We start from the raw sequence: 57,671 nt of genomic DNA, 5'->3' as shown, positions 1-57,671 counted from the left end.
CCTGCCGGATTCGCCTCCTGGGACGGCTGAGATGCGGGTACTCGCGATCCTTCTCTCCGGAAGAGGCTCCAACTTCGTCTCGATCTACAACGCGATCGGCCGGGGAGAGATCGATGCGGAGATTGGCGTGGTCATCTCGAATGTCGAGGAAGCGAAGGGTCTCGAGATCGCCAGGGGGCACGGCATCGCCTCCGTCTCGATTCCGCACGGGGGAATGCCGCGTGAGGAGCATGAGCGTCTCGTCGCGCAGGCGATCGACGACCACGCTGCAAACTTCGTCGTCCTCGCCGGCTACATGCGCCTCCTCTCTCCCTGGTTCATCGGCCGGTATCGGGAGCGGATCGTCAACATTCATCCGTCGCTGCTTCCCGCCTTCCCGGGCGCCGACGCGCAGCGCCAGGCGTTCGAGCATGGGGTGAAGATCTCCGGCTGCACGGTCCACTTCGTCGACGAGGAGCTCGATCACGGGCCGATCGTCGCACAGCGTGCGGTCGACATCTCCGACGCGAAGACCCCCGAGGAAGCTGCCGGGTTGATCCTCGAGGCGGAGCACGAGCTCTATCCGCGCGCGCTCGGGTTGCTCTGCTCGCGCGAATGGTCTATTGACGGCCGCCGCGTGACGATCCAGCCGCGAGTCACATCGCTGGATCTGGAGTGAAGAGCAGGGATCAGGGATCAGGGATCATGGGTCAGGGCGAAAAGCAGGGATCAAGGATCAGGGATCAGGGAAGAAGAAGGCGTCTACTTTCTGTCGCCCGCTGAAGCGGGCTCGGCGTTCTTTTCTGGGAAGCGCAACTGTCCCCCGGCTGAAGCCGGGGGCTAAGCTCTTTCGCCCGCTGGCGCGGGCTGAGCGAAGATGGGTCGCGATCTCGCCGAGATTCAACGCCTCGAAGAGCTCGGCGCTCTTTCGCCCGCTGGCGCGGGCTGATCGAACGGGAGGTTTTTATTCGATGTGCATTTGCGAATGATCGCGGCGCCGATCAAGCTTTAGAGCGGGCGAAAGAACGCAACGTGACGGGCTGATTGTCGCAGGCTCGCTCAACGAACGAAGCCTGGCAAAGCCGCCGCAGGTGGCGCCAGACATTAGCCCCCGGCTTCAGCCGGGGGACAGAAACACGCAGCGCAATGGTGTCGAGCCCGCTTCAGCGGGCGACACACGATCGGTGCCCCGAAAAACTGCAGCGCCCTCGCACCACCGTCCGTCCCGTTCTCGCGCGCTCGATCCATCCGCGGCCGGCGGAAAACTCACCGCTCCGACGCATCGCCCCGTTTTCCACACCCAGATCAGCAACCCTGCTTCTTCCCTAATCCCTAACCCCTAATCCCTAGTCCCTGCTTCTCCCCTGATCCCTGATCCCTGACCCCTGATCCCTACTCGAATCCTGTTAACTTTTCGCGGATCAGCCTACCCAAAACCGCCACCCCGGAAACGGCGGAAATGGTCGCTAAAAAATGTTTATAAATTGTTGATAATCAGGTCCTTCCCTGTGGATAACTCTGCGGAAAACCTGTGGGCTTTCCGCGGAAAGCCTGTCGGTATCCTGCGGAGAATAAGTTGAGCGTTTCGCGCATTTACACAGTATATAGCGCACCCTCGAGCCCCCACCACAATATCTAGTGGTCAAGTCTTGACTTTGGTTCCAGGGGGCCGTATAACTGTCCTGTTCCGATTGGGAAATCCCAGACAGACGGTGTTCGAGAGGGAGGGCAGAATGAAAGTTTCAGGCACCCACGCACGTCTAACGATTCGCAAGCCACGCCACACGGTGTCGCTTCAGATCCGGGACAGCCAGGTGACGGTCCGCATCAAGACCCCCGCGCCTCAATGCAAGCCTGCCATCGTGCAGGCGCGCTGGTAACACCGCCGCTCCCCGAGCGGCAATCTCATGGCAGTCGTTGGAACAGGTGTCGGCAGTTGGAAGCAAATGGCAGTCGATCAGGTAGTGAAATAGAAGAGAAAAGAGGGCATCACGATGAGCGCAATCGATGTAACGACCCACGAGCACCCGGACCCGAAGGGAACGATCCGCACGAAGAAGGAACGGACCCGAGGCGGGGGAATCGAGGTCGAGCGGTACTTCACCACTGCCGGGGTCGATGTCTTCGATACCGTCGAGTGGGAGATGCGCTCCGCCGTCATCGCCAACGAAAAGGGCGAGGTCGTCTTCGAGCAGACCGACATCGAGGTGCCGAAGTTCTGGTCGCAGATGGCCACCAACGTCGTCGTCTCCAAATACTTCCGCGGCCACCTCGGGTCGCCCGACCGGGAGTCGTCCGTCCGCCAGCTCATCGGCCGCGTCGTCACGACGATGACCGACTGGGGTCGCCGGGGAGGCTACTTCGCGACCCCCGAGGATGGGGATGCGTTCCGTGACGAGCTCACGCACATCCTTCTCTATCAGATGGCTTCCTTCAATTCGCCCGTCTGGTTCAACGTCGGGGTCGAGCCGCACCCGCAGTGCTCCGCCTGCTTCATCAACTCGGTCCACGACACGATGGACTCGATCCTCGGGTTGGCCAAGACCGAAGGAATGCTCTTCAAGTACGGATCGGGAACGGGATCGAATCTCTCCGAGATCCGTTCCTCGAAGGAGACCCTCGCCGGCGGCGGAACCGCGTCCGGTCCCGTCTCCTTCATGAAGGGTTACGACTCCTTCGCTGGCGTCATCAAGAGCGGCGGCAAGACCCGTCGCGCCGCCAAGATGGTCATCCTCAACATCGACCATCCCGACATCGAGGACTTCATCAACTCGAAGTCCAACGAGGAGAAGAAGGCGTGGGCGCTGATCGAAGCCGGCTATGACGGCGCGTTCAACGCTCCCGGCGGAGCCTACGACTCGGTGCAGTTCCAGAACGCCAATCACTCGGTGCGCGTCACCGACGACTTCATGCGCGCGGTCGAGACCGACAGCGAGTGGACCACCATCTCGGTCACCGAGCCGCGCCGCCCGATGGACACCTACCGCGCCCGCGATCTGATGCGCGAGATGGCCGAGTCCGCCTGGATCTGCGGCGACCCGGGCATGCAGTTCGACACGACGATCAACGACTGGCACCCCTGCTCGCACACCGCGCGGATCAATGCGTCGAACCCCTGCTCCGAGTACATGTTCCTCGATGACTCGGCGTGCAATCTCGCGTCGCTCAACCTGCTGAAGTTCTACGACGCCGAGGCGGGGATGTTCGACGTCGACGCCTACCGCGCCGCGCTCCGCACCGTCATCACCGCGCAGGAGATCACGGTCGACTTTTCGTCCTATCCGACGCCGGCGATCGAGAAGAACTCGCACGACTACCGTCCGCTCGGCATCGGCTACGCCAACCTCGGAGCGCTTCTCATGGCCCGCGGCCTCCCGTACGACTCCGACGAAGGACGGAGCTACGCCGCGGCGATCACCTCCGTGCTCTCCGGTGAGAGCTACACCCAGTCGGCGAAGATCGCCGCGAAGCTCGGCCCGTTCGCCGGCTACGAGAAGAACCGCAAGCCGTTCCTCCGCGTCATCGACAAGCACCGGAAGGCGTCCTACAAGATCAACGAGAAGCACGTCCCGAAGAAGCTGATGGACGCGGCCAAGCAGACCTGGGAGAACGCGTACGAGCTCGGCGAGAAGGCTGGCTTCCGCAACGCGCAGATCTCGGTGCTCGCCCCCACCGGGACGATCGCCTTCATGATGGACTGCGACACGACCGGCATCGAGCCCGACATCGCGCTCGTCAAGTACAAGAAGCTCGTCGGCGGCGGCATGCTCAAGATCGTCAACCGCACCGTTCCAGCAGCGCTCAAGCGCCTCGGTTACACCCAGACGCGCATCAACGAGATCGTCGGCTACATCGATGAGAACGACACGATCGAGGGCGCTCCGGGACTGCTCGACGAGCACCTCCCGGTCTTCGACTGCGCCTTCAAGGCCGCCAACGGAACCCGCTCGATCCAGTGGGAAGGGCACCTGAAGATGATGGGCGCCGTGCAGCCCTTCATCTCCGGCGCCATCTCCAAGACGATCAACATGCCGACCGATGCGACCGTGGAGGACATCGAGAAGGCCTACATCGAAGCGTGGAAGCTCGGGCTGAAGGCGGTCGCGGTCTACCGCGACGGCTGCAAGCGGAGCCAGCCGCTCTCGACCAGGCGTGACGATGCGAAAGCGGCGATTGCTGCCATTGCCGAGCTGCCGGCCGAGCTCGAGCCGGTCGCCGCGGCGGTGGGATCCGTCCCGCGCGCTGTGCGCCGCAGGATGCCCGACGAGCGGGAGTCGATCACGCACAAGTTCTCGGTGGGTGGCCACGAGGGCTACATCACCGTCGGCAAGTTCGAAGATGGAACGCCGGGCGAGATCTTCATCGTGATGGCGAAGCAGGGGGCTACGCTCTCGGGTCTGATGGATTCCTTCGCGACAATGACCTCGCTCGCGCTGCAGCACGGCGTGCCGCTCCAGCTCCTGGTCGACAAGTTCACGCACACGCGCTTCGAGCCGTCCGGGTTCACGAAGAACCCGGAGATCCCGATGGCGAAGTCGATCATGGACTACATCTTCAAGTGGCTGGCGACCAAGTTCCTCGGTCGCGACGAGCAGCTGAAGGCGGGGGTGATCCTGCGCGACGAGATCACCGATCTCGAGGCGATGCCCTCGGATCCGGAGCCGCAGGCCTCGGTGCACGCGAACGTCGTGAAGCTCTCGAAGTCCGACCAGAAGTTCGTCGAGTCGGTCCCGGAGACGGCGAAGCCGGACCCGGTCAACCGGTCGACGACTCCGACGCCCGGGGTGAAGCCGGGGGAGGGCGGTTCCTCCAACCTCAAACCTCCAACCTCCAACCCGTCGCCGATCGGTTTCAGCCCGAAGGCATCGACGACCCAGACGTCGAGCACGTTCCACAACCAGGCCGACGCCCCGAGCTGTCCCGACTGCGGCTCGATCATGGTCCGCAACGCCGCCTGCTACAAATGCCTCAACTGCGGAGCCACCAACGGGTGTAGCTGACCAATGATTAGTCGGAATGCGAATTCAGCGATTCAATACTCTTCGGGACTATCTTAGCGGGGAGTCTTTCGTAAAAGGCGGTCAATTAGACGAGGTCTATCGGAGATGGAGAGGTCGATGGTTCGATGGAGAATCCATTGAAGTTAGTGATAAGACCTTACAAGCTCGACTCACCTCTACTTTAGAGGAATCGAAGAGCTGGCGGCCCAAGAAAAGCAAAATTACCTACTTTCCGATACTTGAGCTCGATGCCGTCGCCGCGATCCAGTTCAAGAGTCCGATAAGGAAGGAAACACGACAGGCGGTTGAGTCAGAAATCGTGAGACGTGTTCAGACGTCGGGAGACCGCTATAACGCTGATCACGATGGGTTGACCGCGCTGTTGAACAAGCGGGCATTTGAAGATTGTCTTCGAGACATCGACGAGAGGTTCCGCCAAAGCGGTCTCGGCCAGGGGGGAGGGGAGACTGTGGGCGCCGCCGAGCACGTCGCTCTCCTAGCAGTGGATCTTGACAGATTCAAGCAAATTAACGACGCGTATGGTCACCTTTATGGTGATGTTGTGCTGCAGTGCCTTGCGAGGAGGCTCACGAATTTTGCGCGTGAGGAAGAAAAGCGGTTAGATGGGGAAGTCTCCATAGAAGTAGGACGTCTCGGCGGGGAGGAGTTTGGCCTCGCCCTAGTAGGCGAAATAGACCATTCAGCGATTAGCCAGATCGCAGAACGAGTCCGGGTTGCTATCGGTGGCCAGATTCTTCCTACAGATGATGAGTTCAATGAATTGGCTGACCCTCCGGTTACGAAGGAGCAACTTCCGCCGGATTCGGAGCGTAGGGTGACGATGAGTATCGGCGTAGCTGCTAGGGCAATCGCGGATACAGAAGATGATCTAATTCGAGCACTTCTCGAGGAGGCAGACAAGGCTGTCTATCGCGCAAAGGCTTCGGGTCGTAACAGAGTAGTGTGGTTTGATGACATCGTCATCAAGCACGGAAGTGTGTTGGAACGCCATTCGGGCAATGGTCTCATTGCTATTGATATAGGTAGGGACGTCAACGTTCAGCTCGGGCAAGAATTCTTAGTCTATCATCCGGATTTCGCAGGTGGCGTTCCGTACATGTTTTCTGATGGAAGAAGTGAGCGTCGACTAGGTGATTATCCTAAGCTTCCATCTGGTCGAATTGTAGTCATCGATGTACAGTCGGAGATATCGTTCTGCCGGGTAACAGCTGCTCAAGCCTCCCTACCGGTGCACTTTGATTATCCGCGGGGATCCAGACTCGAGGCTATTCCAGTGGGATCAATCACGCATCTGCTGGATTCCGACCTTATCGGGCCGACGTCATCAGATTTGTTGACCGCCGATAAGTTTCGGGAGGTGTTGATAGGGAGCGCTGACGATGGGCAGCGGCGGGTGATACTACTGGTACGCATTGCCGACGCAAGCAGAGTAGCTGAAGCGTCCGGTAGCGCGTTCGTGAATCGTGCACTATTTTCACTCTATCGCTTTCTCAACGAGACCTTTAGGTCCTCACCGAAGACTCAGGTACAGTCGGACGGGTTCGCGATCCTGTTGCAGATTTCAGGTTCGGCTTCAGACGCCGGGGTCAAATTGAGCGAAATAGGTGAGACTGTTATCCAAGCGAATCCGGCCGGGGTAGATCTATCACTGGGAGGTTTCATTGAGGGTTGGGAGGAGTGGGTCTCTCCAAGTAGCTCACCGCTGAAAGTAGAGTTTGGTCTCGAGATGGCGAGATATGCTGCCGAGGTGCGTGAGGCGGATGAGATCGTAGTTGTTTTCTCGACGGCAACCGCTATCACGTTGGCAAGCCAGGCAAGGAGAGCTGGAGAGCCGCTAAAAGCGATGTTAGATCTGGATCAGTTCGAGAACTTTGGTGTGCGTGGACCGAAGCTCATGAATCAAAAAGCGCTGACCCATTTTTCTCTGCGAGAGGCCGATAAGGCTCGGGATGTTTGGCGTCGGGCGTTTCAGGAGTCGCCTGATGATCCTATGATCGCGGCAAATTTGGGCCTCGCCGAGTTCACCTTGGGCGATCCGCGTGAGGCGTACAAGTATTTCAGATCGTCTCTTGATTCAACAGATTGGAAAGTCCCGAACGAGATGTATGCCATTCGGTATGTCGTCGCGGCCGCTGAGGCGAAGGAAGCGGGAGATCAAGTTGAGGCCCAAAGATTTATCGAGCTGGCCGGTGAGTTCTTGTCTTCAGAGACCTTGACTGACGCATCCCGAGAAGCCCTCGAAGACGCCGTTGAGAGGCTGGCACAGGAGAAGGTTAGCTAGGTGTGAGGTCTCACAACGTTGTGCCATCAAGCCAGCCCGGATCGCTAACCTTGACGTCCGTGGCGGAGGAGCGGGAACATGGTGTCGAACTCGTACCCGGGCCGTCCTTTTGAGTAAATTGGCGCTCGTTCGATCCGAAGCTGTCGTGTTTTGCGATCCGAAAGAAGGCCTGCTTCCGGTCGCGGAATCAGGCTGTCCTAAGATGCCTTCAAAAGTAGAGCGATGCTTTGAAGAGCGGCTATGACGGCCAATACCCAGGTGGCGAGCCTGAGTCCCGCCGTCACCTTCACGAGAGACTCGCTTAATTGTAGTGCGCTCTCAGAAGTCCGTATTCGGATGATTTCGACAATACGCTGATAATGAGGTGTGTCCGGGGGCGTTTGGGCGGCTTCAGCCCAGAGTTCCCGAATCGGCTTAGCCCACCAATATTCTTCGTTCGGCATCTTGTTCTCCGGTCCATGGCGAATGTTCGTGTAAAGCGACCTATAGGCTTGAGCCGAGGCGCGCGGATCACGTTTGAAACATCCCTACCGTCTTGGGATGGAAAGTTTCTTGAGAACTTCCGATACTAGTCCTTCCACGACGCCATCGAGGCCGTGATAGCCATGCAAGGCGGAGTTATTCCATGTCGCTGTCGCGACTAGAGCTCCGGATGCCGCATCAGAAAACTGCATATCAAGCGCGTCCAGGTACATCGTGATGTCCCAGTTCCAAGAGTCGTTGTAACGAAGGATGAGATCTGCATTGGCAGGATGCTGACCTTCGGCGCCCGTCAAGACCGAAATGCCCTTTTTTAGAAGCTCTCTCTGGATAGCCGCGTCCACATCGCTGGACTTGTCGCCATGGACGACAAGATAGACCGATGTCAGGTCTCGCCCAACCGCCGAAGGATTCACGACGACGTCCTTTGAAGTAGCGCAGCCGGACGTGAATGCGAGTACCATCAAAGCGATAAAAGTGCGACTCATCTGCGACCTCCTAGCGTGGATTACTCGGAAGCGTATCAGCCGAGGTTGACCAAGGAAAGAACCAATCTCGGGAACCCTTCGGAACCGAGAACGATCACAGCGGAATGAAGGCGAAGCCAGAGCCTCCCCAATCGCTTTCTCCGGATTAACCTGCTCCAAATTTCGAGGTCAAGGGTCGGCATAGCGTTCGGGGCGTTTCCGCGGATTTCCTCGATAAAGGCCTAGCCCAAAGGCGTTTCGCTGTTGGAACGGCGTGATATCACTGTTGAAAACCTGTGGAAAACGAGATCATTTCGGGTATAGGCATGAGAATCATTGGACGGAGGATGACTCATGTGCTGAGCGACGACAGAAGAAGACACTTAGAAAACGAGCTTGCGGCAATCACGCGTCGAATTCGCCTATGCGACTACATCGGAGATCAGGAAATGGTCGATTGGCTGATGCGTCATAAGGCTGAAATGCTTAAACGCCTCCGTCCGAAGGACGGGACGTGTCGCGACCATGGCAAGGGTTGATCATGCCTGGTGCATGTGTCCCGAGACGATCAGGGTGACGATGATCTCGCGAGCGTGCGGCACCATAGGCTCGCCCTCCCGGTGGCGTGGATCACTCGATCCTGGCATGATCGCCCATGAATGACATTGATAGTCAAGAGCCCGAGGCATGCGGGAATGCCGAGGGCGTGGTATGCGGCGTCGATCGAGGAGTTCGTCGAGAGCCGGATCGAGACGATCTTCGGGACGATCTCACGCAACTGCGGCGGCGACATCGACGCCGAGCAGAACGACGCCTGGGCTCGCCAGATCGATTTCCTCCAGGCGAAGCTCGGCGGGCTGCGCGGCACGATCCTCTTCGAATACGCCATTCCGCGAATGGGGCGGCGGGTCGATGTCGTACTGCTCGTCGGCGCGGTGGTGTTCGTCGTGGAGTTCAAGGTGCACAGCGCGACGTTCGACCGTGGCGCGATCGAACAGGTCTGGGACTACGCCCTCGACCTCAAGAACTTCCACGAGGCGAGTCATCACGCACCGATCGTCCCGATTCTCCTTGCGACGGAGGCTCCGAGGACTGCGGTCGAGGTCGTTCGGGATCCCGATGGTGTCTATCGGCCGATCCCGGTTGCTCTCGATGATTTCCGGGAGGTGCTCGATCGGATGCTGGGGACGATTGAAGGACCAACAATCGACGGCAAAGCGTGGCTTCGCGCTCCCTACCGGCCGACTCCGACGATCGTTGAGGCCGCGCGAGCGCTCTACGCGCAGCATTCGGTCGAATCGATCGCACGTAGCGATGCCGGTGCTCAGAACCTCGCCGTGACGTCGCAACACATCGAGGATCTGGTCGAGGAGGCGAAGCGGACGCGGCGCAAGGTCGTCTGCTTCGTTACCGGCGTCCCCGGTGCGGGTAAGACGCTCGTCGGCCTCAATGTCGCGACGCAGAGTCGCGAGGAGGAGCACACCGATCCGGCGGTCTATCTCTCGGGAAACGGTCCGCTCGTCGAGGTGCTGCGCGAAGCGCTCGCGCGAGACGAGTTCAGTCGAAGGAAGGCGGACGGCGCATCGATTACCAAAACGAAGATCAAGGAAAGCGTCAAGGCGTTCATCCAGAATGTCCATCACTTCCGCGATGATGCGCTGGCCGACCGCGACAACGCGCCCGCCGAGCACGTCGCGATCTTCGACGAGGCGCAGCGCGCATGGAACCGGGAAAAGGCATCCAACTGGATGCGGCGGAAGAAGAACGTGGTCGGCTTTTCCCAGTCGGAGCCGGAGTTCCTGATCGAGACGATGGATCGCCACGACGACTGGGCGGTCGTCGTCTGTCTTGTCGGAGGAGGTCAGGAAATCAACGAGGGAGAGGCGGGCATCGATGCCTGGCTGAACGCGGTCACGACGACCTTTCCCGACTGGAGGATGCACATCTCCTCGCGACTCACTGACAGCGAGTATGCCGCGGGCAATGCACTCGATTTCGTTCGCAACCGGCCCGGAACCGTGTTCGACGATTCGCTCCATCTCGCCGTGTCGATGCGATCGTTCCGGGCCGAGAACGTCTCCGAGTTCGTGAAAGCGCTTCTCGATCGCGAGATCGCCGACGCCCGCTCGTCGTTCGAGCGGTTAGCGGACAAGTATCCGATCGTGCTCACCCGCGACCTCGATGCGGCAAAAGAGTGGGTGAGGAGCCAAAGCCGAGGTTCGGAGCGATACGGGCTGCTCGCGTCGTCGAATGCGTTCCGGCTGAAGCCGCATGCGATCGACGTGCGTGCGAAGATCAATCCGATCCACTGGTTCCTCAACGGAAGGGATGACACCCGATCGAGCTGGTATCTCGAGGACGCGGCCACCGAGTTTCAGGTGCAGGGGTTAGAGCTCGACTGGACGTGCGTGACCTGGGACGGTGACCTGCGTTTCGACCGCCGCGGCTGGGGCTACCACAACTTCAAAGGGTCGAAGTGGCAGAACGTGAAAAAGTCCGAGAACCGGCAGTATCTGCTGAACGCCTACCGCGTGCTTCTGACCCGCGCACGGCAGGGGATGGTGATCTTCGTGCCGCCCGGGAATCGCAGTGATCCGACCCGTCCGCCCGAGAATTACGACGCAACCGCACAGTATCTGCGTGAGGTGGGCCTGCCGGAGCTGCGATAGGGAGACCTAGGCCTGGATCGCTAGCGAAGGCGGCAGGCCAAACCATCCTCGTCCCAAGTGTCGACGATCTGCCGGATTGCGTTGAGTAGAAGGGGGCCACATCTTCGTTTTTTGGTGCGGCGCGTAAGTAGCGATACTACAGCAACTTGAAAGATTGCTGCACGATCTATGGTGTCAGAGTTCTCTACCAGGAGTAGGGGCAAAGGCTCTGCGCGTATCCTCAAGGAGAGGAGGACGCGATGGACGACGAGACACTCCTGCCGCTGGCGATCGAGGCATACGACCGAGCCGGCTGACTGATCGACGATGTGGGCGATCCTCGTGGTCAGCGGCGAGGAGGCCCGGATCGATTCCTGCGGCTTCGTCAGCCGAGAGGAAGCTGAGTCACTAATCCGCTTCCACCAGCGGCCGCGGCCCGGTGAATGATGCATGCATGCGCGCAAGGAACACCCAGAAGACAGAGTCTGTCGCCCCCCGCGGACGACATTGGTCCCGATCTTCTCTCAGGCTTGCATCTGGCATGAAGGTCAGCGACACTCTGACCTGGAGGAATAACCTGAACTTCGACATCTACGACGGTAACGATCCTCGGGAACTGCCGGCGTACACCATTCCGGAAGGAGCCCAGTATCTCGGGATCAAGCCCACCACATTGCGCGCGTGGGCACTCGGCCACCGGCGGAAGATGGGAGACGGGTTCGAGTTCAAGCCGGTGCTGCGTCTCCCCCCCGGTCAGAACATGCTCGCGTTCGTGAATCTCGTCGAAGCATTCGTCATCGATGGCCTGCGAAGACGCCACAGCGTCTCCCTCCAGAAACTGCGCCCCGCCATCGAGCTTCTCGAAACGCTCGCCCCGGATCAGCCTCATCCGCTTTCCGCCATCGATCTCGCTGTGTTGGATCGCGAGGTGTTCGCGAACATCGAAGGGCAACTGATCAGTCTCACGGGCCGGGGGCAGGCCGGGATGAAGGAGATTCTGGCGCGGTTCCTCTCTCGTGTCGAACGCGATCCTGGCGAAGTCCTGGCCTCGCGGTTCTATCCGTTCGTCCGCGCAGGTTGCGAGCTGTCCGAGCCGAAGGCCGTCATGATCGACCCGCGAATTTCATTCGGCCGGCCGGTCATCCGCGGGACAGGCGTTCCGACGGCGATCGTTGCCGAACGGTTCAAAGCCGGTGAGTCGTTCGCCGAACTTTCGGATGATTACGGGATCGAGCAAGCGATGATCGAGGATGCCATACGTTGTGAGCTCGATCTCGCTGCTTGACGAGTACGTCTTCTTCATCGACCGGGGGCTTGGTCGCAAGAAGTTTCCGGGAGCGCTCCGCGAGTTGGGTTTGAACGTCGAGATTCATGATGATCACTTCATCCAGGATGCCGACGACACCGTCTGGATCTCGTATGCCTGTGGTCGAGGATGGGTCATCATTTCCAAGGACAACCGAATTCGATATCGGTCTCTCGAGAAGCTCGCTTTCACCAAGGCTGCCGGCCGAGGCTTCTTCTTCACTCAGGGCGATCAGCGGGCCGAAACAATGATCGACGCATTCACCAAAGCGGTGCCGAGGATTGCCAGAATGTTGGCGAAAGAAGAGCCTCCTTTCATGGCGTCTATCAGTACGGCGGGAAATGTGGCTCTGTTGAAGATGTAGTGTCGCGCTACTCTCTGACGCCGACCGAGGCGAATCCCGTAAACTCTTCGGATGCTGTCCGAGCTTCAGATTCGATGGGATGCGATCTCGCATGTGCTCGCGCTCAGAGAGAAGTGGTGGGCGGCGATTCCCGCTTCAGCTCTGAAGTCCTTCATCTCTGACGGCCAACAGATCCTGCTCAAGGGTATCCAGGGGGTCTTCAAACCGAAGGAGATCAGCGAGCCGATATCGATCCTCTCGACACTTTCGTCTCCCTACACCGATACGCTTCTCGACGGTCAGAAGATCCTCTACGACTTCGCGCCACTCAGCCGCGACTACGATAACGATGGGCTCAAGCGGTGCGCGGAGAAAAGGCTCCCGCTCATCTACCTGCTTCAATTGAAGGGAAAGTCGCGGCCGGAGTATCAGGTGTTCGCCCCGGTGAAAGTTGTTGGATGGGACGACGTGGAGCGACGATTCACGATCGACCTCCAACCGAGAATCGAGGACTTTCTCGACGAAGCGGCGGCCGTTACTCCAATTGCAGATTCGAGACTCGGTGAGCAGATCGTCAAGGGATACGCGATTTCACCCGTGGCCCGGCGGCTTCACCAGGCGAAGTTTTCGGGATCGAATCCTCGTCGCCTACCGCGAGCGCTGTGCAGTCTGCGTCCTGCGAGTTCGTCCGCTGCTCGATGCAGCTCATGTGGTTGCCGATCGCGACCCCAAACCGACGATCGTCGTCAACGAAGGGCTGTCGCTCTGCGCCACGCACCACCGCGCCTTTGATGCCGAGATCCTCCGCTATGACGATGCGTACCAGGTCCGCATAGACCTTCCGGAGAAGATGACAATCGGAGAGGGCGAGCGCTCGATGCTTCTTGCCTTCGACGGACGCCCGCTCAGCCTGCCTAAGGACGAGTCGCTGTGGCCGATGATCTCGGCGTGAGGGTTCTCGGACTTTAGCAGTTGGTTCTCACGATAGCGAGGTGGCCTCGATCGCTAGCGAAGGCGGCAGGCCAAACCATCCTCGTCATTCCAGGTGTCAACGAGCTGCCGGATTGCGTGGCGGCATTCTTCCCGGACCGCGTCGTCCGCGGTCGGGTTGCAGGCGGTCTGGATCACGAAGGCTGCCGCATCATCGTCGTTTGCGAAAACGTCGGAGGTGTCGCACTTTTCGATCTCGATTCTGTTGTGGTCGAATGCGCGCACTTCGAAGATGTCCCAGTCTTCACCGCGCCGCGGAAGATCAATCGGTCGTCTCATTGCCATTCGAAGTCGACCTCCAGGCCCTCAGGGACCGAGAACTGATTGAAGCAGGCGCAGCATTCGAGGCGGAGGCCGTCGCCGCTCTCCCAGTCCACGGTGTCTGTGTTTGTGTCGCCGACGAGGATCGGTGAGCCGTCGGGTTGTTCGCGGATCTCGAAGTCCCAGCTTCGCAGCACGCACTCGACCAGACGGAAGGGAACGTGCGCGTTGCGTTCCCATGCGACGTCCTCGTTACCATCGTTCCCGCACGAGGGGCAGAGGATGAATGTCTCCTGTTCCATCGAGCCGTTCCTCCAGCATGAAGTGTAGGCAACCGCGGCGTTTGTCTACCAGTCGTAGAGGGGAAGCGTTGCTGAGATCTGTCGCCCCTTCGGGGCTCGCTGTTTTTACGTGACGTCAGTCCCGGGGCTGCGGCCCTCCCCGCTCCGCGGGGCCGGCCTTGCCCCGCGCTACTTTCTGACCGCCCCTGCCGGGGCGGATCGTTCTGAAAGCGGTGGATGAAGCGATCCTCCGAGCTCCTACCCTTCGAATTCGTTTCGCGGCACACCGCTCTGACGGATGATCGAAGCGAGAGTGCCGATTCGCAGCTCAGCGTGGTCCGGCACGGGCACCGTCACGGTAGTCCCTTCCGTACGCTTCTGCATGACACGATGTGGCTGCCGCGGCGTCTCGCTTCACTGAATCCATTCTGTTCGAGAATCCTGCAGACGTCCTTGCCGGAAAGGACGCGGAGTCTAGCCAATCGGAACCTCGACGCGCGTCACGTAGATCTCGTCATGAAGGCGGGTCCTGATCTCCTCTGGCGACGCTGTTTGGAAGAAGAGTTCGAGCGCTTCGCGAAGGTTCTCACGAGCTTCCTCGATCGTCTTCCCCTGGCTGGCGATATCAACCTCGGGGCAGAGAGAGACATACCCGTCTCCTTCACGTTCGATCAGAGCAGTCAGCTGTCGAGTCATCGAAGTCATCCCTTCTGGGGGATCATATCCATTCGGGCTTCTAACTGTCTTCGAAGCACCGCCACTAAATTCAGGCCCTCAGGGATCGGGAACTGATTGAAGCAGGCGCAGCATTCGAGCCGGAGGCCGTCGCCGCAATCCGTTCCCAACTTCTGATCAGGCCTCCATCTCCCGCGTGACCGCCTGGATCGCGTTCATCAGCGTGGGGGTGTCGAACGGCTTTCGCAGAAATTGCACGTCGGGCCTTCTGATGTTCTGTTCGATCTCGGTCTGGCTCGCGTGTCCCGTGGCGAACACGATCGGCAGACGGGGCCACCGGCTCTCCAGAGCGCGGTAGACGTCGTGACCATCCATGTCGGGAAGTCCCACATCGAGCACGACGACGTGGGGACGGAACGCTTCGACTGCGGGCACCGTCTCGCCGCCGAGCGCGATGCGTTTCACTTCCAGACCTTCCAGCTCCAGCATGATCGTGAGCCCTTCCGCAACGGCGTCGTCGTCCTCGACGAGCAGAACCCGCCGGACCGTCCCCGTCTCTCTTTCCTGCGGGTGCTCCCCGGTCACGGGCGGGGGTGTCGTGCGCTCGAGAAGGATGTGGAAGGTCGATCCTTTTCCAGGAGCACTCTCGACCATGATCGATCCGCCGTGCGACCGGATGATCTCGTGTGTGATGGCCAGTCCGAGTCCGGTGCCCGCCTTCTGAGTCGTGTACAGCGGTTCGAAGATCCTTCGTTGCACGTCCGGGCTCATCCCCGCCCCGGTATCCGCCACAATCAGAGAGACGAGATCGTCCGCGCCAGCCCTCGATGCGCTGATGCTCAGAGTCCCCCCGTCCGACATCGCATCCCGCGAATTGAGCGCGAGGTTCACGACTGCCTGGGTGAGATGGTTCACGTCCGCCAACATGAAGAGCGAGCGATCGGAACAGTCGATTTGGACATCGATGCCGCCCGGGAGAATCGATTCGAGGTCCTCTCGGAGCGTATCCAGCCAGGAGCAGACGCGGACCGCTTTTCTGTCCGGTCGTTCCGCTCGGGTCAGACGCAGAACCGCATCCGTCACCGCCTTTCCTCGTTGAATCGCCCGATCGATCTGAGTCGCACTCTTCTGGTACTGCTCGATCGTGCCGATGCGCCGGGTGCTCTCGTTGACTCCCTGAATCGCCATCAGAATATTGTTGAATTCATGAGCGATTGTGGACGCGACGCGCCCGAGTCCCGCGAGCCGTTCCGCCTGCTCGAGCTGGTCCCTCCGGCGATCCGCCTCTTCCAGAAGATGTATCCGGCGGAACGCGAGGGCCGAGAGATGAGAAAATATCGCCGCCCTCGCCACCTCGTCGGCGTGGAAGGGCGATTGGTCCCTCACTCGGAGCAGGACGAGTACCCCCACCGCCTCTGAGTCGACTTCCAGCGGAACCGCGATGATCGAGAAGTGGCCGTGCTTCTCGCCGAGCCACGGCAGCTCCACGAGCTCGTCGAGCGAGAGCATGTCGCGCCGGCCTTGGACGCGCTGGGAGACGGAGCCTTCGTACGGGACCCGTCTTCCGATCAGGTTCGAGAGATCGCCAGCCGCGGCGGCAATCATGATCTCCTCGTTCGGCGTCACGATTCTCTCGACCACGGCCGACTCAGCTCTGGTGGCTTCGACCGCTTCGCCGGCAATTTGCCGGAGTACTTCGTCGACAGTCAACGCCGAAACGATCGACTCGGTCACCCGTCGCAGCGCTTCCTCTTCGGCGGCGCGTCGCTCAGAGTGATGAAACAGACGTTCCATTTCCTCGACCAGGTCGGCCCGCCTGTCCAGCTCTCGCTGCACAATCGATCCGACCAGGGCGATGGAGAGAATGATTCCGGTCGCGCCAATCACGGCGACCGCGAGCCCGGAGCTCGCAAGCAGGTGCTCGGAGCTGACTCCCCCGATTTGCGGATCGAGCGTGAACGACATCGCCGCCATCGCCGTATAGTGCATTCCCGAGATCGCGAATCCCATCACCGTTCCGCCGATCAATCGGTTCACCACGGTGCGCACGCCGGTGTTCTTGCGCCACCGGAAAGAGAGCCACAGGGCTGCGAAGGCGGCTCCGATTGCAATCGCAATCGATGCCACCACGAGACTCACGTTCCAATGAATGCGCGCACTCAGGCGCATGCTCGCGATGCCGATGTAGTGCATGCCGCTGATGGCGATCCCCATCGCAAGGCCGGCCGCCAGAACTCGGGGCGCCGGTCTGTCGCGACGGCTGACGACGAAAAGAGCGATCAGCGAAGCGAGGATTGCCACAGCCATCGACAGAATCAGCAGCGGTATGTTGTAAGCGATTGGCGTTCGGGGAAGGCTGAATGCGAGCATCGCAACGAAATGCATGCTCCAGATTCCGAGCCCCATCACGAATGATCCGACGGCAAGCCACACGCTCCGTGCCCGTCCGCGCGCGACGTTGACACGATGCGCGAGATCGAGCGCCGTATAGCTGGCGAACACGGCGATGAGAACACTCACCACTGCCAGTGTCGGATCATGATCACCATGCGTCATCATGGGCGGGAGGCCACCCGCGGAATCACTCCGCGCTTGCTGGCGGCAATCGTACGAACATCATAGCGTCATGACGCTGCACGAAGTCGGATCACAGCCAGAAAATCAACCTGACGGGAGCGTACGACCTGTCGCCCGTATAGGCCAGATCTCATAGGCGATTGGCCGCGGCAATTGGTGCATCGTGCCGGTTGAAAACCGGCGATACGGCCGCTTGCAAACCGGCGCTACGTCGGCAAATGGCGATCGCGGAGTGTAGCGCCGGTTTCTAACCGGCCGTGCCGCCGGTTTCCAACCGGCGTTGTGGCGTTTCGATCAACGCTCCAGCATCCGGTCCCAGTTCATCACGACCGTAATCTCCGGCGATTCGGTACGATCGCCCGTCAATGCGTTGAAGATGAATCGCGAACCGTCGGCGTTGACGTCGTACGGTCTCTCCTGCCGGCGAGGCATCGCGACTCTCATCAGTTCCACCGGTGTGCCCGCGCGGAACGTCTCACCGGTTTCCACTTCCACGGCCATGAGCCTGCTGCTCTGTTCGGTGAGATAGTAAATGGTGCCGCCGTCGCGGCTCCAGGTCGGATGCACGCCGCCGTCAGTGGAGAGCTGCCATCGGCCTCCGGGACTCTCCAGGCGATGCACGTAGACTTCCATCCGACCCGTTTCCGCGGAGGCGACGGCGAGCCATTTCCCATCCGGGGAGGGATAGGGCGTCACATCGAGGAACGGTGTCCGGATCAACGACTCGAATTTCTCTTCGATCATGTCGAAGCGGAGAATGTCCACCTGCGTCGCCGGATGATCCTGGTGAACGAACAGGTAACGGCCATCGGACGACGAGCTGTAGGCGCCCGCTGCTTCCTGGTCGTCGCCGATCAGCCTCTCCGCGTCGCCGATTCCGGAGGATCGTTTCCTGAAGAACGCAGTCGGTGAGTTGAAGACGATCCAGTCATCTCCGGGCAGCCAGACAGGATCTCCTTCCCACTCGTCGTCAAAGCTCAGGCGAATGGCGGAGCCGCGCACCAGATCGCGCACCCAGACGTCTCCTTCGAGGGTGTATGCGAGCCGGGAGCCGTCCCAGGAGAGATCGATGCTACCGAGTTGCCTCGACTCTTCTCCGATCGTCGACAGCTCGCTTCCATCCCGATCGAACCACGTCAATTGCGAGCTCACAGCCTCATTGCTTTGATAGAGAAGCGTCCCTTCACTGGAGGCGGTGAACGCTCCCTTCTCCAGACCGCTGTATCCGACACGCTCCGCGATGGGGACGGGCTCGCCGCTCACTTCGAGCCGGTCGAGATCGAATTTCTGCGCGATCAGTGAGCCCTCACGCCAGAAGAGAATGTAACCGGGCGGAACATACTGAACGGATGAATTCCCTCCGACGATCCTCTTCCGCTCGCCCGTTTCGAGCGAGAGGACCTCGATCGTGCTGTCGTCGTCTTCCCGCCCCCCTTCTCCGGTCTGCGCAAGGAAGAGAAGATGTTTCTCATCCGGGAGAAACCAGGGCCAGCGGTGGCTGAAATCTCCACGCTGCTCGTCCAGCTCCGTCAGCCGGACTGGCTGACCGCCTCGTGCAGCAACCTTACTCAGGACTCCCCGCCCTCCCGCCTCTCCGCTGCTGAAAACGATCGTCCCATCGTTTGCCCAGCTTCCTCCGCGTGGAGCGGCTGCCTCACAGATTGTCTGCGGAGGACCGCCGAAGGCCGAGACACGCTTCAGTCTGTCGTCGACGAAAAAAGCGATCTCCCGGCTGTCGGGCGACCAGAACGGCAACTCGCCTCGCTCTGTTCCTGTCAGTGGCCGGGACTCGAGCTGGTCGATTTCGCGGAGATAGAGTCGTCTCGGACCCTGTCCGCCGAACGCCGCGAAGACGAGGCGGGAGCCGTCGGGGGAGATCGCGAGCCTCATTCCCACATCGATCGTCATCCCGGGCGGCGGGAGCATGGAGAAACGCGAAAGCCGTCGCGGCTCGTCAGGGTGGGCCAGCCATAGTGCGGCAAAAAGGAGGGCCATGGCGGCCGCGACCGCCGCGGCGACCCAGCCCGCCTTTTCGCGATGCTTCCGTCTCGCCATGACCGGTGCCGGGATTCCTGCATCCGATCCCCCCTCTTCGATCCATCGGAGCTGCAGCTCGACGTCTCGTGCCGTCTGCCATCGATTGTCGGGATCTTTCTCGAGGCAAATCTGCACGAGACGGTCGAGGGCGGGCGGCGAGATCGGCTGAACGCTGGAGATCGAAGGAGGCCGGTGCTCGAGAATGGCAGCCATCAGGCTCATTCTGCTCTTCCCCTGGAAGGCCTTGCGTCCCGTCACCATCTCGAACAGCAGCAGTCCGAAGGCAAAGATGTCGGTGCGGCGATCGGCCTCGTGACCCTCGATCTGCTCCGGCGCCATGTACTGCACCGTACCGAGAATCGTTCCCTCCTCGGTGAGGTTCCTCTTCTGCGTCGGAAGGTTCGTGATCCCCGGCTCTGACTCGCTGGCCTGGTCCGCCATCTTCGCGAGTCCGAAGTCGAGAATCTTCGCCCCGGAGGGAGTGATCATCACGTTCCCCGGCTTGAGGTCCCGATGGATGATCCCCTGGCGATGCGCGCGGTCGAGAGCGTTCGTGATCTCTATTCCGTGGCGGATCGCTTCATCGAGCGGAAGAGGTCCTTTGTCGAGCCGATCGGCGAGGGATTCCCCCTCGATCAGCTCCATGACGAGATAGTGCCGGCCGTTCTCGTGTCCGACGTCATGAAGCGTGCAGATGTTCGGATGATTCAGCGACGAGATCGCCTTCGCCTCACGATCGAATCGTGCATGGAGCTGCTCGTTCTCCGTGAGACCCGCCGGCAACACTTTGATCGCCACCTGACGGTCGAGTCGGGTGTCTTTAGCGCGCCAGACCTCTCCCATGCCGCCCGCACCGAGCGACTCGACGATCTCGTAAGGACCGAGCCTCACACCGGTTGTGATCATCATGCAGCAGATGAGTTTCTCATGAATTGATCCGCAGGAGGGCCGAGGCGCTGCGGCGATGCGCAACGTGCCGGTTGAAAACCGGCGATACGGCCACTTGCAAAGCGGCGCTACGTCGGCAAAGCGGCGATCGCGGAGTGTAACGCCGGTTTCTAACCGGCCACGTTGCGCGATGGCGAAAACCAACCGTTCCGTCTCGCGTAGGTATCCCACATGAGACGACTTCGAGCCGCCGCCTTCCTCCTCCTTCTTCCCTTTCTTCTTTCGGCATGTGCGACCTCGACTGCGCCAATCGCCGACCGTTCCCCGGACTTCACGTGGCAGCAATGGCCGTCCTACGAAACGGCGGGCTATTCGCCGGAGCAGATGGCGCTGGCGAGAAAGCACGCCGAGGAGGTGAAGTCGGCGGCGGTGATGACGATCGTGGATGGAGTCGTCCTGAATGCGTGGGGCGACGTCGACCGGAAGCTCGAGCTCCACTCCGTTCGAAAGAGTCTCTACTCGGCGCTCTACGGAATCGCGGTGGAGCGAGGCCTGATCGATCTCTATGCCACGCTGGCCGATCTCGGCATCGACGATCTGCAGCCGCTCACGAGCACGGAGAAGACCACCACGGTCGGCGACCTCGTCGCGTCGCGGTCGGGCGTCTACCACGAGGCAGCCTACGCCCCTTCCAGCCAGGAAAAGGGGCGACCGGAACGGGGCTCGCACCTGCCGGGCACGCACTGGTTCTACAACAACTGGGACTTCAACGTCGCAGGCGTTCTGCTCGAGCGTGCGACCGGCAAGCCGATGGCCGAGCTCTTCGAAGAGTGGATCGCCGCCCCCATCGGCATGCAGGACTACACACCCTCGGATGTTTTCGAGGTCTGGGAGCCGGGCCGCTCACGCTATCCCGCGCTGACCTTCCGGATGTCGACGCGCGACCTCGCGCGGTTCGGACAGCTCTGGCTGAACGAGGGACGGTGGAACGGACGCCAGATCATCCCGGCGCAGTGGGTCGCAGACGCATCGATGCCGATCTCGCAGACATTCAACGAGGGGCAGGGATACGGGCGGATGTGGTGGACCTGGGCTCCGGGCGCTCTGAACGCGGAACGGTATCCGAACCTGAGGAACTTCTCGGCCGTTCAGGCATCCGGGACGGGCGGGCAGGCGATCATCATCGTGCCGGAGCTCGATCTGGTTTACGTGCACCGCGGCGATACCGATCATGCAATCGAGGTCGGCGGACGCGACGTATGGGGAATCCTCGAGAAGATCGTTGCGGCGAAGGAAGGGCCGGGCTCGGGAGCTCCGATCGCGGGTCTGCGCGAGGAACCATTCGCCGGGCAGCCGGATCCCCTCGTCTGGCCGCGGGTCGTGCGCCTCAGCGAGGAAGAGAAACAGGCGCTGACGGGAAGATACGATTTCGGCCCGGTCACCGCGACAATTTACGTTCACGACGGGCGTCTGATCGCGTCGATGCCGGGTCAGGGGGAAGCGGAGATCTTTCCGGTGAGCCCGACGAAATTCTTTCTTCGTGTGGAGCCTACGGCGTCGATCGATTTCCGTCTCGATGAGAATGGGCGCGCCGAGGGGATCGACATGATGCTGTTCGGAAGGGAGATGAAGGCCGAGCGCGTGGATTGAGAGCGCGACGCCAGCTGACTTGCGCCGGTCTGCCCCGGCGGATCGATCTTTTGGCCAGCGGATCGGCGGGCGAGCCTCACGGTGGCCAGGGGAGTGTTTCAGGAGCCGCGAGTCAGGTCAATGGACCAACACTTTCCCCTGGTGAAGCTTGTACAGGCCGATCAGGAACGTGACACCGAGAATGGTTCCGATCGGGAATCTCAGCAGCATGACCACCGACGCGGCAATTCCGACGACGAGTGCCCATCGACTTCTCGATCTCAGTCCGCGCGCTGTCACGAACGAGAGTATGGCAGCGGTTGCAGGCAGCCAGAACAACAGACCCGCCCAGGTAACAGCCTCGAGTCCTCCCAACATCATGAGCACTCTCACTGCCATTACGGCACTCAAAGCCGCAACGATGTAAAAGAGGATGATCGTTTTGTCGAGCATCGACTCCGGATCGTCATCACCGCGTTCCTCGGCCGACTTCGGCTTGAGATCCTCGAACATTAGCGCCTCACTCTCAGAGCAGAACCACCTGTCAGTTGAGCCCGATATATCGACGACCATCTGGACCGCGGCTCGCGATTAGTTTACGCCAGTCCGGCTCGGTTCTGTAGCGCGAGGGTTACTCCTGGCTGTGACAGTCTCTCGACAGGGCGTACGCGATCACTGTTATAGGGTTGACGATGCTGGCCGCAGCTTTCGACGCTCGTTTTACTTTCGCCCTGACGATGGCGCTGCTGGCCGTAGCAGCGCCCGCCGGCGCGGAGACGCCTCCGTCCTGGGGGCGGGGTGATGCGCGTCACCGAGGAGCCTCGCGAGCCAACCCGGGGCTGCGAGCGCCGAGACCGCTCATGAGGACTGCTCGAAGGAGGCGCAGCATTCGAGGCGGAGGGCGTCGCCGCGAAGCAGGCCCAGCATCCAGACGGAGACTGCTCCCGCATACAAGCCCCTTGATGACGCGCGCTCCCTGGTAATAGAGTTCCTCGATGACGTTGACCAGGAGGAATTGATGAGCAAATCGTTCAAATCATGGCTGATGGGAGCGGTTCTGATCGCCATTGGAGTCGCTGCTGGCATGTGGATCGGGGCGACCGATTTTGCAGACGCCGGGGGTAAGACCGAATACAAGTTCGTTCGCCTCCTCGACGTAGGGTCCATGCCGGCGATTACCGAAGCGCTGAATCTCGAAGCCGAACGCGGATACGAGCTCAAGGAGATGGAGGCGCTCGACGGCCAGATCTATCTCATCTTTGCCAAGTAGTAGTTCGTCCCGACTGCCGGGGCGCGCCGGAACCCGCCCGCGCGCTACTTTCTGACCGCCCTTTGCCAGGGGCGGATCGATCTTGACCTCTCGATTGGGCAGGAACTGGTGGGTGGGCGAAATCTGTCGCCCCTCCGGGGCTCGATTGTGTGCGTGACGTCAGTCCCGGGGCTGCGGCCGTCGCCTGCGGCGCCGGCCTTGCCCCGCGCTACTTTCTGACCGCCCCTGCCGGGGCGGATCGATCTTATGCGACCGGCTTCGGATCCCATTCCGGCAAAATGAAGAATGAAGTGCTGTTGCGGAGGTTGATCGATGGAAACCTGGCGAACGTCAGGTTCTCCGATCTGCAGCGGCTCGTCGAAGCATTCGGTTCGAGTTGAAGCGTGTGAATGGAAGCCATCACATCTACCGACATGCGGCCGCGGGAGCTCATTTAAATCTTCAGAAAGTTCACGGAAAAGCTAAGCCCTATCAGCTTCGGCAGTTTCTGAGAGTCGTGGAGCGTTACAATCTCGAGAGAAACGACGATGAGTGACTACCACATCAACCTGTTCTACAGCGACGAAGATGAGGGATGGATCGCTGACATCCCGGATCTGGAGGCATGCTCCGCATTCGGTCAGACGCCTGAGGAGGCGTTACGTGAGGTAACGATTGCACGGGACGCATGGCTTGCTGCTGCCAGGGAAGCCGGGGGAACAATCCCTGAACCTCGCTATCGTCCTGTGATCTACCAGACCTAGTCAAAGCGCGCGGCTCGCCGCAGGCGCCGCCTCCCGTTGCTGCGGCACGTCGCGCAAGCTTGTTGCGGTGGGGTTTTCCAAGAGCGGAGGATTTTCGCCATCGGGGATGATATGGTTCCGTTAATCGAGGTTGTCACCGCCCGCGACGAGTCCTATATTGGTTTTAGAAACCAATGAAAGCTGGACAGAATCCAAGCGTTGAAGAAATCGTCGCGCGCCTCCGCGAGCACGACATTCAACCTTCTGCCCAGCGCGTCGCGGTTGCCGAATATGTCCTCCAAACCGAGGAGCATCCTTCGGCCGAGAGCGTCCTGTCGAAGATCCAGCCGAACTTCCCGATGATTTCGCGCGCAACCGTTTACAACACGCTCCATCTTTTCGTCGAGCGCGGACTCCTCCGCGAGGTAAAGCTGGGGACATCGAGCGTGGTCTACGACGCGAATATCGAGAAGCATCACCACCTGATCGACGAGGAGACCGGAGAGATCCACGACATCCCATGGGATTCGGTCGACGTCAGCCGGATGGACCGGATCGAGGGCTTCGAGATTCAGGAGTACCAGGTCGTGATCAAGGGAAGACGTGAACGAAGTCACTGAATGAGCCGCAATTGGCTTGCAGGAACGAAGGAAGGAGAAGGAAGAGGAAGATGGAAGCAAAAGCGTTGGACACGGTACTCAAATGCCCCGTCGCGCACGCGCCGGCCAGAGGTCGGTCGCATCGGGACTGGTGGCCGGATCAACTGGACCTCAGCGTCCTGCACCAGGGAGCTCCTCAGGCCAATCCGATGGCGGAGGATTTCGATTATGCCGCCGAGTTCAAAAAGCTCGATTACAACGCGCTGAAGCAGGATCTCTACGCGTTGATGACGGACTCGAAGGAGTGGTGGCCGGCCGACTGGGGACACTACGGGCCCTTCTTCATCCGGATGGCGTGGCACAGCGCGGGCACGTATCGAACCGCCGACGGCCGGGGCGGCGGGTCTTCGGGTGGTCAGCGGTTCGCGCCGCTCAACAGCTGGCCGGACAACGCGAACCTCGACAAGGCGCGCCGGCTCCTCTGGCCGATCAAGAAGAAGTACGGAAACAAGATCTCCTGGGCTGACCTGATGCTTCTGGTCGGCAACTGCGCGCTCGAATCGATGGGATTCAAGACTTTCGGTTTCGGCGGCGGCCGCGAGGACATCTGGGAGCCGCAGACCGACGTCTACTGGGGCACCGAGGAGGAGTGGCTCGGCGACAGCCGCTACGAGGGGGAGCGCGTTCTGCAGAATCCTCTCGCCGCGGTCCAGATGGGGCTGATCTACGTCAATCCGGAAGGGCCGAACGGCAAGCCCGATCCGGTCGCGGCGGCCAAAGACATTCGCGAGACGTTCTCCCGGATGGCGATGAACGACGAGGAGACGGTCGCGCTGATCGCCGGCGGCCACAGCTTCGGGAAGTGTCACGGTGCAGCCGATCCGTCGAAGCACGTCGGGAAGGAGCCGGAAGGTGCCGACATCTTCCATCAGGGTCTCGGGTGGACGAATACGTTCGAAAGCGGCAGGGCCGGCCACACGATCACGAGCGGTCTCGAGGGAGCGTGGACACCGACGCCGATCAAATGGGACACCGGCTACTTCGACATGCTGTTCGGTTTCGAGTGGGAGCTGACCAAGAGCCCGGCCGGCGCATGGCAGTGGAAGCCGAAGGGGGATGCGGGGAAGGACATCGTGCCGGATGCGCACGATCCGAAAAAGAAGAACCCCCCGATGATGGCCACGACCGACATCGCGCTGAAGGTCGACCCGAGCTACGAGAAGATTTCGCGGCGCTACCACGAGAACTTCGCGGAGCTCGAGGATGCCTTCGCGCGTGCCTGGTTCAAGCTGCTCCACCGGGACATGGGACCTCGCGTCCGCTATCTCGGTCCGGAAGTTCCGGACGAGGATCTGATCTGGCAGGATCCGGTTCCTCCTGTCGATCACGAGCTGGTCGACGCGAAGGCGATCACGGACCTCAAGAAGAAGATCCTCGACTCGGGCCTGTCGATCTCCGACCTCGTCTCGACAGCATGGGCGTCGGCGTCCACCTACCGCGGCTCCGACAGGCGCGGCGGTGCGAATGGGGCACGCATCCGGCTCGAGCCCCAGAAAGACTGGAAGGTGAACCAGCCGGAAAAGCTGAAGAAGGTGCTCTCGAAGCTCGAGTCGATTCAGTCGGAATTCAACAAGGCGCAATCCAACGGCATGAAGGTCTCACTCGCCGACCTGATCGTCCTCGGTGGTTGTGCGGCGGTCGAGAAAGCAGCGAAAGATGGCGGCCATGACATCGAGGTTCCCTTCACGCCCGGCCGGACCGACGCGTCGCAGGAGCAGACCGACGCCGAGTCGTTCGAGCCGCTCGAGCCGGAAGCCGACGGGTTCCGCAACTTTCTCAAGGCGAAGTACTCCGTGCCGACCGAGCGGCTGCTGGTCGACCGGTCGCAGCTGCTTGGTTTGAGCGCGCCCGAGATGACAGTTCTCGTCGGAGGGCTGAGAGTTCTGGGGGCGAACGCCGGGGACTCCAAGCACGGCATCCTCACGACGCGGCCCGGCACGCTGACCAACGACTTCTTCGTCAATCTGCTCGACATGGAGATGGAATGGAAGCCAGTCTCTGACGACAACGACGTGTTCGAAGCGCGGGATCGGAAGAGCGGCGACGTGAAGTGGACCGGCACGCGGGTGGATCTGGTCTTCGGGTCGAACTCGCAGCTCCGGGCGCTCGCGGAGGTCTACGGATCCGACGAGTGCGAGCGGGGATTCGTGCGCGATTTCGTGAAGGCGTGGGACAAGGTGATGATGGCGGATCGGTTCGACGTGGCCTGACTTTCGAGAAACGGACTTCGTCGGCGCGGCTGGAGACTTCCGGCCGCGTTTTTTTTTGCGTGTAGCGAATCGATCTCGTGCCAGGCGACGATGTCGCGCCGAGGTTCGTGTGGGTCAGGGATTCCGGTGACTGGCATGATGGTTCGACGGCAGGGTCGCCTGACTCCAGGCGCCGTGATCAAACTTCATGCGCCGCCCTTCTGCCCGCCCCGGTCATCCCGAGCGTGCGGTTGGGTGGGGGGCGAGGGATCTCCAATGAAAGTACAGTCAGGCAAAGCGAAGCGCCGAGTCTGCGAGGCGGCACCGGCGCTGCGCTTGGATCCTCTGTACTCGCTCTGGAGGTCCCTCGTCCCCCGCCCGCAGATCCGCTGGATCGAAACGGAATCTCAAGCTCGCCACCCGCTCGGGACGACCGGGCGGGGGAGATGGAGTGGGACCGGCTCAATTCCGGCCTCCGCAATGATGGTTTGAAGAACGCGTCGCCGATGTCGTACCGGGCTTCGTGTTGGCCAGCGATTCCGGCGACTGGACTCGTGACTGCAGCGAGACGCCGGATCAATCAGGAGGTTCCACAATGCCGAAAGATCATCGAAATAGGATCGCCGCACTGATCGTGACCTTCACGCTCGCCGCATGCGCCGACCCTTCGGCGATCAGCAATGCTGGCGAGCCGGAAGCGAGCGGGCGCCAGGGCACCGCCAACGCCGCTCCCTGCGAACCGATCGAGACGAGATCTCCGAATGCCGCCCGGCAGCAGCCCACCTTCCCCGAGCAGACGCGCGCCTGTGAAGAGACGACCGACGTCGAATTCGACCTCACCGTTCTCGCGGATGGGCTGACCAACCCGTGGGCGGTCGAGCCTCTCCCGGACGGCGATCTTCTCGTCACCGAAAAGCCCGGACGGATGCGGATCGTCACCGCGTCGGGCTCGGTCGGTGAGCCGATCAGAGGAGTTCCGGAGGTCGACGCGCGCGGGCAGGGTGGTCTGCTCGACGTCGCCCTCAGCCCGGACTTCGCCCGCGACCGGATGGTGTACTGGAGCTACACCGAGCCGCGTCGGGGAGGGAACGGGACGAGCGTCCCCCGCGGTACGCTCTCGCAGGATCGACGGAGCCTCGAGGGGGTTCGCGTGATCTTCCGCGCCCGGCCGACCTACGACGGACGGCTCCATTACGGCTCGCGGCTCGCCTTCGGTCCCGACGGCAAGCTCTTCGTCACGCTCGGCGAACGCTCCGACAGAGAGATCCGGCCGCAGGCGCAACACCCTGACAGCCAAATGGGGAAGATCGTCAGGATCAACCCCGACGGGTCGGTTCCGAACGACAACCCTTTTGTCGACGAATCCGGCACGCTCCCGGAGATCTGGACCTTCGGCCATCGCAACCTCCAGTCGGCGGCCTTCGACGATCAGGGACGGCTCTGGGCCATCGAGCACGGACCACGCGGGGGTGACGAGCTGAACCTGATCGAAAAGGAGAAGAACTACGGCTGGCCGCTCGTGACATTCGGCGAGGAGTATTCGGGCGATCCGGTACAGACGGCCGAGACGACGCGGCCCGGCTACGTCGATCCGGTCTATTACTGGGATCCGGTGATCGCGCCGTCCGGTATGGAGATCCATTCGGGGGACTTCCCCGAGTGGGAGGGGAGCATCTTCGTCGGAGGGCTCGTCACCGAGGCGCTCGTGCGGCTCTCGTTCGACGGCGATCGCGTGACCGGCGAGGAACATCTTCTCGGTGAACGAGGGCAGCGGGTCCGCGACGTCCGCGAGGGAGCCGGCGGCGTGCTCTATGTCGTGACCGACGAATCGGACGGCGAGCTTTGGAAAATTACGCCGCGGGCGGAGTGAGATAAAAGGATGTGAGGATGCGAGTGAGGGAGTTGCCGGGCTTGATCCTTCCTTCATTCCCTGACATTCCTCAAATCCCGTATCTCAAACCCTCACATCCTCATAATCTGCAGTCCCTGGAGATCAGGCGGCGACGTCTAGGCGAGCTTCGGCAGTCGCCCCTGCACGAACGGAATCGATGGACCAGATCCCGCTGCCACGAGCGGCGATGTAGAGGAACAGGAAGGCGTAGAGCGCCGCCGTCTCCCCCTGGTTGACCAGCGGGTTCCACCCCTGCGGGAAATGAACCCTGAAGAACGCCACGGCCATCTCGCCACTCGCGATGAATGCCGCGATGCTGGCGAACAGGCCGACGAGAATCATCAGTCCGGCGACGATCTCGATCACGCCAGCAGTGACCATGAGCGGTGGAAGAGGACCTTCCTCGCCGCCGGGACCGCCCGCCGGCCAGCCGAGCAGCTTCTGCGTGCCGTGCATCATGAACAGAAATCCGGAAACGATGCGGAGCAGCGCGTACGCCTGTGGTTCGAATTTTCTCAACATCTCATCCTCCTTTTTCAAATCTGGGTTCTGATCTCGCTGTCTGGCGCACGCCGTAGGCGCGTTCACACTCCGATCCAGCTTTGCGGAGAGACCCGGTGAGTGGCGGAAGCGGGGAGGCTGACCAATCGATGATCTTTACGAATATGAACGTTCCCGCGACGCTCGAGTCGACCGCTCCAGGTCGGTGACGATCTCGCCAGCTCCGCGATATCATCCGAAGTGCCGGAGGAATCGTTGATGATTCGAAGAACCTCATTCGCCGCCACACTGCTGCTCTCCATCATGTCGATTCTTCCGCTCGCTGCCTCGGAGACGGTCGTCGTCTTGCCGGACGGAGTCGCGGTGGGCGCAGACGGGAATCCGCACTACGCGACCTTTTCGCTCTGCGCGATCGACCCGGAGACCAGAGAGTCGGGTGTCGCGGTGACGACGAGGGTTCCGTTCGTCGGGCGGGCCGTCCCGTTCGTCCGCGCCGGAGTCGGTGCGGTAGCAACTCAGGCATGGACGGTCGTCGAGTACGGCTCGAGGGGGCTCGACCTTCTAGAGGAGGGGTTCGCCCCCGAGGAGGTGCTGAAGCGTCTCCTGGCGGACGACCAGGGTCGCGAGCGACGCCAGCTCGGAAGGACGGCGAGTCATACGGGGAGCGGAACGGGAGCCTGGGCGGGAAGCCGACAGGGGACGAACTACACCGTACAGGGGAACATTCTCGTCGGTCCGGAAGTGATCGAAGCTGTCGCAGCGCATTTCGAATCGACGGCCGGCACCGGGATGGCGCTGGCGGAACGGATGATTCTGGCGCTCGAGGCAGGGCAGGCGGAGGGGGGCGACAAGCGGTGGGGTCTCTTCCAGAGCGCCGCCATCCGGATCGCCGATCCGAACGAGCCCGGGCGCGGCGGCGACAACATCTCGCTCTCGATCGACGTTGGCGAGCACGAGGAGCCGGTCGGGGAGATGAAGCGGATCTACTACCGGACCGCCCGACGGCTCGGCTACCGGAGCTTCTCGGAGATTCGCGGCAACGACGTCATCGAGCTCAAGAGGATGCTCCACGCGCTCGGCTACTGGAGGGCGGACTCGGAAGGGGTTCCGGAGCCGCCGGAGTTCGACATCGATCGTGAGCTGATGACCTCCGATCCGAAGCGCTACGAGGAGCTCGTCGCAGCATGGAGAGAGAAGCGGAACGCGTGGGACGACCGCTACGCACTCTATGACGCGGAGACCGCCGAGGCGGTGGACGCGTTTCGAGAGGCAAACGGGCTCGAGTTCCAGGGTAACCCGGCCGGGCTGGTCGACGAGCGCTTCGTCGAGGAGTTGCGGCGCCAGTTCTACGCCCGCGCTCGCGATTGAAATCGGCCTACTGTCCCTCCGGGCCGGTCATTTCATCGGCTGGAGATGCAGCGGATCGATCAGCTCGAGGTTCGGGGCGTGACCAGCTCACGCCGGGAGAGGGGCCTGGGCCTGCGTCCACCGATACGAGGACTTCGCTCGCGTCGTCGAGGACGGCGTAACAGATCGGCGTCCGGCATTCCGGGGAACACGTCGGATGACGTTTTGCTCCCCCGCGCCACCCGCACCGCACCTCGGGATGCCGGACGCCGGACAAACCAATGACCCGAGGGCGGGGCGAAGCGCAACCCGGGTCATCGATCGCGGGCGAGCGGATGCCGACACCCGCTCGCCCTGCTTTCATGCGTCAGAAAAGCGTCGCAGCTCTACGCCGCCTCAATCATCTCCCTGGGGGATGTCGATGACGTCGTCGGCCGTACGCTCGACGGTAGAAATAGTTGTACCGTTGAACAGGTCGGTTGCGACGTCGATGTCGATCGGGGAAACAACTCCGATACCAAAAAGCACAGAAATTCCGAGCAGCCAGATAAACCGCATTTGATCCCTCCGTTTTCTCCGGTCTTCACCGGATTCATGGGTGATGGAGGGGCGCCCTCACCCTATACAGTGGGTGAGAAGGGCATTCTCCTACCCCCTTCGGGAAAAAAAATCCGACACGCCCCCACAAATTGTCCCACGGACCGGACCGGAGGGCGACGGAGGGACGCCCGGCCAGGCACCATGAGGCCGCGGTTTGATCTTTAGTTGGGAGGGCTGAAAGCGACTTCCCCCTCGGTTGCCGAGGCGAAGAACTTCCGGACGAAGCGGAGGTCCTCGGTGGTCAGAGACTCCGACTTTGCCGAGATCTCGAGATAGCTGAAGGCCTCGGCGGCGAATCTTCGCGCCCCGACCCGTCGGAACGTCCGGAGCGCATCGGCACAGAGATCGCGGACCGCTTCGTATTCGCTTTTTTCGAGGTGGATCTCGGCGCGGTCGAGCGCGATCATCGCGACCTCGACGTCGAGCCCGAGCGCCGCAGCTTCCTCGTAGACGCTCGTGAGAAACTCGCTCGCCTGATCATGGCGGCCCTGGTACCAGGCGCAGCGGCCGAGATTCCAGCGGGCTCGCAGCGCACTGCTCCGATAGCCGGCCGAGGAGAGATGACGCCACGACTGCTGCAGATACGACTCCGCGCGCGGAGGATCATCGCGCAACAGATAGACCCCGAGGTTGAGAAGGACCCTTCCGCGGAAAACAGGCTCGTCCGACGAAGTCGCCTTGAGGAGATCCTGCATGATCGCGACCGCGTTGCCGACGTCTCCCGCCCGTTCGATCACACCGGCGAGGAGCAGCTGGCCATTCCTGTATCTCTGCAAATCGCCGAAGCGATTGAAGGTGGGACATGCTTCTTCGAGAAGCGTTCGCGCCACATCGAGCTCTCCCGTGGTGAAGCAGATCGAAGCGCGGATGTAGTCGAGCGAAGCGAGCTCGGGATCGGGCACGGGCGTCTTCTCGAACGCCACGCGAGCTTCGTCGAGCGCGTGAAGCGCCTCGTCGAAACTGCCGCGTACCCGGAGGGCATTGGCGAGCTGTCGCCACGCCTGTCCCCGTGCCGTGTCGATGACCACCGCAGGGTAGTCTTCGCTCATCAGCCGTGACGATGCGAATACCGCGAGACGCGCGAATCGCTCGCCCTCGGCGGGGGTTCGCTCGACTTCCGTGTACGACCGGTCGACGAGCGCGTGGACGAGACCGGCCGTCGGATCGGAGGTCGTGATCGCCCGCTCGAGCTCGGCAGGTGGCGTCAGCGCGATCACGATGTCCGCGGCAGCCCGCTCGTCCGCGAGATCGACCTCGATCTGCTCGAGCGATTCGATGACAGCGTTGTCGCTGAGCATCGGGCTCTTACGGCCGTTGCCCCACGACTCCGGGTCCCGCAGGATCCCGACGAAGGACTGGAGCTCCTCGAGCCTCCCCGCACACGAATGACACTCCGTAACGTGGGACTGGACGTCGACGTCGCGCGGGCCGGAGCTGAGGTGATATTGAAAGAGAGCATCTTCGGTGAGGTGAGACATGATTCAGTTCTCCGTTAGGTCCGAGTAGATGAGACGAAGTTTTCCAAGACAGTTTCGAATGAGTTTTTCGGCGTAACGCCGTGTGGTGCCGAGCTCGACGGCCACTTCCTTGGCCGTGCAGCCTTCGACGAAGTACAGCTGAAGCGTGTCGCGACAACGGTCCTTGAGCAGACGGAGTGCCGCCTGAATCGTCAAACGAGTGACGAGCGAGTCCTCGGAGGTGTCGCCGGAACTACCCGTCGTCGGTTCGGCCTGTGTCTCTTCGCGACTCCGCTTGCGCCAGTACTCGCTGCATGCCCGGCAGACCCCGACGGTGAGATACGCGCGAGCCTGCTCGATGGGTCGTCTCGAGGTGTAGAAGTTGAGAAAGACGTCATGAGTCAGGGTGGCGGCTTCGTCCCGCGGCACGTCGTATTTGCGCATCGCGAGTGATACGAGGAACTCGTAATGCTCCTCGTAGAGTGCGCGAAAGCCGGAATCGGCAGCGGCACCGACCGGCGTCCCGGGATGCGGGTTGGCGAGGTTCCCCATGATTTTACGCCAGGCTCGTCCAGAGTACAGCAGACCGTCGAATTGCTCAACTTTCAGGGCCCGATCAGCGGAGATGCGCCGCTACGCTGGCCGCCAGCGCCTCGTGATCGTAGCCCCCCTCCAGAAGCGAGAGAATGCGCCCGTGGCAGAGCCGTCGAGCCAGTTCGCGCGTCATGAGCGTCATCTCGCGAAACGCCTCCTCGGTCAGAGCGAGATTGCCGAGCGGGTCTCGGAGGTGCGCATCGAACCCGGCCGAGATCAGAATCGCGTCCGGACGATAGCCCTCGATCTCCTTGACGACCTCCCGCTCGAAGATCCGGAGATAGTCGCGATCGCTCGTTCCCGTAGCGAGCGGAAAGTTGCGCGTGGCTCCTTCTCCCTCTCCCGTTCCTCTCTCTTCTGCGCGACCCGTGCCGGGATAGAAGGGCCAGCCGTGAAGCGAGAGGTAGAAGACGTCGGAGCGGCGCTCGAAGATGTGCTGCGTACCGTTCCCGTGATGGACGTCCCAGTCGAGAATGAAGACCCGGTCGAGCCCGTGACGATCGAGAAGATACTCCGCGGCGCAGGCGATCGTGTTGAAGTAGCAGAATCCGAAAGCGGCGTTCCGCTCGGCGTGATGTCCTGGAGGCCGCGCGATCACGAAGACGCCGTCCCGCGGGTCGCTCATGATCGCATCCGCGGCGGAGAGCGCGGTCCCCACCGCGTTCCATGCGGCACTCCACGTTTCGGGTGAGATGACGTTGTCGGGTGTCATGAACATCGCCGGCGCAACAGCGATGGCGCTGGCGAAGCTCTCGATGTATTCGTCCGAGTGAACCTTTCGGATGACCGCTTCGGTCGCGTCGTGGGGTGGGGGTTGCTCCGGCTCGATCCCGGCGCGGCGACAACCTTCGATGGCCCAGAGGAGCCGCCGGGCGCTTTCCGGATGGATCGGACCGGTGTCGTGAGCGGCGAACGATTCGTGCGTGAACGCTCTCACGGGACGATTTTCTCATGCGGCTGTGAAAATCGTGGAACGGTTTGTCGCTCCTGTTCTCCGCCGGATTCCATGCGATTGAAACCCATGGGAGGATATCGGCGTAGTCCGGTCAGATCGAGGACAGATCCTTCCGATCCCGACAACCCCGACTAAGGAGGCATTTCGATGAAGCTGATCGTTCGATTACTCTTGCTGGCCATGATGACGACCAGCGCTCTTGCCGCAAACGACTTCGAACCGACCGGGTCGGTCCTCGATCCGTTTCTCGCGGAAGTTCACCGGGAAGTGTTGCCCAACGGGCTGACCGTCCTGATCCGGCCGCAGCCGGGAACCGGGGTGGTCGCGATCAACACGTGGGTGAAGGCGGGCTACTTCCACGAGCCCGACGAGATCGCGGGGATGGCACACCTCTTCGAGCATATGTTCTTCAAGGGCTCGAAAAAGTTTCCGGGCGCCGAACAGATCTCGACCGAGCTGAGCCGCGTCGGCGGGCAGACGAATGCCGGAACGATCTACGACTCGACCAACTATTACTTCGTTCTTCCTCGCGAAGGTTTCGAGCGAGGGCTCGAGATTCAGGCCGATGCGATCATCAATCCGCTCTTCGATCCGGAAGAGCTCGACAAGGAATCGGAAGTCGTCATCGAGGAATCGAACCGCAAGCTCGACAACCCGCCGGCCGTATCGATGGAGCGGATGTTCGAGACCGCCTTCACGAAACACAGGATTCGGCGCTGGAGGATCGGCTCGAACGAAGTGCTCCGCGCGATCGACCGTGACGACCTGATCGCTTTCTTCGAGACGCTCTACCGTCCGGAAAACATCATCGTGACCATTACTGGTGATGTTTCTGTCGAACAGGCGCTCGAGGCGCTCGAGACGACGTTCGCGCAGCTTCCGAAGGGGGCTCTGAAGAAGGAGCGCGGCGCCGCGGAGCCTCCTCAGAAGGAGTTCCGGTACGGCCGGTCTTCCGCCGACATCCAGCAGGGCTACTCGGTGATGGGATGGCACACCGTCGGAGTCGGACACGAGGACGAGCTCGCCCTGGAGGTTCTCGGCAGCATTCTCGGAACCGGCCGTTCGTCGCGCTTTTACCGGCACGTTCTCGGTCCCGATGCGGCGAGTACGGCAAATGCTTTCAACTGGTCGATCGAAGACGTCGGCATCTTCGTCGTGCAGGCGTCCTTCGATGAAAAGAACCGCACCGAAGTCGATCGCCGTCTCCTTCGGGAAATCGAGAGAATCCGGAAGTTCGGTCCCACCGGGTACGAGATGCAGCTGGCGAAGAATGGCCAGGAGTCGAGCACCATTCTCGGGATGCAGTCGGTACTCGGACAGGCGCAGGCGCTCTCCTACGCGGAGGCGAATTACGGGTATCGCGCCATCGGAACGCGTCTGGTCGAGCTGGAAAAGATGACCGCGGAGGATGTTCAGCGGGTCGCGCGAAAGTATCTCTCTCCCGACCGGCTGACGCTTTACCACTACACGCCCGAGGAGGCGCCGGCGCTCACTCCAGCCGAAGCGAGGGAGTTCGTGACGGGTGTGATCGCCGGGGCGAAGCTCGAGAAAGAAGCAGACTTCGAGGCGCCGGCCGTCGGAAAGCCGCTGAGCCCGGCGAAGGCGGCCGCGGAGCCGGTCGAGCTGAAGCTCTCGAACGGTGCGACGCTCGTCGTCGAGGAGCGATCTGGAGCACCGGTGGTCTCCGCGGGCGTCTACTTCCGCGGTGGGAGGATCGGAGAGAACAGCAGTATCGCCGGGATCACGTCGTTGACCCAGCGGGTGATGCGGCGCGGAACGAAGACCCGAACCGCCGAGCAGTTGAATCGTGACATCGAGTTTCTCGGGACGCAGATCGGAACCACGACCCAGCCCGATTACTTCGGCTTCGACCTGACCATTCTCGGGCGGAGCTTCCCGGCCGGCGCCGAGATCCTGGCGGACGTCGTGATGAATCCGGTGTTCCCCGAAGAGGGGATCGTCGAGGAGAAGCACCAGCAGAAGGCGAGCATCAAACGTTCATTCGATTCTTCGGTCCAGCGACCCTTCCAGCTGCTCTACTCCTCCTTCTATGGCAACCATCCCTATGCTCTCCCCTCGGATGGCTACGAGCTTTCGGTGGAGGCGATCTCGAAGGATGACCTGCAGGCATGGTGGAGACAGTGGGTCGTCGCGGACGATGCCCTCATCGTCGTGGTCGGCGACATCACCGCGGCCGACGCCCGGAAAGTCGCCGAGACGCACTTCGGAAAGCTCCCGAAGAGAACCACCGCTGTGAGGCGTCTGCCGGCACCGACGCCTCCGCCTGCGCCCGTCGTGACCGTCGAGAGTCGCCAGAAAAAACAGTCGGCGATCGCCGTCGCATATCCCGCCGTTCCGATGAGCCACCGGGACTGGCCGAGGCTGAGACTTCTTCAGAATGTGACCTCCGGTCTCGCAGGAACGTTTTTCGCGGAGTTGCGAGGGAAGCGATCACTGGCCTACACGGTCTTCGCCGGGGAGTCGGCGCGGAAGGACGCCGGAACCTTCATCGGATATCTCGCGAGTGACGCTTCGAAGGAAGCGGAAGCGAAGAAGGCGCTGGTCGAGGAGTTCGACCGTCTCGATGAGGGAGGAATGAATGAGGAGGACATCGAGCGCGCGAAGGCGTACTTTGCCGGTTCGACGAGGATCTCGCTCCAGACCAATGCGTCGCATGTCGACGATCTCGCGGAGGCGTGGATGATGGAGCTCGGTCTCGACTTCACCGATCGCCTGCTCGGTACGGTCTCGGAAATCACATTCGAGGAAATGACCGATGTCGCGTCGCGATACTTCGATGACGAGCTCCTCACGATGGCGGTCGTCAGCGGAAATGCCGCGCAGTGAATCACGGATTCAGGAGTGCAGCGGTGCAGCGCTCCCGGGTGGCTGCGCCGGTCTCGCGACGGGACGGCGATTCGTGAGAGGATTCGAACGATGAACCGGGATGATCTCAAGGTTGCGGTGATGGCGGCGATTCCGATGATCGCGGTCATTGCTCTTCTCTGGAGTGGCGCCGTACGGGGAGAGGACGCCGGAGCAGCGCCGGCAGCAATGGAGGGGGTGATCTTCGTCAACGGCGAACCGATCACCCGCGCGGAGTTCGAAGCGGCGATGAACAGTCTTCCGGAAGAGATGAGGATGGCCCTGATGAGCGAGGGCGGCAGAAAAGAGCTCGCGGAGCAGCTGGTCCGGCAAAAACTGTTCGTACAGGAAGCCCGTCGCCGCGGAGTCGATGAGGATCCGGCCGTCAAGGGCGCCGTGGCGCTCGCCGAGAACAACATTCTCGCGATGAGAGGACTCGAGGCCGTCGCCGGCGACATCGATCGAGAGGACCTCCGCAAGATCTGGCCGACCGTCGAGACGGAGTTCGAGGAAGCGACCGCCGAACAGATCGTCATCGGATTCGATGGATCGTTTCTCGGACAGGGAACAAGACGCAGCGAGGAGGATGCGCGCGAGCTCGCGGAGGAGATCGGTCGGAGAGCCCGGGAAGGAGAGGACTTCCAGGCGTTGCGCGAGGAATTCTCCGACGACAAGGGTTCGGACGGAATGCTGCCGGTCGTGACGCGCTCGACGACCAGCGGAGAGGTCGCCGACGCGCTCTTCAATCTCGAACAGGGCGAGGTGAGCGAGCCGGTCAAGACCGATTTCGGCTGGCATGTCTTCAGGATGATCTCGCGCAGGAGTCCGACCTTCGAAGAGACCAGACGAGTTCTCCAGCAGGATCCGGGAACGCCCTATGCGCAGGCAATACTGAGGCGGCTGAGGTCGGAAGCCGAGGTCCGCTTCGACGACGAGTACTTCCGCAATCCCTTCCAGCACTGAGCGAGAGGGCGAAGTGACCGTCGGATGACGGTCTGCCGGTTGCACGGGGAGATGCGACAGGAGCGAAAAATGAAAATACCGATCATCCCACGCGCAGTCCGCGCGAATCAGGAGGCTCGCCGATGATCATCCGGTGGCTCATCAATACCGCGGCTCTCTATGCGATTACGTGGATCCCGGGGATCAGCTACACCGGAACGATCCCGATGCTCTTCGTCGCGGCGCTCGTGCTCGGTCTTCTGAATACGCTCGTTCGTCCGATCCTGGTCGTCGTGACGCTTCCGTTGACGATCGTGACGCTCGGGCTTTTTCTGATCGTCGTGAACGCGGGGATGCTGTGGCTGATGGCGTGGATCATCCCTCAGTTCCAGATTGACGGATGCCTTTCGGCGATCATCGGCGCGGTGGCTCTCAGCATCATCTCGATGCTGACCGGCTGGATCGGAAAGAAGGAGAGCCGGGACTAGGAATCAGGATTCAGGATTCAGGGAAGAAGAGTGAAGAGTGAAGGGTGAAGAGTGAAAGAAGAATCATCCAGCGGGAGGGCGAGGCGCCTGCCGAGCCGCACCGTTGCGTTCCACCGAAATGTCACCTGAAAACCATTCTCTCTCGGCCCGCTCTCGGTCTTTTGCACTGAACTGACCTTCTGCCATTCCGCGACGGTGCGGCTCGGCAGGCGCCTCCCGGTGGGGGGATGTTTGAGCCTGCGAGGCCGCGGCTCGCCGGCGCGTTCCCCCCCTCAGATTCTTCGCCCGTGCTTCGGCGGGCTCAGAATGACGAGTGCTTCGCTCCTCAACCCTGGTTCCTGAATCCTGGATCCTGGATCCTGGCTCCTGACTCCTGTCTCCTGAATCCTGTCTCCTGAATCCTGTCTCCTGTCTCCTGAATCCTGTCTCCTGTCTCCTGAATCCTGTCTCCTGATTCCTGGATCCTGCCCCCTGCGTTATCATTTCCTTCCAACGCTCCGTCCGTCCGGATGGAAGCTCCAGGAAACGACGAATTCATGAGCTCGAAATACGACTCTTCTGCAATCGAGGTCCTGCAGGGGCTGGAACCGGTTCGAAAACGCCCCGGGATGTACACGCAGACGGAGCGGCCCAACCACCTCGCGCAGGAGGTGATCGACAACTCGGCCGACGAGGCGCTGGCCGGGTACTGCCGGAGGATCGACGTCACGCTGCACGAGGACGGCTCGCTGACCGTTGCCGACGATGGCCGCGGGATGCCGATCGATCTCCACAAGACCGAAAAGCTCCCAGGTGTCGAGGTGATCCTGACGCGGCTCCACGCGGGCGCCAAGTTCTCCGACGGCAGCTATCGATTCGCCGGCGGCCTGCACGGCGTCGGCGTTTCGGTGGTCAACGCACTCTCGGAAAAGCTCGTCGTCCGGATCCGGCGCGGCGGCAGAGAGTACGAAATGACGTTCGCCGCGGGCAATCGCAGGACGAAACTCCGGGAGATCGGCACGGTCGGCCAGCGGAACACCGGCACCACGATCCGGTTCTGGCCCGATCCGAAATACTTCGACTCGCCGAAGATGAGCGTGCCCCGGCTCAAGCACACGCTGAGGGCCAAGGCCGTTCTGCTGCCAGGTCTCACGACGACCTTCACGAGCGAGCTCGATCCGAACGACGACGAGGAGTGGCACTACGAGGAGGGGATCTCGACCTACCTCCAGACGACGCTCGAAGATGTCGAGACGCTGCCGGCGACTCCATTCACGGGTCACTTCGAAGGCGCCACCGAGGAGGTCGAGTGGGCGTTGGTGTGGGTGCCGGAGGGGGAAGATCTACTCGGGGAGAGCTACGTCAATCTGATTCCGACCCCGGTGGGCGGCACCCACGTCAACGGTTTCCGGACGGGGCTGACCGAATCGATCCGGGAGTTCTGCGAGTTCCGTAATCTTCTGCCGCGGGGTGTTCGAGTGAGTCCGGACGACGTCTGGGCCGACGTCGCGTACGTCCTGTCGGTCCGGATGGCGAATCCGCAGTTCACGGGACAGACGAAGGACCGGCTCTCCTCACGCGAGACGGCGGCGTTCGTCTCGGGGGTGACACAGGATGCGTTGTCGATCTGGCTGAACCATCACGTCGATCAGGCCGAGGCGATTGCGCGGCTGGCGATCGACCGGGCGCAGGCACGGCTGAAAGCCGGAAAGAAGGTTGCGCGGAAGAAGACCTCGGCGGGGCCGGCGCTTCCGGGCAAGCTCGCCGACTGCGCGTCGAGCGATCTCGACCGGACCGAGCTCTTCCTCGTCGAGGGGGACTCGGCGGGAGGGAGCGCGAAGCAGGCGAGGGATCGCGAGCATCAGGCGATCATGCCGCTGAGAGGAAAGATCCTCAACACCTGGGAAGTCGATTCGTCGCAGGTGCTCGCCTCCCAGGAAGTGCACGACATCGCGGTTGCGCTCGGAGTCGATCCCGGAAGCTCGAACCTCGACAATCTCCGCTACGGAAGCGTCTGCATCCTCGCGGATGCCGACTCGGATGGCCTTCACATCGCGACGCTTCTCTGCGGGCTGTTCCTTCGCCACTTTCGGCCGCTGGTGGAAGCGGGGCGGGTATACGTGGCGATGCCGCCGCTCTACCGGATCGATGCCGGAAAGAACGTCTACTACGCGCTCGATGACGCCGAAAAGGCGGGCATTCTGGAGCGGCTCGAGGCCGAGGGATACCGGGGGCGGCCGAGCGTGCAGCGATTCAAAGGGCTGGGCGAGATGAACCCGCTCCAACTGCGCGAGACGACGATGGCGCCGGACACGCGACGGCTGGTCAAGCTCGTCGTCGGCGATGCGGGAAGCGAGGAGAAGGTGCTCGACATGCTGCTCGCGAAGGGGCGGGCATCGGATCGACGCGAGTGGCTGATGAACGAGGGCGATCGCGCGGGACTGGAGGTTTGAGTTGGCGACGAAGAAAAAGAAGGGAACCCGGCGGAAGAAGGAGCAGAAGATCCTGACATTCGCAACCGCCGGATCATCGGCGCTCGAAGTAGAGGAGATTCCGCTCGAGATCTTCGCGCGGAGGGCGTATCTCGATTACTCGATGTACGTCGTCTCGGATCGGGCGCTTCCGCACATAGCCGACGGTCTCAAGCCGGTCCAGCGGCGAATCATCTATGCGATGTCGGAGCTGAGTCTCGGTGCGAACGCGAAGCACAAGAAATCGGCTCGCACGGTCGGAGACGTCATCGGCAAGTTTCACCCGCACGGCGACTCCGCCTGCTACGAGGCGATGGTTCTGATGGCACAGCCGTTCAGTTACCGGTACCCCCTCATCGAAGGTCAGGGAAACTGGGGCTCGCAGGACGATCCGAAATCGTTTGCCGCGATGCGCTACACCGAGGCGCGGTTGTCGCGGTTCTCGGAGATTCTCCTCTCGGAGCTCGGGCAGGGGACGGTCGAGTGGGGACCGAACTTCGACGCGACGCTAGAGGAACCGAAGCTTCTCCCCGCCCGGCTCCCGCATGTTCTTCTCAACGGTACGTCGGGAATCGCCGTCGGGATGGCGACCGACATTCCGCCGCACAATCTTCGGGAGATCGTCGGTGCGGCGATCGCGCTTCTCGAGGATCCTACCCTCACGACGAAGCTGCTCACCGAGTTCGTGATCGGGCCGGACTTTCCCACCGAGGCCGAGATCATCACCGGGGCAGCCGAGATCCGCGAGATCTACGAGAGCGGCAACGGAACGATCCGGATGCGCGCCACATGGGAACCCGAGGAGGGGGACATCATCATCACGGCTTTGCCGTTTCAGGTCTCCGGCAGCCGAGTGATCCAGCAGATCGCCCAGCAGATGCAGGCAAAAAAACTGCCGATGGTCGAGGACATGCGGGACGAGTCGGATCATGAGAATCCGACGCGGATCGTGATCACGCCGAAGTCGAGCCGTGTGGACCACGACCAGCTGATGAACCATCTGTTCGCGACGACCGATCTCGAGCGGACCATCCGCATCAACATGAACATGATCGGTCTGGACGGCCGGCCACGTCTCTACTCTCTTCGCGAGATCCTGCTCGAATGGCTCGAGTACCGGACCGAAACGGTTCGCCGTCGTCTGCAGTGGCGGCTCGACAAAGTCGCCGATCGGATCGAAGTCCTCGATGGCTACCTCGTCGCCTATCTCAACATCGACGAAGTCATCCGGATCATTCGCCGCGAAGACGAGCCGAAGCCGGTTCTCATGACTACGTTCTCGCTGACCGAAAGGCAGGCGGAAGCGATTCTCGAGTTGAAGCTGCGTCATCTGAACCGGCTCGAGGAAGTCAGGATACGGGGCGAACAGAAGGATCTCGCGAAAGAGCGAGCCGATCTGGAAAAGACACTGAAGTCGAAGGCAAGGCTGAAGCGGCGCGTCCGGGACGGGCTCGAGCAGGACGCCGAGGAGTTCGGCGACGATCGGAGATCGCCGATCATCCAGCGCGAGGCGGCAAAGGCTCTCGACGAGACGGCGCTGATTCCCTCGGAACCTGTGACGGTGATCCTCTCGAAAAACGGCTGGGTGCGGGCGGCCAGGGGGCACGACATCGATGGCAACGCGCTGAGTTACCGTGGGGGCGACCAGTTCCTCTCATCTGCGGGCGGGCGGACCAATCAGACCGCGATCTTTCTCGACAGCAGCGGACGGACCTATGGGCTCTCGGCGCACACGCTCCCTTCGGCGAAGAGCCACGGCGAGCCGCTGTCGAGCAGCTTCAATCCCCCGGCCGGGGCGAGCTTCCAGGGAGTCGTGATGGGAGGCCCCGAGGATCTTTATATCCTCGCGAGCGATGCGGGTTACGGGTTCATCGGGTCGCTCGGTGAGATGGTGACCGATCGGAAGGCGGGGAAGTCGCTGATCACGGTTCCGAAGGGGGGAAAGGCGCTCGGGCCGGTACGGGTCCGCAACCCGGAGGAGGACCTGCTGGCTGTGGCGACCGATGAGGGGCGTCTTCTCGTCTTTCCCGTCTCTGAGTTGCCGCGGCTCGCGCGAGGGAAGGGAGTGAAGCTGATCAGCCTCAGGAACGAGCGTGTGGCCGGGCTGGCCGTCCTTTCGCAGGACTCGACCCTGGTGGTTCACGCAGGCCGTCAGTACATGAAAGTTTCCCAGGCGGATCTGGAGGGGTTCATCGGAAAACGGGCACTTCGGGGATCGAAGCTTCCCCGGGGCTACAGAAACGTCGACAGACTCGAAGCCGTCACCGGGTGAGGCGCGACGAAAACACGATGTCATGAGCCTGAATCAGACCTTTGGATATCATGACGCATTCAAATGCACCCGTTGGAGCGCCTAACTTTCGTTGGCATCGCGAGCGGCGGCGCTGAGCTAGACTGAATCATTCGATGGGCTCCGAACGAGATCGATCACAGCGGACCAAGCAGAGGGTTTCCCCGTCACGCCAGCTGTACGGGCGGGTGGGAACGACCGGCGTGCTTCTGATCGACGTCAGCGAGTCGGGTGCGAAGATTGAGCATTACAACCGCCGGTTCGGGACGGGATCCAAAATCGATCTGATCATCGAGTGGCAGGAAAAGGCCCTCAATCTGAAGTGCCATGTGGTCTACTCCCGGGTCGACCGATTCATCACGGGAGAGAAGGGCGCCACCGTCTATCGATCCGGGTTGAGGTTTCTCGATCCGAGCGAAGAGACCATGACGGGTGTTCGTGCGATGGTGGCGGACATCGTCAAGAGAGGTCTCGCCGAGCAGGTGGCCAACGTCAAGGGGCTGGGACCGATCATGCAACGGGACATGCCTACGTTCCGGACGGGTGTGGTCGATGCGAGCGGGAGGGCGGAAGGTGTTCGCGCCGAGGGGGCCGCGCATCTCGTCCCGGAAAAGGCGTGGGCGAGCGAGATCGGATACATTCGATGCCGGCGGGTGGGAAACTGGTGGGAGAAGAAGCGGACTCACAACTCCGCACAGCCGGAGGATGGGTTCACGGTGCCCGCCACCGAGCATCCGGACGACATCGAGCTCCTCTGCCGGACCTGGGATACGTCCGACGAAGCCGGGCGCCAGTTCATCAAGGCATGCGCGGAAGTGGCGGTCACTCGCACGTAAGTGAAGAGTGAAAAGTGAAGAGGGGAGGGGGTCGGGGTCGGGTCTGAACTTGGAACTTAACTACCGTTGATCTCCCAAGCTCTGGCGATCCCTGAGTTAAGTTCCAAGTTCAGACCCGACCCCGCCTTTCGCCGGTTTGCGCCGATCGGGCCCCGCCATTAGAATTCGCAGCAACCCGGCGTCGCCGCGAGTAATCACTGGCCTTCCTGCCGGCGACGCGCACGCGGGATTTCCCGTTAGGAGTGCTGCATGGATTTCCGTCTCAGCGCGGAGCAGGAACAGATTCGCGACATGGTTCGCGAATTTGCAGAAAAAGAGATCCGGCCCCACATCATGGAATGGGACGAGGCGCAGCATTTCCCGGTCGATGTGATGAAGAAGCTCGGGGAGCTGGGAATGCTCGGCGTCATCTTCCCCGAGGAGTACGGCGGGGCGGGGCTGAGCTACATCGACTACGTGAACGTCATCGAGGAGCTGGGAGCTGTCGAGAGCGGAATCGCTCTGGCGGTCGCCGCGCACAACTCCCTCTGCACGGGCCACATCTTCGTCGCCGGCAGCGAGGAGCAGAAGCAGAAGTACATGCCGAAGCTCACCTCGGGTGAATGGATCGGATGCTGGGCGCTGACCGAGCCCGGGTCCGGAAGCGACGCCGCGGCCATGCGGACCATCGCGACCAGGGACGGCGACGACTGGGTGCTCAATGGGACGAAAAACTTCATCACGAATGCGACGCACGCCGATGTCGCCGTCGTCATGGCGATCACAGACCGCGAGGATCCGAAGGGGAGCATCACGGCTTTCGTCGTGGAGACGGATCGGGACGGAATCCGTCCCGGAAAGAAGGAGAACAAGCTCGGGATGCGGACCTCCGACACCGCGGAGCTGGTCCTCGAGGATTGCCGGGTTCCTGCCGACGGCCTTCTGGGGGAGGTGGGGAGGGGGTTCGTCGGCGCGATGAAGACACTCGACGGAGGGCGGATCTCGATCGGCGCGCTGGCCCTCGGAATTGCACGCGGCGCCTACCAGGCGGCTCGCGGGTATGCGAAGGAGCGGACCGCATTCGGGAAGCAGATCGCCGAGTATCAGGCGATTCAGTTCATGCTGGCGGACATGGCCACCGAGATCGATGCTGCGAGACTGCTCTGTCATCGGGCGGCCGCGACCAAGGATTCCGGGGAACCGGTCACGACCCAGGCAGCGATGGCAAAGCTCTACTCGTCGGAAGTCGCGGTCAGAGCCACCGAGAAGGGAGTTCAGATCTTCGGAGGATACGGCTTCGTCAAGGAGTATCCGGCCGAGAAGTACTACCGCGACGTCAAGCTCTGCACAATCGGCGAGGGAACCAGTGAGATCCAGAGGATGGTGATCGCGAGGAACATCCTCGCCGAGATCTGAGACCAGGCCGCGATGGAATCGATCGAGAGCCTGAAGGATCAGATCGAGGCCGGCCGCTTCCGGGCTCTCGGAAGAGCCGTCTCGATGATCGAGCGGGATGATCCCGAGACGGAGAAGCTTCTCGCGGCGCTCTATCCGTCGACCGGGAAGGCGAGGATCGTCGGCGTGACCGGCTCGCCGGGAGCGGGAAAGTCGACCCTGGTCGCGGCGATGGCCCGGCAGTATCGCGCGGAGGGGAAGACGGTCGGAATCATCTGCGTCGATCCCACCTCGCCGTTTTCCGGAGGGGCACTGCTCGGGGATCGCGTTCGAATGCAGGACCTCTACATCGACTCGGGTGTCTACATCCGGTCGATGGCAACCCGAGGCTTTCTCGGGGGCATCGCGCGCGCGACAAACGACGTAGTCGACCTTCTCGACGCGGCGTCTTTCGACGTCGTGCTGGTCGAAACGGTCGGGGTCGGGCAGGATGAGGTCGAGGTGATCCGCACCGTTCAGACGAATATCGTGGTTCTCGTCCCCGGAATGGGCGACGATATCCAGGCGATCAAGGCGGGAATCATGGAGATCGGGGACGTATTCGCCGTCAACAAGGCGGATCGTCCCGACGCCGACCGGACCGTGATGGAAGTCCGCACGATGATGTCGCTCGTCGAGGAACACGCCGACTGGATACCCCCGATCGTCAAGACCGTGGCGACGACCTCGGTCGGAATCGACGAGCTCGCGAAGACCATCGACCAGCATTACGAGTACCTCGAGAGCTCGGGTGAGCTCGATCGCCGCAACAGGGAACGCGTCCGGATCAGGATCGAGACTCAGCTCAAGGAGACATTCATGAATCGCCTCGTAGGCGAAACGATCACCAAGGAGGATTACGAGGCGCTTCTCGATGACGTCCTCCGGAAACGAAACAATCCCCACGACGCCGCGGCATCGGTGATCAGCCGCGTGGACTTCTCACCGGGGGACGACAAACGATGAAGATGCTCACCGAATGGATTGGCGACTGGATCGACCTCGAGGGGATCGACGATCGAGCATTCGACGAGACGCTGACGCGGATTGGCCATGCGGTCGAGGGAGTGGAAACGTCACCTGCAGGGAGAACGGTCGAGCTCGAGATCACCACGAACCGGATCGATGCAATGTCCCACAGAGGGATGGCGCGCGAGCTCGCCGCCGCAGTCGATCGGAAAGTCCGGCCGGTCGAAAACCTCGTCGACGTCGAAGGTCTCGATGCCTGGCCGGTCTCGATCGAAGCTCCCGCGATGTGTGGCCGCTTCGCCGCTCTCGCGATCGATGGAGTCGAGGTCCGGCCATCGAGCGAAAAGATCCGCCGCAGGCTCGAAAGCGTCGGACTGCGGCCTCTCAACAACATCGTTGATGCGACCAATTACGTAATGCTCGAGCTCGGCCATCCGCTCCATGCCTTCGATCGCGAGCGGCTCGAGGGAGATCGAATCGTCGTGCGCCCCGGTCGAGAAGGAGAGAAGCTCACGACGCTCGACGGCGTCGAGAGGACTGTCGATCCTCGCACCGTCGTCATTGACGATGGAACGAGGGGAGTCGGACTCGGTGGCATCATGGGGGGCGAGAACAGCGAGATCGACAAAGGCACCACACGCGTGCTGCTCGAGTGCGCATGGTTCGACCCGGTGACGATCCGTCTGGCTTCGCGTCGTCTGAATTTGAACACGGACGCGTCGTATCGCTTCGAGCGCCGCGTCGATCCGGGCGATGCAGCAGAGGCGATTCGCCGCTGTGCCGCCTTGATCATCGATGAGGCAGGAGGAGCTCCGTTCGCGTTCTCCGATGAGATCGTGAATCTCCCCGAGCCGACCGTCGTCGAAGTCCGGGCTGGAAGAATCGCGATGTTCTCGGGCGGCGCCATCGGCCTCGACGAGTCGCAACGGATTCTCGAAGGCCTGGGAATGCGGGTGGAGCCAGCCGGGGAGAGTCTCCGAGTCGCCGTTCCTTCGTGGCGAGGCGACATCGCTTCGGAGATCGACCTGATCGAGGAGATCCTCCGCATTCACGGTTACGACGAGATTCCGGCAGCACTTCCGAGGCTTTCGACCGGCGATGTTCGCCGAGATGAGGCCCGGGAGCTGGAAGAGCGGGTTCGCGACGTTCTCGTGTCTCTCGGTCTGAGCGAGGTGATCACGTACTCGTTCATGCGGATCGATCAACTGGCGGAGATTTCGGAGGAGGAGCCGCTGATCGTCGAGAACGCGCTGTCCGAAAATACTGCAGCGATGCGGACGAGTATCATTCCGGGCCTGCTCGAAGCGGCCGCGTCGAACTGGTCGTACGGGAATCGTCAGGGGGCAATCTTCGAGGCCGGCAGGACGTATCACGAGCTCCGGGATGGAACCGCGGAGAGCGCTCGCGCCGCAATCGCGCTGTGGGGTGCCCGCCCCGGACACTGGGACGAAAAGTCCAGAGACGTGGACTTTTTCGACGCCCGGGGAGTGGTCGATGAGCTGGCCGAGAGAATCGGAGCGGCTCTCGAATGGGAACCGGCATCGCTGAAATGGGCGCGGGATGGCTATGCAGCGGCGGCGTCGATCGACGGGGAGCGGGTCGCGGTCGTCGGCCAGATCGATTCCGGATTCGGCTCCAGACTGGGGCTGAAGACGACGGTCGTCGCGGCGGAGATCTCGCTCGAGCCGTTCCTGAAGGCGCGACCGGTCGTCGAAATGCAGGAAGTCTCGCGATATCCCGGCGTTCCGATGGCTTTCGCGTTCAGACACGATCCTGATCTGAGCTGGACCGAGATCCGAAGGGTGCTGGAAGCCGTGCGTCCCGAGGAGCTCGCCGATTATGGTCTGTGGGACCGGTTCGCGAGTCCGGATGACGAGCAAGTGAAGACGACGCTGGCGATGTGGTACCAGGTGCTCGATCGTTCATTGAGTCAGGAAGAAGTCGAGAAGACGCACGAACAGCTGAAAAAGACGATTGCCTCGAAGCTGCCGATCGAGAGCGAATGAAGGAGAGTTGATTGGCGAAGAAAGAGTCGAAAAAGGACGACAAGCAGATGGAGCTGATCGGGCCCGGCGGCGTCGAGATGATCGATCGTCTCGCGGTTCAGGTCGAGAAGGCGATCGAAACGATCAGGAAGTTGCGGGCGGAACGGGACGATCTCGTAGGGCGACTCGAAGAGGCGGAATCACGGCTCGGAGATCTATCCGGGGGTGCCGAGCGGCTGGCAGAGCTCGAGGACGAGCGTGAAACGTTCGAGGAGCAGCGGCAGGAAGTTCGCGGGCGGATCGAGAAAATTCTGGAAAAGCTCGCTCAGATCGACGGCTGAAGTGAGAAGCTGGTGCGAAAGGGGGGACTCGAACCCCCACGACCTTGCGGTCACCAGCTCCTGAGGCTGGCGCGTCTACCAATTCCGCCACTTTCGCATCGCCACGGACCACGGTGGGAACGGCCATTCGAAAGAAAGCGAGATCCGATTTAATTCCCGTCGCCGATAGGGCGCGGTATGCTGGGCAGAATGAAGATCGGTGAGGTGAAGATATCCGAGGATGAGCCGCGCCCGGTTGGCAAAGTCGCCCCGGCGGAGGCGGTCAATGAGATTGACGAGGAAGCTTCGAGGAGAATTCTCAATCTCCCCAATTCGCTGACTTTTTTTCGCGTTTTCCTCGTCCCTTTTCTCGTCGTCGCGCTGCTCACCGAGTTCGAGGCGAAGGAGTATGTGGGACTGGGGATCTTTCTCCTCGCGGCGGTGACCGATCTGGTCGACGGATGGATCGCACGCCGGTTCAACCAGATCACGAGACTGGGGATGCTGCTCGATCCGATCGCGGACAAACTGCTGATCTCGGCGGCGTTCATTTCGCTCGTGGCGCTCGGCCTCGCGTCCGCATGGATGGTCGTGGTCATCATCGGCCGTGAGTTCGCGGTCTCGGGTCTCCGTTCGGTCGCTGCGCAGCAGGGGATCGACATGCCGGCGTCCAAGCTGGGGAAAGGGAAAACGGTTTCGCAGGTGATCGCGATCTCGCTGCTCATCCTCGGTGAGAAACTCGGTGAGCTGCAGTGGCTCGGGCCGGCGGTGCTCTGGGTGGTCGTGATCCTGGCGATCGTGTCGGCCGTCGACTATGTCTGGAGGTTCTACTCGAGCGTTCTGGCGGTGAAATGAGCCGGGTGGAATCGTCCTCGCAGAGCCCGCGTCCGTGAATTTCTCGCGCATCAAGTGGCTCTGGAGCGTGCTGAGATCGAGCCTCTGGTTCGTCCCGGCCGTCATGACGATCGGGGCGCTCGTCGCGGTGTGGACCGCGAATTACATCGACCGCCACTACCGATTCGAGATTGCCGAGACCTTCGTCTTCTTTTACGGCGGGGGTCCGGAAGGTGCGAGACAGATTCTCGCGACCATCGCGGGTTCGATGATCACGGTCGCCGGCGTCATCTTTTCCATCACCATTGTCGCGCTCTCGCTCGCCTCGCAACAGTTCGGCCCTCGTGTTCTCCGAAACTTCATGCGCGATCGGGCGAACCAGCTCGTTCTCGGAACGTTCATCGCGACGTTCATTTACTGCCTTCTCGTTCTTCCCAGCATCAGAGGAACCGAAAACCGCGCGTTCGTACCGTACCTCTCGGTTACTTTGGGAGTCGGTCTGGCGCTCACGAGTCTGGCCGTACTCATCTACTTCATCCATCACGTATCGCGCTCGATTCAGGCGGACGTCATCGTCCGTGTCGTATCCCGGGATCTCGACTCGAGTATCGAGCGCATCTATCCCGAACATCTGGCCTGGAAGGAGGGGGACGAGGATCGAGGGAGAGAAGCTTTCGAAGCCGTGAGGGCGACCAGCCATTTCGAGATCGAGGCGGACGAGAGCGGTTACGTTCAGTTCGTCAGTGAGTCTGTGCTGACGGATTTATGCTGTGGATCCGGGATGGTCGCGGAGGTCCTGCGCCGGCCGGGCGACTTTGTGACCGAGGGAGCGCCGGTCGCGCGCGTATGGGCACGCTCGGAGCTCGACGAGGAGAAACTCGAGAAGCTCGCGGACGCCTTCGAGATCGGGACTTCGCGGACCACCGATCAGGATGTCGAGTTTGCGATTCTTCAGCTCGTGGAGGTGGCCGTTCGTTCGCTCTCTCCCGGGATCAACGATCCGTTCACCGCGGTGGCGTGCGTCGATCGGATCAGCCAGGGCCTCATGAAACTGATCAACCGGGACTTTCCTTCGCCGTACCACTTCGATGATGACGGTGAGCTGAGACTCGTCGCCAGACCGTTCGACTTTCCCGGGATCTGCGATACCGCGTTCGATCACATTCGACAATACGGAGCTTCGAGTGTCGCGGTCACGATCCGCCTGCTCGAACGCATCGCCGACCTCCTGGACCGCTGCGAGCGGCCGGACCGGCGGGAGATACTTCTCGAGCATGCGCGGATGATCCTCCGCGCAGGCGAGCGATGTCACAGCGAAGAGAACGACCTTCGCGACATGAGGGAGCGCTTCGATGGTCTGGTCGAGGCGTAACCGTCATTCCTCGCTACCGAGGAGTCAGCTTCTTTCGCGGCGCTCCGCTTCCGCCCGTGCGAGCGCCCTTCGAATCGCATCGAGAATCCGGCGATCGGATTCGATCGCGAGCGCCTGGAGCTCGGGCATTTCCGCGAAGCCCTGGAAGATGACGACGAACCGGTCGATGCGTAGAGCGACGACCCTTCCCCTGTACTGATCCTCGGCGGTGAAATTGTCTTCCCCGAGGTTCGGTACGGCGTCGAGCACGCGTCCGTTTCGTTCGAAAAAGGACTTGTAGGCCTCGAGGATCTGCGTGGCGACCTCTTTGCCGGGAGCGGGGAGCGCCAGTCCCGTCACCCGGCTGCCGGACGGGAGCGCATAATCGACGGTGAATGAATTGCCGAGATAGGTAACTCCGAGCCCCTCGCGGACGCTGTACTTTTCGGAACCGGGAATCCGGTGGGTGGACGGGAGAAACCCGAGGACCGCCGGCATCCCCTCCGCCGCGGGGATGTCTTCGAGAACGACGCGTGTCAGAGTCCCGATGGAGCCTTCCGCGGCGGGCTCGGTCTCATCGGATGAATCGTCGGAAGCAGCGACGCTCTGCGCGCCGGGATCGGAGAGGGGGCCGGAGCTCGGTGCGGCCAGCTCGATGACGCGAATGAAGAAGGGTCCTTTCCAGACCTGGATCGACTCGTCGGTGGTAAAGGCGGAGTTGCCGAGGTCGACGGTCTCAGTATTTCCGCCGCGCTGGCTGGTCCAGGCACCGAAGGCCTGGACGAAATCGGGGAAGCGAAAGAGCTCGACCGTGGCGACCTTGTTTCCGACCTCGCTCTCGTAGCGCCCGACGGTGAGATCGACGAGACCGTAATCGAGAAACGGCGCGGCACCCCCGGCAAGCCATCGTCGGGCACCCGGACCGATGTAGACGCGCGGGTCGGTGGTCAGGCGCCATCCCTCGATGTCCTCGTCTCTCGGGAGAAAGCGCATCGCCGGCGATTCGGCCGATTCGGCGGATTCAATTTCTTCTTCCTCCGCCCCGGTTTCCGGAGGTGCGGCCTGAGACCCCTCAGCGCCGCCGCAGCCGGCGAGCAGAATCGCGAGCAGCGTCAGAGCGACTGCAGGAAGCGGATGGTGGCGCGTACGCCGGCTCCGGTCGCTCCCTTTCGTTCTCTCGCTGTCTTGTTGTCTGCCCATGCGGTACCGGCGATGTCGACGTGAGCCCATGAGTCGCACTCCACGAACTGCTTGAGGAACACGGCTGCGGTGATCGCCCCGGCGGAGCGCCCACCCGAATTCTTGACGTCCGCCCACTCGCTGCGGATGCATTCGAGATAGTCGTCCCACTCGGGCAATCTCCAGAGTCTCTCGCCGACCTGTCCGCCTGCATCAATCAACTTTCGAGCCAGTTCATCATCGTTCGAGAAGAGCCCCGAAGCCTCTGTCCCCAGCGCGATTACGCACGCTCCCGTGAGCGTGGCGAAGTCGAGCAGATGGTCGGGCTCGTAGCGGGTCGAGTAGTGGAGCGCATCGCAGAGAATCATCCGCCCTTCGGCGTCGGTGTTGACGATCTCGACCGTCTTTCCCGACATGGTCCGGATGATGTCGCCGGGCTTGTACGCGCGACCGCTCGGGAGGTTCTCCGTCGCCGGGACGAGTCCGATCACGTTGTGACGGATGCCGAGGGCCGCGACCGCCTGCATCATTCCGATGACGGCGGCTCCGCCCGACATGTCGAACTTCATCTCTTCCATCCGCTCGGAAGGCTTGATCGAAATGCCGCCGGAATCGAAGGTGATCCCCTTGCCGACGAGGCAGATCGTCTTGCCGGCCTTCCTCGGACGGTGCTCCATCACGATGAAACGGGGCTCGCGATCCGATCCCTGGTTGACCGCCAGAAGCCCCCCCATCTTCATCTTCTCGATCGCCTTCTTGTCATACACCGTGCACGAGAATCCATACTCCTTTGCAAGCTCCTCTGCGCGCTGCGCGAGATATTCAGGGGTGATGAAGTTGCCGGGCCCGTTCGCGAGGTCTTTCGCGGTTCGAACTGCTTCCGCGATCTTCTGAGATTCCTCCGAGAGCTTTCGGCCGGTTTTTTTGTCGATCGACTCGGGCGCGATCAGCGTGGCGTGGATCTCGATTTTCTGATTCTCATCGTCCTCTTCGCTCAGGTACCGGTCGTATCGGTAGTCTGCATGGCTGAGCTGATCCGCGGCCCAAACCGTCATCTCCTTGTCGGTCATCTCGCCGACCCGGTACGGAAAAACGACCGCGATCTCCTCGTCCACGTTCTTCTGCGCATGATGCGCAATCCGGAAAAAGCCTGCCCGGGCGACTTTGTGGTCGAGCTTTTCCGCCTTTCCCAGTCCGACGAGGGTGAGTTTCCGTGGCTCGTCGGAGATCAGGCTGACCATCTGTTCCGATCTGCCGCTGAAGCCCGAAGTTTCGATCATGTCGCGCAGAAGCGTGTTGAGCGACTCCGGCAGATTGAGGGGGGCGTCGGAACCCTCCGTCAACATCACGTAGAGATTGTCGATCTTTTCCGGGTTGAGCTGCGTCTGGACTTCGACTTTCACTGTGGTGACACCTCCTGGAAGCTTCGGCTGGAGCGTTCGGTGGCTGGAAACGCCGTGAATCCCGGTTGCGAATGCAACTGCTGGTCGATCGCGGCTGACGAAAGAAACCATAAAGACGTGCGGGTGTCAACGAGCCTGGCCTCGAACGAGGGCAGAGGAGGGGAATGATTGCGAGTCTGTGACAAAAATAGTGGCTGTCGGTTCCTGAACGAAAAAAAGTGCATCGCCGGATATCCCTCCCAATGAGGGATGATTGAACGGTGCCAGTCTGGGTAGCCTTGCTGCGGGGCATCAACGTCGGAGGGCGTCACCGGCTTCCGATGCCCGAGCTTCGCGCGATTTTCGACGAGCTCGGACTGAAGGACGCCGAGACCCACATCCAGAGCGGAAACGTCGTCTTCAGCTCACCCGTAAAGAATCGGAGCGGCCTGGAGAAGCGGATCACGAAAGCGATTGAAGAACGCCATGAATTCGCGCCTCAGGTGATGATTCTCCGCGGGGCGGAGCTGAATGAGGCAGTGAAGAAGAACCCGTGTCCGGAGGGGAAAGAGATCCCGGGGCGCTCCACTTGTTCTTTCTGGGCAAGCCAGCCGGGAGCGTCGACCGGGACGGTCTCGAGTCGAAGCGAAGCGAAAAGGAGCAGTTCGAGATCCGTGGGAACGTGTTCTATCTGTATGCTCCGGACGGGATCGGCCGGTCGAAACTCGCGGCGAGCGTGGAGCGGCTGCTCGGGGTCCCGGTGACCGCCCGCAACTGGAACACGGTGACCAGGCTGGTGGAGATGGTGAGCCGTCGCACCTGAGCGAATCAGTCCCGCCCGCCCCGGGCAGATGATCCGAACGTCCTGCTGAGTCCCATCCGGAGCGACCTCCCGCCAGATGGGTAAACCTCGGCGATCTCTCGTCCGTCGATGAGGGATCGCAGAATGAATCCGACCTCCGGATAGCGCTGGTCCGTGATGTTCGCGAGATCGATCCATCCGGTCCAGGAACCCCACGAAGTCGCGGCTCGCAAATCGACCGTCGTCACGGGCTCGAGCCTGAAGAGGTTCGCATCATCGAGAAAGCGCTCACCGATCCAGTGAACGCCGATAGAAGCCTCGACCCGGCCGACCGGCACCGATGCAAAGAGATCCGCATGATGCTCGGGGATGTTCTTGAGCTGGGTCGATGCCCGGGCCGGTGCGACCGGCTCGACTTCCATCCATGTGTACGAAACCCGGTGGCGAACCGCCCCGGTCGATCCGGTGATCTCGAGCTCGGCACCTCGATGACGGGTCGCCGCGAGATTTTCGTAGCGGAAGGTTGCGGAGTCGAAATCGATCTCGTCGGTGACATCCATCTCGTAGAGCGCGAGATCGAATGCTGCCGGCCCTCGTTCGACGCGAACACCACCTTCGACGAGCGTCGCTCTCTGTGGGCGGAGGAGCTCGTTCGATATCGTGAAGGTCGTTCCGTCGAATCCGGGGAGAGGTCTCGGGTCGAAGCGCTGCTCGACCGCGGGAGCTTTGAATGCGCGCGCCCAGAGCAGTCGTGCGGTCACATTGCCATCTCCACTGATGTCGAGGTTCAGTCCGATTCGCGGGGAAAGCTCTTCGTCCTCCGCCGATCGCGAATCGAACCGGTCCCGAATCGAGTCCCACCGCAGGCCTCCCTCGAGATCGATCCTCGTCGATAGCGGGACCGTCCCGACGAGCCAGACCCCGGCTGCCACCCGGGAGCCCGATGACCTGCCCGAGGTGGAAGTCGCCCGGTCCCGCCAGGTCTGATCGAGCGCGCGGGAGGATGCCTCGAGGCCGCCCCGAAAAATGGCGGTCTTCCCGGCGAGCTCGAGCGCGCGATGGCTTTGCGCCCGGACACCGATCATCCCCGCCTCGAGATCGCGGTCTGCCGTGAGACCGAGCTCGGGTGCGAAGAGAAGGGTTCTCGTCTGGTCGAGACGGCGAAACGCGATCCAGAGGCTTCCGTCGATGTCGTCATGAGCTCCGGTGATTCCCGCCATGATCCGTAGCGTCGTGGACGAGTCGTCGGTGAAGAGCTCGTTCGAGGCATCCGGATCGGACGCTGCCTGGTCGATTCGAACCGGACCGGGATCCTCGAAAGATACGCTCGACACTGCGATCTGAGCTCGCCACGACTCGAAGATCGGATAATTCGCGTCGACGAGGAGATTTTCCTCCCCCGCGTTCCGGCGCGCCCCCTCCGCGTGCGAGCCGGCAAGGATCAACGAGCCCCCCTCTGCGATCGGAAGGAGACCTTCCACGCGAAACAGACCTTCGGAACCGAGTGTCAGTGACGCGTCGATCTCTGTGGGTCGCCGGGTCGTGACGTCGATCATTCCGCCCATCGCGACGTCGCCCCAGACCGAGGACCCGGCGGTGCGGAGCAGTTCCAGCTTTTCGAGAACGGATGCGGGGTAGAGCGTCAACGGAACGAGTCCGGTTTCCACGTCACCAACCGGAAAGCCGTTCACGACGAGTTGAAAGTACTCCACTTCGCCGCCGCCGAAGAATCCGCGGCTGACGACCATTGGGCGGCCACCTCCCGGAGCCGAGAGCAACGTCAATGTTCCGGGGAATCCATCGATCAACTCGGCGAGATCGGCGACCGGGCGCTGGGAGAGCTCATCCTCTTCCATGATGCTCACGGTTGCCACCGCGTCGCCGATCGCCTGAGGCTCCCGTTGTGCCGTGACGACGATGGTTTCGGAAAGCTCCGGTTTCTCCGCGCCGGAGGACTGCGCGCTCGCTGTCAGCGCGAAGAGGAGCGCGCACGCCGCCGGAAGGGATCTCACCGCGACGGTTCCACGCGGAAGATCCGTCCGGTTTTCGGGAGAACCTTCTGTCCGTCTTCCGAGATCTCAAGCACGCCGTAGTCGAGCACGTAGACGTAGCCGTCCGGCCCGATTCGAACGTCGACGGGCCGCTCGAGACCTTTATCGAGACCGAGCGATGAAGAGGGGAGAGCGTCCCCGGTCCCGCGGTTGCGGACGAAGGTCGTCACGTTGCCGTTCGTCGGATCGACCGCGACCACACTAAAGCCAGATCTCCCCTCCATCGTGGGATCGGTCAGCGGCGTGAAGTCGCCCATCTGCGCGACCAGAAGCTGGCCTCCCCATCGGGAGAATGGTCCGCTTCGAGGAATCACGGCCATTCCTCCGACCGCAGCGTGTTTTTCGAGAGCCGCGACGAGGAGTGAGCGGTCGGGAGCCCTGAGACCGCTCGCATCATGATCGATCAGGAAATCGATCGAGTCGTGTCCTTCGGCCAGATGTTTCTCCGGTGGGGTATATCTCGGATCCGTGAACGGACGGAGGTCGCCCGCGAAGTCGGGCCACCCGTACCAGGCCCGCTCGCGAACGCGATAGATGGCATCGGGATCGTTGACGATCGGTCTCGTGCTCCGGACGTCGGCGCCGTGCGTCGCGACGTAAAGGTTTCCATCGAGTCCGAACGCGAGGCCGACCGGATTGCGCAGGCCCCACGCGTACATCTCGGGAGCCGACGAGCCGCGCCTGATTCGGTAGATCGCGGTCGTGCACATCGACTGGCCCTCGATCGTCGTGGCACCCGACTCGCCATACGCCTGGTAGGCACCGGTCGTCGTCATGTCGTCCTCCGCCTCGGTCAGCGCGTTCTCCTCGCGGAAAGTGCTGCCTGTGAGCCGGATCGTCCTACATGGGATGTCGCTGAAGCCGGGGTGTTTGCTCAGCCACTTCTGATTGACCGGGTCCGCCGACGAGACGACGCCGGAGTTGGTGGCACTCCCCTGTCCGACGAAGAGGTCGCCGCGTTCGTTGAAGACGATGTGGTTGAGATCGTGATCGCCGGTCGACGGGAAGCCGGTCGCGACTGTTTCTGCGTTGCCTCCCCGCTCGGATACGCGGAACGCGCCCCACGTTCCGTCCGGCTGTTCATGGGTGAAGTAGAGCCATCCCTCGTGCGCCGTGAGACCGACCGCGCTGGCACCTTCGGGCCTCTGATCGATCTCGAGCTCGTCGATCGAGCCGTCGCGCTCGATGACCAGAATCCGCGCATCGTATCCGGGGACCGGGAGCGTGTAGGACTCGAGAACGTAGATCCGCCCGTCGCTACCGAAGGTCATTGCGCTCGGATAGGTCAGCCCCTCGACGACGCTCGCGACCTGAAAGCCGGAAGGAGCCTGAATGTACTCGACGATGTCGTGCTCGACGTCGAAGAGGCTCGCCTGATCGAGCGCGCCCGTCGCGAGGCGACCGCATCCGGTAGCAACGATCAAGAGGAACGGCGCCGTGAGGACAAAGAGTCTTTTCATTCCTGC

Annotated in this window: 43 protein-coding genes, 1 tRNA gene and 3 pseudogenes (1 of these 47 cut by a window edge); 29 read left to right on the top strand and 18 right to left on the bottom strand. The window is 61.8% G+C overall.

What is annotated here, in order from left to right; genetic code table 11:
• From purM to KY459_09265, 4 genes are all read left to right on the top strand, one after another.
• Positions 1-30, top strand: partial view of a phosphoribosylformylglycinamidine cyclo-ligase gene (gene purM / locus KY459_09280; GenBank protein ID MBW3564902.1) — the final stretch only. It extends 1,041 nt beyond the left edge of the window; 30 of the gene's 1,071 nt are visible here — the last part of the coding sequence; its start codon lies off the left edge, out of view; its stop codon occupies positions 28-30.
• A gap of 1 nt (position 31) precedes the next feature.
• Positions 32-658, top strand: coding sequence for a phosphoribosylglycinamide formyltransferase (gene purN / locus KY459_09275; GenBank protein ID MBW3564901.1), 627 nt, complete (start codon positions 32-34; stop codon positions 656-658).
• Between the two features lie 1,315 nt (positions 659-1,973).
• Positions 1,974-4,979, top strand: a complete 3,006-nt coding sequence (locus KY459_09270; protein MBW3564900.1) for a vitamin B12-dependent ribonucleotide reductase — start codon at positions 1,974-1,976, stop codon at positions 4,977-4,979.
• A gap of 16 nt (positions 4,980-4,995) precedes the next feature.
• Positions 4,996-7,281: a diguanylate cyclase gene (locus tag KY459_09265; protein ID MBW3564899.1), complete on the top strand. Its 2,286-nt coding sequence runs from the start codon at positions 4,996-4,998 to the stop codon at positions 7,279-7,281.
• Positions 7,282-7,808: 527 nt separating this feature from the next.
• Here the strand turns inward: KY459_09265 and KY459_09260 are convergent.
• Positions 7,809-8,249, bottom strand: a complete 441-nt coding sequence (locus tag KY459_09260; protein MBW3564898.1) for a hypothetical protein — start codon at positions 8,247-8,249, stop codon at positions 7,809-7,811.
• 674 nt (positions 8,250-8,923) lie between these two features.
• On the opposite strand from KY459_09260, the gene KY459_09255 reads away from it, so the two are divergent.
• From KY459_09255 to KY459_09240, 4 genes are all read left to right on the top strand, one after another.
• The gene (locus KY459_09255; GenBank protein ID MBW3564897.1) at positions 8,924-10,897 is read left to right on the top strand and encodes a DUF2075 domain-containing protein; all 1,974 of its coding nucleotides are present in this window, start codon (positions 8,924-8,926) and stop codon (positions 10,895-10,897) included.
• Positions 10,898-11,417: 520 nt separating this feature from the next.
• Complete coding sequence (locus KY459_09250; protein MBW3564896.1) at positions 11,418-12,161, top strand: DUF433 domain-containing protein; 744 nt, start codon at positions 11,418-11,420, stop codon at positions 12,159-12,161.
• Complete coding sequence (locus KY459_09245) at positions 12,127-12,546, top strand: hypothetical protein (GenBank protein ID MBW3564895.1); 420 nt, start codon at positions 12,127-12,129, stop codon at positions 12,544-12,546. Before KY459_09250 ends, KY459_09245 begins: the two co-directional genes overlap by 35 nt.
• A 541-nt stretch (positions 12,547-13,087) precedes the next feature.
• On the top strand, positions 13,088-13,477 hold the full coding sequence (locus KY459_09240; GenBank protein MBW3564894.1) for a hypothetical protein: 390 nt from the start codon (positions 13,088-13,090) through the stop codon (positions 13,475-13,477).
• A gap of 53 nt (positions 13,478-13,530) precedes the next feature.
• Here KY459_09240 and KY459_09235 read toward each other — a convergent pair whose 3' ends face one another.
• The 6 genes and pseudogenes from KY459_09235 to KY459_09210 all read right to left on the bottom strand — a co-directional run bounded on the left by KY459_09235 (position 13,531) and on the right by KY459_09210 (position 20,255).
• Complete coding sequence (locus KY459_09235; GenBank protein MBW3564893.1) at positions 13,531-13,794, bottom strand: hypothetical protein; 264 nt, start codon at positions 13,792-13,794, stop codon at positions 13,531-13,533.
• Positions 13,791-14,078, bottom strand: a complete 288-nt coding sequence (locus KY459_09230; protein ID MBW3564892.1) for a hypothetical protein — start codon at positions 14,076-14,078, stop codon at positions 13,791-13,793. Before KY459_09230 ends, KY459_09235 begins: the two co-directional genes overlap by 4 nt.
• 237 nt (positions 14,079-14,315) lie before the next feature.
• Positions 14,316-14,539, bottom strand: a pseudogene (locus tag KY459_09225) (type II toxin-antitoxin system HicA family toxin).
• Complete coding sequence (locus tag KY459_09220; protein ID MBW3564891.1) at positions 14,532-14,753, bottom strand: type II toxin-antitoxin system HicB family antitoxin; 222 nt, start codon at positions 14,751-14,753, stop codon at positions 14,532-14,534. Before KY459_09220 ends, KY459_09225 begins: the two are co-directional and overlap by 8 nt.
• 156 nt (positions 14,754-14,909) lie before the next feature.
• Positions 14,910-17,252, bottom strand: a complete 2,343-nt coding sequence (locus tag KY459_09215) for a response regulator (GenBank protein ID MBW3564890.1) — start codon at positions 17,250-17,252, stop codon at positions 14,910-14,912.
• 351 nt (positions 17,253-17,603) lie between these two features.
• Entirely contained in the window at positions 17,604-20,255 is a 2,652-nt protein-coding gene (locus tag KY459_09210) for a protein kinase (protein MBW3564889.1), read from the bottom strand.
• Positions 20,256-20,465: 210 nt separating this feature from the next.
• Here KY459_09210 and KY459_09205 point away from each other — a divergent pair, with 210 nt between their 5' ends.
• On the top strand, positions 20,466-21,884 hold the full coding sequence (locus KY459_09205; GenBank protein ID MBW3564888.1) for a serine hydrolase: 1,419 nt from the start codon (positions 20,466-20,468) through the stop codon (positions 21,882-21,884).
• A gap of 117 nt (positions 21,885-22,001) precedes the next feature.
• Here the strand turns inward: KY459_09205 and KY459_09200 are convergent, their stop codons facing one another.
• Entirely contained in the window at positions 22,002-22,376 is a 375-nt protein-coding gene (locus KY459_09200) for a hypothetical protein (protein ID MBW3564887.1), read from the bottom strand.
• 505 nt (positions 22,377-22,881) lie between these two features.
• Here KY459_09200 and KY459_09195 point away from each other — a divergent pair.
• The 6 genes and pseudogenes from KY459_09195 to KY459_09170 all read left to right on the top strand — a co-directional run bounded on the left by KY459_09195 (position 22,882) and on the right by KY459_09170 (position 28,573).
• Entirely contained in the window at positions 22,882-23,133 is a 252-nt protein-coding gene (locus tag KY459_09195) for a hypothetical protein (GenBank protein MBW3564886.1), read from the top strand.
• A gap of 278 nt (positions 23,134-23,411) precedes the next feature.
• A pseudogene (locus KY459_09190) lies at positions 23,412-23,668 on the top strand (type II toxin-antitoxin system HicA family toxin).
• Positions 23,661-23,876, top strand: a complete 216-nt coding sequence (locus KY459_09185; GenBank protein ID MBW3564885.1) for a type II toxin-antitoxin system HicB family antitoxin — start codon at positions 23,661-23,663, stop codon at positions 23,874-23,876. The pseudogene KY459_09190 and the gene KY459_09185 overlap by 8 nt, the downstream one beginning before the upstream one ends.
• A 173-nt stretch (positions 23,877-24,049) precedes the next feature.
• Positions 24,050-24,475 (top strand): transcriptional repressor, encoded by a 426-nt coding sequence (locus KY459_09180; protein MBW3564884.1) that lies wholly within the window; start codon positions 24,050-24,052, stop codon positions 24,473-24,475.
• 50 nt (positions 24,476-24,525) lie between these two features.
• On the top strand, positions 24,526-26,724 hold the full coding sequence (gene katG / locus KY459_09175) for a catalase/peroxidase HPI (GenBank protein ID MBW3564883.1): 2,199 nt from the start codon (positions 24,526-24,528) through the stop codon (positions 26,722-26,724).
• A gap of 574 nt (positions 26,725-27,298) precedes the next feature.
• The gene (locus KY459_09170) at positions 27,299-28,573 is read left to right on the top strand and encodes a PQQ-dependent sugar dehydrogenase (GenBank protein MBW3564882.1); all 1,275 of its coding nucleotides are present in this window, start codon (positions 27,299-27,301) and stop codon (positions 28,571-28,573) included.
• A gap of 123 nt (positions 28,574-28,696) precedes the next feature.
• On the opposite strand, the gene KY459_09165 is transcribed toward KY459_09170, so the two are convergent.
• On the bottom strand, positions 28,697-29,116 hold the full coding sequence (locus KY459_09165; GenBank protein MBW3564881.1) for a DoxX family protein: 420 nt from the start codon (positions 29,114-29,116) through the stop codon (positions 28,697-28,699).
• A gap of 237 nt (positions 29,117-29,353) precedes the next feature.
• On the opposite strand from KY459_09165, the gene KY459_09160 reads away from it, so the two are divergent.
• Positions 29,354-30,463 carry a DUF1028 domain-containing protein gene (locus KY459_09160; protein ID MBW3564880.1) on the top strand — a complete coding sequence of 370 codons (1,110 nt, stop codon included), beginning with the start codon at positions 29,354-29,356 and terminating at the stop codon, positions 30,461-30,463.
• 375 nt (positions 30,464-30,838) lie between these two features.
• Here the strand turns inward: KY459_09160 and KY459_09155 are convergent, their stop codons facing one another.
• The 4 genes from KY459_09155 to KY459_09140 form a co-directional block, all read right to left on the bottom strand.
• Positions 30,839-31,000 carry a hypothetical protein gene (locus KY459_09155; GenBank protein MBW3564879.1) on the bottom strand — a complete coding sequence of 54 codons (162 nt, stop codon included), beginning with the start codon at positions 30,998-31,000 and terminating at the stop codon, positions 30,839-30,841.
• 203 nt (positions 31,001-31,203) lie between these two features.
• The gene (locus tag KY459_09150) at positions 31,204-32,520 is read right to left on the bottom strand and encodes a tetratricopeptide repeat protein (GenBank protein ID MBW3564878.1); all 1,317 of its coding nucleotides are present in this window, start codon (positions 32,518-32,520) and stop codon (positions 31,204-31,206) included.
• Between the two features lie 3 nt (positions 32,521-32,523).
• The gene (locus KY459_09145; protein MBW3564877.1) at positions 32,524-33,051 is read right to left on the bottom strand and encodes a sigma-70 family RNA polymerase sigma factor; all 528 of its coding nucleotides are present in this window, start codon (positions 33,049-33,051) and stop codon (positions 32,524-32,526) included.
• Positions 33,052-33,115: 64 nt separating this feature from the next.
• The gene (locus KY459_09140; GenBank protein MBW3564876.1) at positions 33,116-34,030 is read right to left on the bottom strand and encodes a histone deacetylase; all 915 of its coding nucleotides are present in this window, start codon (positions 34,028-34,030) and stop codon (positions 33,116-33,118) included.
• A gap of 165 nt (positions 34,031-34,195) precedes the next feature.
• Here KY459_09140 and KY459_09135 point away from each other — a divergent pair, with 165 nt between their 5' ends.
• From KY459_09135 to zapB, 10 genes are all read left to right on the top strand, one after another.
• Complete coding sequence (locus tag KY459_09135) at positions 34,196-36,895, top strand: insulinase family protein (protein MBW3564875.1); 2,700 nt, start codon at positions 34,196-34,198, stop codon at positions 36,893-36,895.
• A 90-nt stretch (positions 36,896-36,985) separates the two neighbouring features.
• Positions 36,986-37,876 (top strand): peptidylprolyl isomerase, encoded by an 891-nt coding sequence (locus tag KY459_09130; GenBank protein MBW3564874.1) that lies wholly within the window; start codon positions 36,986-36,988, stop codon positions 37,874-37,876.
• A gap of 122 nt (positions 37,877-37,998) precedes the next feature.
• Entirely contained in the window at positions 37,999-38,343 is a 345-nt protein-coding gene (locus KY459_09125; protein ID MBW3564873.1) for a phage holin family protein, read from the top strand.
• Positions 38,344-38,879: 536 nt separating this feature from the next.
• Complete coding sequence (gene parE / locus KY459_09120; protein ID MBW3564872.1) at positions 38,880-40,775, top strand: DNA topoisomerase IV subunit B; 1,896 nt, start codon at positions 38,880-38,882, stop codon at positions 40,773-40,775.
• 49 nt (positions 40,776-40,824) lie between these two features.
• Positions 40,825-43,065: a DNA topoisomerase IV subunit A gene (parC, locus tag KY459_09115; GenBank protein ID MBW3564871.1), complete on the top strand. Its 2,241-nt coding sequence runs from the start codon at positions 40,825-40,827 to the stop codon at positions 43,063-43,065.
• Between the two features lie 134 nt (positions 43,066-43,199).
• Positions 43,200-43,919, top strand: a complete 720-nt coding sequence (locus KY459_09110; GenBank protein MBW3564870.1) for a PilZ domain-containing protein — start codon at positions 43,200-43,202, stop codon at positions 43,917-43,919.
• A 249-nt stretch (positions 43,920-44,168) separates the two neighbouring features.
• The gene (locus tag KY459_09105) at positions 44,169-45,314 is read left to right on the top strand and encodes an acyl-CoA dehydrogenase family protein (protein ID MBW3564869.1); all 1,146 of its coding nucleotides are present in this window, start codon (positions 44,169-44,171) and stop codon (positions 45,312-45,314) included.
• A 12-nt stretch (positions 45,315-45,326) separates the two neighbouring features.
• Positions 45,327-46,298: a methylmalonyl Co-A mutase-associated GTPase MeaB gene (gene meaB / locus KY459_09100; protein MBW3564868.1), complete on the top strand. Its 972-nt coding sequence runs from the start codon at positions 45,327-45,329 to the stop codon at positions 46,296-46,298.
• On the top strand, positions 46,295-48,307 hold the full coding sequence (pheT, locus tag KY459_09095; GenBank protein ID MBW3564867.1) for a phenylalanine--tRNA ligase subunit beta: 2,013 nt from the start codon (positions 46,295-46,297) through the stop codon (positions 48,305-48,307). Before meaB ends, pheT begins: the two co-directional genes overlap by 4 nt.
• Positions 48,308-48,318: 11 nt before the next feature.
• Complete coding sequence (gene zapB / locus KY459_09090) at positions 48,319-48,627, top strand: cell division protein ZapB (protein MBW3564866.1); 309 nt, start codon at positions 48,319-48,321, stop codon at positions 48,625-48,627.
• A 10-nt stretch (positions 48,628-48,637) separates the two neighbouring features.
• On the opposite strand, the gene KY459_09085 is transcribed toward zapB, so the two are convergent.
• Positions 48,638-48,724 (bottom strand) — tRNA-Leu (locus tag KY459_09085).
• A 92-nt stretch (positions 48,725-48,816) separates the two neighbouring features.
• On the opposite strand from KY459_09085, the gene pgsA reads away from it, so the two are divergent.
• A complete protein-coding gene (pgsA, locus tag KY459_09080) occupies positions 48,817-49,461 on the top strand; it encodes a CDP-diacylglycerol--glycerol-3-phosphate 3-phosphatidyltransferase (protein MBW3564865.1) in 645 nt (214 codons plus the stop codon).
• A gap of 34 nt (positions 49,462-49,495) precedes the next feature.
• The gene (locus KY459_09075) at positions 49,496-50,812 is read left to right on the top strand and encodes a DUF2254 domain-containing protein (GenBank protein MBW3564864.1); all 1,317 of its coding nucleotides are present in this window, start codon (positions 49,496-49,498) and stop codon (positions 50,810-50,812) included.
• Positions 50,813-50,836: 24 nt separating this feature from the next.
• On the opposite strand, the gene KY459_09070 is transcribed toward KY459_09075, so the two are convergent.
• Together KY459_09070 and KY459_09065 are read right to left on the bottom strand one after the other, a co-directional pair.
• Positions 50,837-51,991: a hypothetical protein gene (locus KY459_09070; GenBank protein MBW3564863.1), complete on the bottom strand. Its 1,155-nt coding sequence runs from the start codon at positions 51,989-51,991 to the stop codon at positions 50,837-50,839.
• Complete coding sequence (locus KY459_09065) at positions 51,904-53,373, bottom strand: leucyl aminopeptidase (GenBank protein MBW3564862.1); 1,470 nt, start codon at positions 53,371-53,373, stop codon at positions 51,904-51,906. The genes KY459_09070 and KY459_09065 overlap by 88 nt, the downstream gene beginning before the upstream one ends.
• A gap of 260 nt (positions 53,374-53,633) precedes the next feature.
• On the opposite strand from KY459_09065, the pseudogene KY459_09060 reads away from it, so the two are divergent.
• Positions 53,634-54,175, top strand: a pseudogene (locus tag KY459_09060) (DUF1697 domain-containing protein).
• Between the two features lie 5 nt (positions 54,176-54,180).
• On the opposite strand, the gene KY459_09055 reads toward KY459_09060, so the two are convergent.
• Together KY459_09055 and KY459_09050 are read right to left on the bottom strand one after the other, a co-directional pair.
• Positions 54,181-56,166: a TonB-dependent receptor gene (locus KY459_09055; GenBank protein ID MBW3564861.1), complete on the bottom strand. Its 1,986-nt coding sequence runs from the start codon at positions 56,164-56,166 to the stop codon at positions 54,181-54,183.
• Entirely contained in the window at positions 56,163-57,665 is a 1,503-nt protein-coding gene (locus KY459_09050) for a PQQ-dependent sugar dehydrogenase (GenBank protein MBW3564860.1), read from the bottom strand. The genes KY459_09055 and KY459_09050 overlap by 4 nt, the downstream gene beginning before the upstream one ends.
• Positions 57,666-57,671 lie beyond the last annotated feature (6 nt).

Source organism: Acidobacteriota bacterium, assembly GCA_019347945.1.
GTDB lineage: Bacteria > Acidobacteriota > Thermoanaerobaculia > Gp7-AA8 > JAHWKK01 > JAHWKK01.
This window is presented reverse-complemented; position numbering and strand designations above follow the sequence as displayed.

What these genes read in the sequence shown, in the direction of transcription:
- purN (MBW3564901.1), top strand. Translation starts at nt 32, where the DNA reads ATGCGGGTACTCGCGATCCTTCTCTCCGGAAGAGGCTCCAACTTCGTC.
- KY459_09270 (MBW3564900.1), top strand. Translation starts at nt 1,974, where the DNA reads ATGAGCGCAATCGATGTAACGACCCACGAGCACCCGGACCCGAAGGGA.
- KY459_09265 (MBW3564899.1), top strand. Translation starts at nt 4,996, where the DNA reads ATGCGAATTCAGCGATTCAATACTCTTCGGGACTATCTTAGCGGGGAG.
- KY459_09260 (MBW3564898.1), bottom strand. Translation starts at nt 8,249, where the DNA reads ATGAGTCGCACTTTTATCGCTTTGATGGTACTCGCATTCACGTCCGGC.
- KY459_09255 (MBW3564897.1), top strand. Translation starts at nt 8,924, where the DNA reads ATGCCGAGGGCGTGGTATGCGGCGTCGATCGAGGAGTTCGTCGAGAGC.
- KY459_09250 (MBW3564896.1), top strand. Translation starts at nt 11,418, where the DNA reads ATGAAGGTCAGCGACACTCTGACCTGGAGGAATAACCTGAACTTCGAC.
- KY459_09245 (MBW3564895.1), top strand. Translation starts at nt 12,127, where the DNA reads ATGCCATACGTTGTGAGCTCGATCTCGCTGCTTGACGAGTACGTCTTC.
- KY459_09235 (MBW3564893.1), bottom strand. Translation starts at nt 13,794, where the DNA reads ATGAGACGACCGATTGATCTTCCGCGGCGCGGTGAAGACTGGGACATC.
- KY459_09230 (MBW3564892.1), bottom strand. Translation starts at nt 14,078, where the DNA reads ATGGAACAGGAGACATTCATCCTCTGCCCCTCGTGCGGGAACGATGGT.
- KY459_09220 (MBW3564891.1), bottom strand. Translation starts at nt 14,753, where the DNA reads ATGACTCGACAGCTGACTGCTCTGATCGAACGTGAAGGAGACGGGTAT.
- KY459_09210 (MBW3564889.1), bottom strand. Translation starts at nt 20,255, where the DNA reads ATGATGATCACAACCGGTGTGAGGCTCGGTCCTTACGAGATCGTCGAG.
- KY459_09205 (MBW3564888.1), top strand. Translation starts at nt 20,466, where the DNA reads ATGAGACGACTTCGAGCCGCCGCCTTCCTCCTCCTTCTTCCCTTTCTT.
- KY459_09200 (MBW3564887.1), bottom strand. Translation starts at nt 22,376, where the DNA reads ATGTTCGAGGATCTCAAGCCGAAGTCGGCCGAGGAACGCGGTGATGAC.
- KY459_09195 (MBW3564886.1), top strand. Translation starts at nt 22,882, where the DNA reads ATGAGCAAATCGTTCAAATCATGGCTGATGGGAGCGGTTCTGATCGCC.
- KY459_09185 (MBW3564885.1), top strand. Translation starts at nt 23,661, where the DNA reads ATGAGTGACTACCACATCAACCTGTTCTACAGCGACGAAGATGAGGGA.
- KY459_09180 (MBW3564884.1), top strand. Translation starts at nt 24,050, where the DNA reads ATGAAAGCTGGACAGAATCCAAGCGTTGAAGAAATCGTCGCGCGCCTC.
- katG (MBW3564883.1), top strand. Translation starts at nt 24,526, where the DNA reads ATGGAAGCAAAAGCGTTGGACACGGTACTCAAATGCCCCGTCGCGCAC.
- KY459_09170 (MBW3564882.1), top strand. Translation starts at nt 27,299, where the DNA reads ATGCCGAAAGATCATCGAAATAGGATCGCCGCACTGATCGTGACCTTC.
- KY459_09165 (MBW3564881.1), bottom strand. Translation starts at nt 29,116, where the DNA reads ATGTTGAGAAAATTCGAACCACAGGCGTACGCGCTGCTCCGCATCGTT.
- KY459_09160 (MBW3564880.1), top strand. Translation starts at nt 29,354, where the DNA reads ATGATTCGAAGAACCTCATTCGCCGCCACACTGCTGCTCTCCATCATG.
- KY459_09155 (MBW3564879.1), bottom strand. Translation starts at nt 31,000, where the DNA reads ATGCGGTTTATCTGGCTGCTCGGAATTTCTGTGCTTTTTGGTATCGGA.
- KY459_09150 (MBW3564878.1), bottom strand. Translation starts at nt 32,520, where the DNA reads ATGTCTCACCTCACCGAAGATGCTCTCTTTCAATATCACCTCAGCTCC.
- KY459_09145 (MBW3564877.1), bottom strand. Translation starts at nt 33,051, where the DNA reads ATGGGGAACCTCGCCAACCCGCATCCCGGGACGCCGGTCGGTGCCGCT.
- KY459_09135 (MBW3564875.1), top strand. Translation starts at nt 34,196, where the DNA reads ATGAAGCTGATCGTTCGATTACTCTTGCTGGCCATGATGACGACCAGC.
- KY459_09130 (MBW3564874.1), top strand. Translation starts at nt 36,986, where the DNA reads ATGAACCGGGATGATCTCAAGGTTGCGGTGATGGCGGCGATTCCGATG.
- KY459_09125 (MBW3564873.1), top strand. Translation starts at nt 37,999, where the DNA reads ATGATCATCCGGTGGCTCATCAATACCGCGGCTCTCTATGCGATTACG.
- parE (MBW3564872.1), top strand. Translation starts at nt 38,880, where the DNA reads ATGAGCTCGAAATACGACTCTTCTGCAATCGAGGTCCTGCAGGGGCTG.
- KY459_09110 (MBW3564870.1), top strand. Translation starts at nt 43,200, where the DNA reads ATGGGCTCCGAACGAGATCGATCACAGCGGACCAAGCAGAGGGTTTCC.
- KY459_09105 (MBW3564869.1), top strand. Translation starts at nt 44,169, where the DNA reads ATGGATTTCCGTCTCAGCGCGGAGCAGGAACAGATTCGCGACATGGTT.
- meaB (MBW3564868.1), top strand. Translation starts at nt 45,327, where the DNA reads ATGGAATCGATCGAGAGCCTGAAGGATCAGATCGAGGCCGGCCGCTTC.
- pheT (MBW3564867.1), top strand. Translation starts at nt 46,295, where the DNA reads ATGAAGATGCTCACCGAATGGATTGGCGACTGGATCGACCTCGAGGGG.
- pgsA (MBW3564865.1), top strand. Translation starts at nt 48,817, where the DNA reads ATGAAGATCGGTGAGGTGAAGATATCCGAGGATGAGCCGCGCCCGGTT.
- KY459_09070 (MBW3564863.1), bottom strand. Translation starts at nt 51,991, where the DNA reads ATGGGCAGACAACAAGACAGCGAGAGAACGAAAGGGAGCGACCGGAGC.
- KY459_09050 (MBW3564860.1), bottom strand. Translation starts at nt 57,665, where the DNA reads ATGAAAAGACTCTTTGTCCTCACGGCGCCGTTCCTCTTGATCGTTGCT.